Raw genomic sequence first — 57,671 nt, 5'->3', positions numbered from 1 at the left:
CAGCGCGCTCCCCCGCCTGTGCCAGATCTGGTCCGCGGGGACCAGCAGGCTGGGATCATCCCGGGACTGGAGCAGGAAGTGAAGCCGCCAGCGGTCCGCTGTGGGGGTCGCCTGGCCGTCTTCCTGGGATGCAGTCGGGGCTTCCAGGCGCAGGGCGACCCGGAAGTGGCGGTCGCCGGCCACCCGGAGGTTGCGCAGCCAGGCCCGGTGGCTGGCCAGCAACCGGCGCAACTGGGCCGAAGAGCCCCGGACGGTGGGATCCTGCCGACCCAGGGCGTTCAGCCAGGCCTGGACCGGCTCGTCCAGGGTCACGGGGACGGGGATGCTCTCCTGAGCCCAACGGCGGGCCAGGGCGTCGGCCATGGCGTTGAGGAAGGTGTGCAACAAGTGATCCGGCGTGAGGGTCGGGTCAAATGAGGCGTCGGCCCGGCAGAGGGGGGGCATGGCTCGCCGCAGTTGGGCCAGCCGGGGGCCGTCCCGGGGGCCATCCAACAGGGGCTGCCAGCGGGCCAGGTAGGGGCCGGCCTGCTCGTTCGCCGCCTCCAGGGTTGGCACCAGCTTCTGCTGGGTGAAGGCCTCCAGCAGCAGGCGGGCCGCCGCCTGCCAGAAGCGGACCGTGTCCCCCAGGCGGACGGACGGGTCCAGTTGGGTGGGGGCGGGCAGGCGCAGCAGTTGGAAGCAGGCATCCGCGGGCGCCGGTGCAAAGCCCGGGATCTCCCAGGGGCGGAGGGAGAGGCCGGCCCGGGTATCCTCCTGGGGCCAGTCGTGGAGCAGGCCGGGCGAGGGCGTGGGTCCCCGGCGTCCTGTGGGCAACTGCAGGGTGAGGGTCTGCGCCTGGCCGTCGGGATCCAGGCCGGTGAGCCGGGCCAGCAGGGCACGCACCTGCCCGGCCGTGGCGGCGAAGGGGTGGGGCCGGGCCCGCCGCACCCGACGATCTGCGGGCTCGGGTGTGGTCTGGGCATGTTCGGCCCAGAAGATCAGGCGACCGTTCTTATCCGGCGAAGCGGGCGGTTGCCAGTGGACATGAAGGACAAACATGGTGTGGTGGGAATTCCCTTTACGATTGTGCCCATTTGTTTGCGGAGTGAGCATCCTCAGATGCGGCTCCGTTCCGCCTGGTCCGGCATCTGAGGGTGCCGACTCCGTGTCGAAATCATGTACGACTGTATCTGTATCATCTGCGGACCCAAATAAAGCAGCGTAGGTCCGGTTTCCATACGTGCCCCCGGGTCCGGTATGGAAACCGGACCTACGCAATCATGAACGCCAGTTCGCAAGACAAGTTGACATATATTCATCGTTCAGTATAGCCAGATTCGGCGCGTCTGTCATATTCCACTGAAAGCGTGAATGGGATCCAGCCGGGTAGGACCCCATTCAGCCGACGCCGCGTCGCGAGGGGTGCCGCGGCGGGAGCACCCTGTCCTGAAAAAGGACGCAGATTCACGCAGATTCAGCCCGGGATCTGACCGGCTCTGTGTCTTCAAGCCGGGCGGATGGCATAGCGTCCACTGTTCCATTGTAACGTGCATTTGTAACGTGCATTTGTAACGTGCATTCGCGCCCTGCCTCCATTGGTGAAAAAGGCAGCCGCGCCTTTATAATGGGCGATCAGGCATTTGGGTCGAATCCACCCCACACACTGGCGGAGGTCAATGGCGTATGGCGCTGCACCTGGTTCTTTTGGTTGTCGGACTGATCCTGTTGACCGCGGGCGCGGAGGGCCTGGTACGCGGGGGCGCCTCCCTGGCCCGGCGGCTGGGCCTGACGCCGCTGGTGGTGGGGTTGACGGTGGTGGCCTTTGGCACCAGCATGCCCGAGCTGGTGGTGAGCCTCAGCAGTGCGCTGCGGGGGGTGGGGGACATCTCCCTGGGCAACGTGGTGGGCTCCAACATCTTTAACGTGGGCGTGATCCTGGGGCTCAGCGCGGTGGTCTCGCCCATCCGCATCCAGTTGGGCCTCATCAAGCTGGATATGCCGGTCCTGATCGGGATCTCCCTGCTGGCCCTGGGGCTGGCCCTTTCGGGGTCCGTGTCTCGGGGGGCGGGGGTGGTGTTGGTGCTCCTGCTCATTGCCTACACGGCCTTCAACATTCGCCTGGCCCGCAAACAGACGGCCGCCGCCGTGGCCCAGGAGTTCGAGGAAGGCGTTCCGGGGCCCACCGCTTCCTGGTTGTGGGATCTGCTCTTCATCCTGGGGGGCCTGGGTCTGCTGATCTACGGCTCCAACCTGCTGGTCAACAGCGCCATCGCCCTGGCCCGGGCCTTCGGGGTGAGCGAGGCGGTGATCGGGCTGACCCTGGTGGCGGCAGGCACCAGCATGCCCGAACTGGCCACCTCCATCGTCGCGGCCTTGCGCCGCCAGTCGGACATCGCGGTGGGCAACGTGGTGGGCTCCAACATCTTCAACATCCTGGGGATTTTGGGGGTCACGGCCATGGTGCGGCCGGTGCTGGCACCGGGGATCAGTCGCCTGGACCTGGGCGTGATGGTGGCCTATGCGGTGGTCCTGCTGCCCCTGCTCTGGAGTGGGCAGCGCCTGGACCGCCGGGAGGGGCTGCTGCTAGTGGGCGGGTATCTGGCCTACCTCTGGGTCCTCTGGCCCGGCACGTAAAACGATGGCCGGGCTGGCGGTCCTGTCTGGCGTGGGCGGGCGCAGCAAGCAGCGCCCCTACAGCGACCGGCGTCCAATGGGCGAGCCGCTACGATTCTGAATTACACCTGAAAAATCGAAATTTTCCCCCCAATTGACGAATCTGAGCGCCTGTGGTATTCTGCCTTGCGGTCAAGCCGTCTGCGTCTGGTGAGGATCCTGCTATCCAGCGGAGCCACACGCCAACACAGCCGGCCATCGGCTGAATTGTTCCCCAATTCAAACTTTTACAGCCTGGCGTTCACCATCCGCGGCCCGTCCGTTTCCATGGCCGGGATGGATCCATCCGCTCTCCCCAAGCCGCGCGGCGGAATGGGTTTTTGGAAGTATTGAACACACCCAACCGAAAAGTCAAAGAAAGTCAAAGGAGGAACCGTATGACGAAGTGGACGAGACCCGGGTGGCTCCCCCTGCTGAGCCTGCTGCTGGTCTTCAGCCTGCTGCTGGCCGCCTGTGGCGGTGGAGGCAGCGCACCACCGCCGGCGGAAGAGGCAGCCCCAGCGGCCGAGGAAGCCGCCCCCGCGCCCACAGCCGCCGAGGCCGAAAGCGCGGCAGAGGCACCTGCCGAGGAGGCCCCCCTGGGCGCCACCCTGATCGGCGAGATCGAGGGGCCGGAAATCGTCACCGACCCCGCCGCCTATCCCACCTCGTTCAACGAAGCACCCATGTTGGCCGAAATGGTGGCGGCCGGTGAATTGCCGCCGGTGGAAGAGCGGCTGCCGGTCCAGAGCGACCTCCTGGTCATCCAGCCGGTGCACGAGATCGGCAAATACGGCGGCACCTGGCGCCGGGGCTTCACCGGGCCGGCCGACGGCCAGAACGGCCACCGGGTAGCCGGCGGCGACCGCCTGCTCTTCTGGGATGCGGACGAATTTCCGAAGCTGGTGCCCAACGTGGCCAAGGGCTGGGAGATCAGCGAAGATGGCACCGAGATCACCCTCTTCCTGCGCCAGGGGCTCAAGTGGTCCGACGGCCAGCCCCTGACCACGGCGGACTACATGTTCTGGTTTGAGCACATGTACCAGAACGAAGAGCTGGTCCCCGTGCGCTCGCCCTTCTTCAACATCGACGAAGGCGCCACCATGGAAGCCGTGGACGACTACACCCTGAAGTTCACCTTCCCCTTCGCCAACAGCCTCTTCCTGGAGGTGCTGGCCAGCTCGGTGAACGTCTTCGGCGGCCATGCCATCTTTGGCAACACGGGCATGGGCGGCGTCGCCCCGGCCCACTACATGCAGCAGTTCCACCCGGATTTTGTGGACCAGGAGGAGCTGGATGCCCTGGTGGCCCAGGAAGGTTTCGACAACTGGGTCAACCTCTTCAAGGACAAGAACACCTGGCAGCGCAACCCCGACCTGCCGGTCATCACCCCGTGGAAGACCGAAAACCCCATCACCACCGACAACTGGGTGCTGGTGCGCAACCCGTACTACTTCGGCGTGGACACGGAAGGCAATCAACTTCCCTACATCGACCGCATCTCCATGACCCTGGCGGAGAACCTGGAGGTGCTCAACCTGCGGGCCATCGCCGGCGAGTATGACTACCAGGCCCGCCACGTGGCCCTGGCCAACCTGCCCGTCCTGCTGGAGAACGCGGCCACGGGCAACTACCGGGTCTACCTGGACCCGGCCCAACACGGCGCGGACGCCGGCCTGCAGATCAACCAGAGCTACGAGGCGGACCCCGAGATCGGCAAGTGGCTGCGCAATGTGGACTTCCGCCGGGCCCTGTCCCTGGGCATCGACCGGGACGCCATCAACGAGGTGATCTTCCTGGGCATCGGCACGCCGGGCTCCGCAGTGGTGGCGGAAAGCTCCCCCTTCAACCCCGGCCCCGAGTACCGCACGCTCTGGGCTACCTATGATCCGGACAAGGCCAATGAAATGCTGGATGCCATCGGCCTGGACCAGAAGGACGCGGAGGGCTACCGGCTGCGCACCGACAACGGCGAGCGACTGGTGCTGGAGGTGAATCCCATCCCCGCCTTCATCCAGTTCACGGCCGTGGCCGAGATGGTCAAGGAGGACTGGGCGGAGATCGGCATCTTCCTCAACGTGGTGGAGCAGGAACGTGGACTGGTGGAACAGCGGCGGGCCGCCAACGAGCTGCAGATGTTCCTGTGGCAGAACGACGGCACCGATGAGCTCTACCTCTACCCCTACCACGCCCTGCCCGTGGCCAACAACTCCGGCACCGGCCCGGCCTACGGCAACTGGTACTCCTCTGGCGGCACCCAGGGAATCGAGCCCCCACCGGACAGCTCCGTGCGCAAGGTGCTGGACATGTTCTCCCAGGGCCTGAAGGCTACCCCGGAGGAACGGATCGCCATCGGCCAGGAGATCTGGAAGATCATCACCGACGAAGTCTGGACCATCGGCATCGTCGGACAGTCCGGTGCGTTCATGGGCGTGCGGGTGGTGAAGAACAACATGGGCAACATCCCCTCTCGCCAGTTCAACATCCAGGCAGGCCAGACGCCCAACATCAGCCGGCCGGCCACCTTCTACTTCACCGACGCCGGCCAGTAACCTCGGCGCAGAAGTCTTGAAAGTATGGGGGGTGGTCTGCGGCCCTTGACCCGGTCGCAGACCACCCCCGGCTTGGGCCAGACGTTGACCTGAATCGGTAGATTGCCTATGCTCGACTACATCATTCGCCGCTTTCTGGCAGGGATTTTGACCATCTGGGCGGCCTCTGTCATCTCCTTCGTGGTCATCCAGCTCCCCCCGGGCGATTACGTCACCGCCTACATCGCCAACCTCCAGGCCACCGGCACGGTGCTCTCCGCGGAGGAAGCCCAGGCCCTGCGCATCCAGTATGGCCTGGACCAGCCCATCTACGTCCAGTATCTGAAGTGGATGGGCCTGATGATGCGGGGCAACTTTGGCATGGCCATGGAGTACAACCGCCCGGTGCGGGAGGTGATCGGCGACCGCATGACCACTACGGTGGTGGTGTCGGTGGCGGCCATCATCTTCATCTGGGTCCTGGCCTTGCCCATCGGCATCTATTCGGCGGTGAACCAATATTCCATTGGCGACTACATCTTCACCTTTATCGGCTTCATCGGCATTGCGGTGCCCAACTTCATGTTGGCCCTGCTGGTGCTCTATGTGAGCTTCAAATATTTCAACGTCCAAAACATTGGCGGCCTCTTCTCGCCGGAATACCTCCAGGCCCCCTGGAGCTGGGCCAAGGTGTGGGACATGATCAAACACCTGCCCCTGCCGGCCATCATCCTGGGGCTGGCGGGCATGGCCGAGGTGGTCCGCATCATGCGGGCCAACCTGCTGGACGAATTGCGCAAGCCCTACGTGGTGACGGCCCAGGCCAAGGGCCTCTCCCGCACCCGGGTCATCCTCAAATACCCGGTACGGGCCGCCCTCAACCCCTTTGCCAGCACGATAGGCTATCTCTTCCCCTTCGTCGTCTCGGGCAGCATCATCGTCTCCCTGGTGCTGAGCCTGCCCACGGTGGGTCCCCTGCTCTTCAAGGCCCTCATCGCCCAGGATCTCTTCCTGGCGGGCACCATCTTGCTGCTGCTTTCGGTGCTGACGGTGGTGGGGACCTTCGTGTCGGATCTCATCCTGATGTGGATTGACCCGCGCATCCGTCATGGCATGGAGGGACACTCCTGATGACTGAAACGGCCCATCCCGGCGCGGCCATGGCGCCTGCCCCGCGCCAGCAGGAAGTGGACGCGGCCCAACGGATCTACGTGGCCACCCAGTGGCAGCTCATGTGGTGGCGCTTTCGCAAACACAAGCTGGCCATGGTGGCAGCCGTGGTCCTGATCCTCTTCTACCTGGTGGTCATCTTCGCCGACTTTCTGGCCTATGCCGACCCCCACAAGTCGGAAGCCCAGCGCTCCCTGCTGCCGCCCCAGCCCATCCACTGGTTCGACGACGGACGCTTCCGCCCCCACGTCTTCGGCCTCACCGGCAAGCGGGATCCGGTGACCTTCAAACGGGTCTACCAGCCGGACCCCAACCGCAAGGTGTACCTGAAACTCTTCGCCGAAGGGTACGAGTACAAGCTGTTCGGCTTCATTCCCACCAACCGCCACCTGATCGGCGTGGAAGGGGCCACTGCGGAGGAGAGCATCTTCCTGCTGGGCACCGATCTGCAGGGGCGGGATCTCTTCTCCCGGCTCATGATTGCCACCCGCCTGTCCATGGTCATCGGCCTGGCAGGTGTGGCCCTGAGCCTCTTCCTGGGCATCCTGCTGGGCGGCCTCTCCGGCCTCTACGGCGGCGCGGTGGACAACGCCATCCAGCGGCTGATCGAAATCGTGCGCTCCATCCCCACCATCCCCCTCTGGATGGCCCTGGCCGCGGCCGTGCCGTCGGAGTGGCCCATCACCCGGGTCTACTTCATCATCACCCTGATCCTGGGTATCATCGGCTGGACCACCCTGGCCCGGGTGGTGCGGGGGCGGTTCCTCTCCCTGCGCACCGAGGATTTTGTCACCGCGGCCGAGCTGGCCGGCGCAGGCCAGTTGCGCATCATCTTCCGGCACATGGTGCCCTCCTTCCTCAGCCACATCATCGCCGCCACCACCCTGGCCCTGCCGGCCATGATCATCGCGGAGACCTCCCTGAGCTTCCTGGGGCTGGGGCTGCGCCCGCCGGCCATCAGTTGGGGCGTCCTCCTGCAGCAGGCCCAGAACGTCCAGGCCGTGGCCATCTCCCCCTGGCTGCTTTACCCGGCCATCCCGGTGATCGTCTCCGTGCTGGCCTTCAACTTCCTGGGAGACGGGCTGCGGGACGCGGCGGACCCCTACGGATAGTCGTGCCCGCCTGGATACGCCCCTTGCCATCCGTCTGTCATGAATCCTGAACCACGCCACTGTGAGACCCGATGAGTGAATCCGGCCTTCCCATTCTGTCTGTCGAAAACCTGCACACCTATTTCTTTCAAGATGAAGGAACCGTCCGGGCGGTGGAAGGGGCCAGCTTTGACCTCTACCCCGGCCAGACCCTGGGCATCGTGGGGGAGAGCGGCTGTGGCAAAAGCGTCACCGCCCGCTCCATCCTGCGTATCGTGGAGCCACCGGGCCGCATTGTCCACGGCCACATCTGGCTGCGCCGGCAGGCCAACAACGGCCATGGCCAGACCATCGACCTGACCACCCTGGACGAGGACAGCCGGGAGATGCGTTCCATCCGCGGGGGCGAGATCGCGCTCATCTTCCAGGAGCCCATGACCTCCTTCAGCGCCTTTCACACCGTGGGCAACCAGATCATCGAGGCCATCCGCCTTCACCAGCCCCTGAGCAAAAAGGCCGCCCGAGAGAAGGCCATCGAGCTGTTGCGCCAGGTGGGCATTCCCCGGCCGGAACGGCGCATTGACGAATACTCCTTCCAGCTCAGCGGCGGCCTGCGGCAGCGGGTCATGATCGCCATGGCCCTCTCCAGCGATCCCCGCATCCTCATCGCAGACGAGCCCACCACGGCGCTGGATGTGACCACCCAGGCCCAGATCCTGGACCTGCTGCGCCAGCTCCAGGAAGAGAAGGGCCTGGCCATCATCCTCATCACCCACGACATGGGAGTCATCGCCGAGATGGCGGATACGGTGGCCGTCATGTACCTGGGCCAGGTGGTCGAGCAGGGGCCGGTGGAGCAAATTTTCCACGCGCCCCAACATCCGTACACCCGGGCGCTGCTGCGCTCCATCCCCAGCATCCTGGCCAAGCCCCGCACCAAGCTGGCCACCATCGCCGGCTCCATCCCCCACCCGTACGACCGGCCCCTGGGCTGCCCCTTCCATCCCCGCTGCCCGGACTTCATGCCCGGCACATGCGACCGCTTTGAGCCGCGGTTGCAGCCCACAGGGCCCGATCAGCAGGTGAGTTGCTTCCTCTACCACCAGCCGGAACCGCTGCCATGACTGTCAGTTCATCACCCTCTGCACCCATCCTGGAAGTTCGCAACCTGTGCAAGTACTTTCCCATCCACAAAGGCCTGTTGCGCCGGGTGGTGGGCCATGTCCGCGCCGTGGATGACGTGAGTTTTCACATCGCCCGGGGGGAGACCCTCTCTCTGGTAGGCGAAAGCGGCTGCGGCAAGACCACCACATCCCGCTGCATCCTGCGGGCCCTGAAACCCACCTCCGGCGAGATTCGCTTTCACACGGAAGAGGGCAACGCGGTCAACGTGGCCGCCCTGCCCAAGAGCGAGCTGCGGCCCCTGCGCCGGCAGATGCAGATGATCTTCCAGGATCCCTTTTCGTCCCTCAACCCCCGCATGACCATCTTCGACATCATCAGCGAGCCCCTCCTGGTCAACGGCGTGCGCAGCGCGGCCCAGCGCCGGGAGCGGGTGGAAGAGCTGCTGGAGATGGTGCACCTGCGGCCCGAGTACATGAACCGCTACCCCCACGCCTTCAGCGGCGGCCAGCGCCAGCGCATCGGCATCGCCCGGGCCCTGGCCCTGAATCCAGCCCTCATCGTGGCGGACGAGCCCGTCTCGGCCCTGGACGTGTCGGTGCAGGCCCAGATCCTGAACCTGCTGCTGGAACTGCAGGAGGAGCTGGGGCTCTCCTACCTGTTTGTGGCCCACGATCTGAGCGTGGTCAAACATGTGAGCGACCGGGTGGCCGTCATGTACGTGGGCAAGATCGTGGAAGTGGCCGGGACAGAAGCCCTGTTCGAACGCCCGAAACATCCCTACACCGAGGCCCTGCTCTCGGCCGTGCCCAAGCCCGATCCCCGGCTGCGAGCCCAACGGGTGATCCTCCAGGGCGAAGTGGCCGATCCCGCCAACCCACCCTCCGGCTGCTACTTCCACCCCCGCTGCCCCTACGCGGTGGAACGCTGCAAGGTGGAATCGCCCCGGCTGGAAGAAGTGGAGCCGGGCCACTGGGTGAGCTGCCACCGCTCCCAGGAATTGACATTGACGGGCATTCGGGCGTAAGTTTATTTTGTGGGGTAGTCAGTAGTCGGTAGACAGTAGACGGCCGACTACCGTCTACTGACTACTGACTACCGACTACCACCTACCGTCTACCGTCTACCGTCTACCACCTACTCCACCATTCGCCACCCATCACACGCTGGCAGGAGAACCATCCACCATGAAAGTAAATACCGCCAAAGAGATCATGCGCCAGGGCAAGCCGGCCTTCGGCTTCTCCCTGGGCCTGGGTTCACCCCTCAACGCGGAGCTGCTCAGCCACACTGGCATCGACTTCCTGCTGTTGGACCGCCAGCACGGCTCCTGGGGTGACGATGCCACCATCGCAGCCCTGGCAGCCATGGCCGCCGGCCCGGCCATCCCCATGGCCCGGGTCGCCCGTAACGACTACACCCTGATCGGGCGCCTGCTGGATGAAGGGGTCATGGGCATCGTGGTGCCCATGGTCAACACGCCGGAGGAAGCCAAAGCCGCGGCCGAAGCCTGCCGCTTCCCCCCCATCGGCAACCGCTCCTGGGGCTGGGGGCGGGCCCGGGCCTACGGCGCCGACTACCCCACCTGGATCGACGAGCAGCTCTTCGTGGCCGTCCAGATCGAAACGGTCCAGGCCGTGGAGAACGCGGAGGCCATCATGGCCACGCCCGGCATCGACGGCTGCTGGCTGGGCCCGTCCGACCTCTCCCTCTCCCTGGGCTTCCCCCCCAGCCAGATGGACCAGCGGGAGGAGCATGCCCGGGCCCTGGAAAAGGTGGTGCAGGCCTGCCGCAACACGGGCAAGATCCCCGGCATCGCCGGCCGCTCGGTGGAGGATGCCGTCCGGCGGGCCCGGCAGGGCTTCCAGTTCATCACCGCAGGCAGCGATGCCGGCTTCCTGCTGGCCGGCGCCGCCAGCAGCCTGGAGACCCTGCGCGGCGCCACCGCTGGATGACAGAGCCGGGACCCCATGAACGCCCACACCCCTGTCCGCTACCAGTTGCAGCCGGTGCCCTTTACGGCCGTCACCCTGGAGGATGACTTCTGGCGTCCCCGGCTGGAGACCAACCGCACGGTCACCATCCCGTACGACTTCCAGAAGTGCGAAGAGACCGGCCGCATCGCCAACTTCGCCAAAGCCGCCGGCCTCCTGGAAGGTGACCACGAAGGAATCTATTACAACGATTCCGACGTTTTTAAAATCGTGGAGGGCGCGGCCTATTCCCTGAGCCTGCACCCGGATCCGGCCCTGGACCGCTATCTGGACGACCTGATCCAGCTCTTCGCCGCCGCCCAGGAGCCCGACGGCTACCTGTACACCGTTCGCACCATCGCCGAACGGACCGGCCGGCTGGATCGGCTGCGCCCGGACCGGGAGGGGCTGACCCGCTGGTCCAACCTGCGGGTCAACCACGAGCTCTACAATGTGGGCCACCTCTACGAGGCCGCAGTGGCCCATTTCCGGGCCACCGGAAAGCGCACCCTGCTGGACGTGGCCCTGAAGAACGCCGATCTCATCGACCGGGTCTTCGGGCCGGACAAACGGCGGGATGTGCCAGGCCACCAGGAGATCGAGATTGGGCTGGTCAAGCTCTACCAGGTGACGGGTGATCCGCGCTACCTGCGCCTGGCCCAGTTCTTCCTGGACGAGCGGGGTCACGCCCACGGCCGGGAGCTGTACATGCTCCACGACGACCCAGGCTACATGCAGGATCATCTGCCCGTCACCCAGCAGCGCACCGCGGTCGGCCATGCGGTGCGGGCCGGCTACATGTACTGTGGCATGGCCGACGTGGCCACGTTGACGGACAACCAGGCGTACATCCAGGCCCTGGACGCCATCTGGGAGAATGTGGTCAACCGCAAGCTCTACCTGACGGGCGGCATCGGCGCCCGCCACAAGGGGGAAGCCTTCGGCGAGGACTACGAACTGCCCAACGACACGGCCTACGCCGAGACCTGCGCAGCCATCGCCAACATTTTCTGGAACCAGCGCATGTTCCTGCTCCATGGAGACGCCCGCTATGTGGACGTGCTGGAGCGGACCCTCTACAACGGCTTCCTGGCCGGCGTCTCCCTGGGCGGGGATCACTTCTTCTACGTGAATCCCCTGGCCTTCGACGGCAGCTTTCCCTTCAACCGCCACAGCATCGGCCGACAACCCTGGTTTGACTGCTCCTGTTGCCCCTCCAACGTGGTGCGCTTCCTGCCGTCCCTGCCCGGCTATGTCTACGCGCAGGCGGAAGATCGGCTCTACGTCAACCTCTTCGTGGCCGGACGAGCCACTGTGGCCCTTCCAGGAGCGGGCGGCGACGTCCAGGTGATGGTCGAGCAGGAGACCCGTTACCCCTGGGATGGGCAGATACGCCTGAGAGTACGGCCGGAGCGTCCGGCTCCCTTTGCCCTGCACATCCGCATCCCCGGCTGGGCGCGAAACCGGCCGGTGCCCGGCGACCTCTACCGCTACCTGGATCGGCCTGAGGGGCAGGTGGAGCTGGCAGTCAACGGCCAGCCGCAAGCCCTCACCATGGAAAAGGGGTTTGCGGTGCTGCGGCGCACCTGGCAGCCGGGCGACGTGGTGGCGCTCCACCTGCCCATGGCGGTGCGCCGGGTGGCCAGCCATCCCCAGGTGGTCCACAACCGGGGTCGGGTGGCCCTGGAACGGGGGCCGCTGGTCTACTGCGTGGAGGCAGTGGACCATGGCGGCCGGGTCCACGACCTGGTGCTGCCCGACGGGGTATCGCTGCAACCGCAGCGCCGGCCCGACCTGCTGGGCGGCATCACCGTGCTGGCTGGCCAGCTCGGCGACCGGACGCTGACCGCCATCCCCTACTACGCCTGGGCCCACCGGGAGCTGGGGGAGATGGCCGTCTGGCTGCCCCGGAACGAGTAGGGACGTGGTGCGTGATACATGGTGCGTAGGTCACGCATCCTTGCGTGACAGCGGTGCAAGACCCCTGTCCGGCCAGGAGGCCAGACCTACGAACCAATGGGTATCACACACCACGCCAGAGACAGACAGGAGATCCTACCATGAAGACCATCCGCTGGGGCATCATCGGCTGCGGCGATGTCACCGAGGTGAAGAGCGGGCCTGGCTTCCAGAAGGCCAGAAACTCCGCCCTGGTCGCCGTGATGCGCCGCAACGGGGATCTGGCCAGGGACTACGCGCAGCGGCACAACGTGCCCAAGTGGTACGACGACGCCGAAGCCCTGATCCGCGACCCCGACGTGGACGCGGTCTACATCGCCACGCCACCCTATGCCCACAAGCAGTACACCCTGATGGCGGCGGCCGCGGGCAAACCCGTCTACGTGGAAAAGCCCATGGCCATGAACTACCAGGAATGCCAGGAGATGATCCAGGCATGTGAGGAAGCAGGCGTGCCCCTCTGGGTGGCCTACTACCGCCGGATGTTGCCCCGCTTCCTCAAAATCAAGACCCTCCTGGAAGAGGGCGCCATCGGCGAACCCCGCTTCGTCACCGTCACCCTGACCCGCCCGGTCGGCCTCCAATTTCGCAATCCAGGCGCCCAGGGCGCGGAGATGCCCTGGCGGGTGGACCCGGCCATCGCCGGCGGCGGCCTCTTCGTGGACCTGGGCTCCCACATCCTGGACTACCTGGACTACTTTCTGGGGCCCGTCACCCAGGCCTGTGGCCATGCCGCCAACCAGGCCGGCCACTATCCCGCCGAGGACGTGGTCACCGGCAGCTTTGTCTTCCAGTCGGGTGTCCACGGGGTGGGCGTGTGGAACTTTGCCAGCTACACCGCAGTGGACCAGACGGAGATCGTGGGGTCGAAGGGCAAGCTCACCTTTTCCTCCTTTGGGACCGAGCCGGTGCGGCTGACCACGGAAAAAGGGACCAGCGAGTTTGACATCGAGACCCCGCGCCACGTCCAGCAGCCCCTGATCCAGACCATCGTGGATGAGCTCAACGGCCAGGGGAAATGCCCCAGCACCGGCGTCAGCGCGGCACGCACCAACTGGGTGATGGATCAGCTCCTGCGGGACTACTACCGGAAGGGGTAAAGACTCCTGGGCCCCCCCGTCCGGCCAGGAGAGCAGACCGACGACGGGACATCCGATCCGTAGGTCACGCATCCCTGCGTGACAGGCGTGCAGGTATCCCCGTCCGGCCAGGAGAGCGGACCGACGATGTGATAATCTGTAGACCCAATCAACGAGGAGATCATGCGCCAGAGCCACACTGCTGTCGTTGCACGGAATGAGGAATGGCAGGGCGAGTTTGCCCTGGAGCCCTACGAGGCGGCCTGGGCCACGGAGGCCCTCTACTTCGTGCGCGCCCTGGCCGCGTCCGGCCCGCTGGCCGATGCCACGGCCCGCGTCCAGATCTCGCCGGATGGCATCCACTGGTGCGACGAGGGCACTCAACTTCCCCTGCCCAGCCAGGAAGAGGAGCTCACCTTCTGCCGGGTCCGCCACTTCGGTGGCTGGCTGCGGGCCGTGGGCACCCTGCCCGATGGCGCCCGCCTGAAGGTGATGGTCTACCTGGTGTTGAAAGAGTAGGGTGGCCCCCCGCCACGAAAGGAAATCCAGATATGCTGTGCCGAAATAACTCCCGCCATGTACGCCGGGCCGTACTGATGGCCGTGCTGGCCAGCGCCCTGCTGGCCGGGTGTGGCACCGGCCCCTCCGCCACCACGCCGACGCCGTCCCCTGAGCCGACCGCCACCGCGCCCCAGGCCCCCACACCCACCGCCACGCCGGAACCGCCACCGGTCCAACTGCCCACGGTGACCCCCGCGGAAGCCGAAACGGGCGCCGGCCAGGAGATGGCCCAGGAGACAGCCCAGGAGACGGCCGAGCCGACAGCCGCAGGCGCGCCACCCGCCGGCCTTCCCCTGGACTATCCCATCCAATTGCCGCCGGGCTTCCAGATCCGCATCTACGCGGGTGGCCCCGGCGTCCCGGTTCCCAACGCCCGCTCCCTGGCCCTGAGCCCCAACGGTACCCTCTTTGTGGGCACCCGGGAGGCCGGCCGGGTCTACGCCGTCCTGGACCACGACCAGGACTACCAGGCGGACGAGGTGATCCCCATCGCCCAGGGGCTCAACATGCCCAACGGCGTGGCCTTCCGGGATGGCGCGCTCTACGTGGCCGAGGTCAACCGCATCCTCCGCTTCGACAACATCGAGGACAACCTGAACGACCCACCCCAGCCGGTGGTGGTCTACGATGGCTACCCCAGCGACCAGTGGCACGGCTGGAAGTTCATCCGCTTCGGGCCGGACGGCAAGCTATACGTCCCGGTGGGCGCGCCCTGCAACGTCTGCGAGCGCAACGACCCTTACGCCTCCATCACCCGCATCAACCCGGACGGCAGCGGGCTGGAGGTCTTCGCCCGGGGCGTGCGCAACAGCGTCGGCTTCGACTGGCACCCCCAGACCGGCGAGCTCTGGTTCACCGACAACGGCCGGGACTACCTGGGCGACGACGCCCCACCGGACGAACTCAACCACGCGCCGGAGCCGGGCCTGCACTTCGGCTTCCCCTACTGCCACGGCGGCACCATCCTGGATCCGGAGTTCGGCGGCGGACGCAGCTGCGACGAGTTCACGCCGCCGGCCATGGCCCTGGGCCCCCACGTGGCCGCGCTGGGCATGCGCTTCTACACCGGCGCCATGTTCCCGCCGGAATACCACAACCAGATCTTCATCGCAGAACATGGCTCCTGGAACCGCAGCGTGCCCATCGGCTACCGCATCACCCTGGTGCGCCTGGACGAAGCCGGCCGGGCCACCAGCTATGAAGTCTTCGCCGAAGGCTGGCTGGACGGCAGTGACGTCCATGGACGTCCGGTGGACCTGCTGGTCCTGCCCGACGGTTCCCTGCTGGTTTCGGATGACACCGCCGGCATGATCTACCGCATCACCTACACACCAGGAGAAAGCCCGTGAACAGCAATACACGGCAGGCGCTCCTGCGCGCCGACCCCCACCTGAGCCGCTTCGACCCCCTCTCCCGCATCATCGTCTACGACGACTTCGACCATGGCCTCCAGGGCTGGACCGGCCTCATCGGCAACTACGAGGAGAGCCTGGACGCCATGTTGCCGCCCTACCGGGAGCTGCGGGACCCCATGCTCAGCAACCTTACGGTCTGGGATTCGGGCACCGACGGCTCCTTCAACGGCACCTACGCGCTCAAGCTGGCCACCCTCCCCAGGCCGGGCGCTCTGGCTGTAGCCATCAAGCGCCTGACCTTCCGCCAGCTGGGGCCCATCCGGCTGGAGACCTACTTCACCTTCAAGCCAGAAGCGTCCGAGCTGCGGCTGTCGGAGACGGACGTGCGGTCCTTCGGCGTCCTCTTCGACCTGCAGCACGGTGACCGGCACCCGGCCCCCCGGGAGCGGGTGATGCCCCACCTGCGCTACCTCAACGCGCTGGACGGCCAGGCGGTGGCCCGCTGGCAGTTCAAGCGGCGGCGGGAGCCCATGGCCGACATCGGCGGCAGCGGCAAGACCCGCTCCCATTTCCACCTGGCGCCCGAAGGCTGGGAGGACATCCCAGACGGGGAGCAGCTCCTCTGCTACAACGAGATCGCAACCAAGCACAACTGGCACTACCTGCGGGTGGACTTTGACCTGACCAGCATGTCCTTCCAGGGCATCCGCTGCAACGACCGCACCTTCGACGTGAGCCCGCTGGAACCCATGCGCCTGCCGGCCATGGCCAACCTCTGGTGTATGCTCAACCTGGTCTTCTGGGTGGAGACGGACCGGGCCAAGCGGGCCTTTTTGTACCTGGATTCTGTGTTGCTTTCCGGGGAGTGGGATTGACCATGGAAGGGAACGCCATCATCCAAGCCGATGCGTTGCGGGCCTTCGTGGCTGCCGTCTTCGAGCGGGCGGGGCTCGCCCCAGGCCCGGCCTCGGACGCGGCCGATGTCCTGGTGTGGGCGAACCTGCGGGGGGTGGATACCCACGGGGTGCGCAACCTGAAGCCCCTGTACATCAATCTCATCGACCAGGGGCGCATCGATGCACGCGCCCGCTGCACCGTCGAGTACGAGACCCCGCTGACGGCCCGGGTGGACGGGGGCGGCGGGCTGGGGCTGGCCAACGCCTGCTGGGGCATGCGCCTGGCCATGGAAAAGGCCAGGCAATCGGGCATCGGACTGGTGGCCATGCGCCACTCCCACCACTTTGGCGCCGCGGGCTACTACCCCTGGATGGCCCTGCAGCAGGACCTGATCGGCATCGGCCTGACCGGCCGCTTCGCGGCCCGGGGGGCGGAGATCGGGGTGGTGCCCACCTTTGCCGCGGTGCCCATGTTCTCCACCAACCCCATCAGCATCGCCTTCCCCACCGCGGAGGAACCGCCCTTCCTGCTGGACATGGCCACCTCCATCACGCCCTACAACCGGGTCAAGATGTACCAGGAGCTGGGCCGAATCCTTCCCCTGGGCTGGGGCATGGACGACCAGGGCCAGCCGGCCACCGATCCGGCCGTGGTGCGCCGCCTCTATCCCCTGGGCGGCAGCCGGGAGATGGGTGGCCACAAGGGCTACGGCCTGGCCATGGTGGTGGAAGTGCTCTGCGCGGGATTGTCTGGGGAATGGTGCGACGGCCACGACGAGGACGACCGCTGCTTTGAGGGCTACGCGCAAACCCACGACGCCCACTTCTTCGGCGCCATCCGGGTGGATCTCTTCCGCCCGCTGGAGGAATTCAAACGCAGCATGGATGCCATGATCCGGGCCCTCCACGCCGCACCTAAAGAGCCGGGCCAGGAGCGGATCTACGTGGCCGGGGAGATCGAGCACGAGACCGAACAGGAACGGCGTCGAAAGGGCATTCCCCTGCCCGCCAACGTGGTGGCCGATCTGCAGGAGCTGTCCCGCCGTTTCGACGTCCCCCTGGCACTGGGCGAGGCCAAGGCCGGGCCGTAGGGAGCACGAGCGCCGAGGGCACAGTGGAGCTGCCCCGCATGCCGGCCTGGTCCCCGACGATGCTGATCCATCTCCCTCCTTAAATCCCGCCTTAAAAAGGAGCCTCCTCAAGGATATGACAATCGTCGGAGCTGGCTCATTGGACGCCGCTGTAGGGGCGCAGCAAGCAGCGCCCGTCACAGGCGCGGACATGGGACAGGGCAAGCCCTGTCCCTACATTACATTTTGCGCCGACAAATGGGAACTATCCCCCCTCCCTCCAAAAGGAGTTTGACAGGGGCGGAAGGGTGTAGTAGAGTTTTAGCAGCACAGTTTGTTTGAAGCAATAACAAATCCCCTTCAGCTCCAGGAAGATCTACCACCGTGATCGAACGGGATTGCCGTCCGTTCTAGTTGCCCGTTTTCATTGCCCGTTGTGGTTCTTATCCCCTGGGGTCTGGCCCTGCGGATAGCACTCCGATAGTCAGACACAGCAGCACCCTGTCCCTGGGGGTGTTTTCATCTGGATATTTGGTCAGACCATTTGACAGGGCGCCCTGCTACGCCGGCGACAGGGCGGCAAGTTCCGACTGTGCCAGGGCGATAGATTCCCGTATCGCCCCAACGACATCGCCCCAACGACAAAGTGTGGAAGCCAAGAAGATAGCCGTCATTTCCTCAACTCATTCCGCCACTCGAAAGGACGAACATATGAACGGCAGATTGCGCTATTTCCCTCTCATGCTCCTGGCCCTGGCCCTCTGGCTGGTGGCTGCCTGTGCCCAACCCGCAGAGACAGGCAGCGGGGCTCCCCCCCCAGCGGATGCGCCGCAGCCAACCCAAGAAGCCGCTGCCACAACCGAGATGAGCGCCTCGACGGACCGCCCCTGGATCAACCTGTGTGAGAGCGAGCCCCAGGCGGGCGGATCCATCACCCTGGCCATTGCAGACGACGCCATGGTGGGGCGCAACTGGCTGGCCCGCGGGAGCACCAACGAATCGTTCATCTTCAGCCAGCTTGTCGACCTGAGCATTGAAGACGCGGAGACCTTTGAGCCGGATGTGGCCAGCAGTTGGGAAATCTCTGAAGATGGCCTCACTTATGTCTACCACTTGAGGGACGATGTGCTCTGGCACGACGGTGAACAGCTCACCGCAGAGGATGTCAAATGGACCATCGAGATGGTCTCCCACCCCGATTCCGGCGTCACCATCCGCACGGTCTTACCCCTGGATGCCATCGCCGGTTACGAAGCTTTCGTCCAGGGTGAGGCTGATGAGATCACAGGCGTACAGGTGTTGGACGATTACACCGTTCAGATCACCCTGTCTGCGCCCCGGGCCGACTTCTTCTACGGTATGGGCGGGATGAACCTCTACCCCAAACACATTTGGGAGGGGATCCCCTTTGCGGAGATGACCACATCTCCCTATGCCCGGGAACAGGTGGTAGGCTCCGGCCCCTTCAAAATGGGTGAATTTGTGCCCGATCAGTATTACATCCTGGAAGCGTTCGACGACTACTACAAGGGCCGGCCCTACCTGGATCAGCTCATCTTCCGCATCGGCCTCACTTCTGTTGCCTCCTGGATGCCCGGGCTGGAAAGTGGCGAGATCCAGGTCGGAAACATGGTCAACGGGCTGGATCGGGAGCGGGTAGAAGCCAATGACGCGTTGACCGTGGTCGGTGCCCCCCTGCCAGGCGCCATGAGCATCTGGCCGAACCATCGCAATTTCCCGGACAAGCGTGTCCTGCAGGCCTTGATGTATGCCATCGACCGGGAAGCCATTACCCAGGGCGTCTACGGACCCGGCCAGGCCCTCCCCTACGATTACGACAACGTGGATCCCAACCACAACTGGATCAGCCCGAACATCAACGACTACCCCTACGACGTGGAAAAGGCCAAGGCGTTGCTGGCCGAAGCAGGCTGGGATCCCAATCGGGAGCTTGAATTCATCACCTACTATCAGACCGAACTGGACCGCAATGTGGTGGCAGCCATGCAACAGTTCTGGGCAGAGGCCGGCATCAAAGTCAACGTCGCCCACATGGATGCGCCCAGTTGGGCAGCCCGGGTTTACGAGGAACCAGATTACGACCTGGCCTACGGCTGCTGCGGCATCTCGGTTCCCTTCGAGTATGCCCGTTACTCCTGCGCCAACGTCCCGCCCAATGGGCTCAATGTCTCTGCCTATTGCAACGAAGAAGTCGATCGTCTGGTCCAGGAGGCCATGGTGGAGCCCAATGCGGAGGCGCGCAAGCAACTCTGGTATCGGATCAGCGAAATCACCAATGAAGAAATGTTGCATCTGACCCTCTTCCAACAGGACCGTCGCCACGCCATCAGCAAGAACGTGTGCAACTACCAGTTCCGCCAGTGGTCCAACATTGTCTGGCCAGAGCGCAATCCTCACACCTGGTATCTGGGTCAATAGGTCGGCCGCTGTCTGAGACAGCGCCGTCGTGGCAGGTATTTTCAAGGAGTGCGTGAAGCCCATGCGCCTTCTCTCGGGCGCAACGGCCTCACGCACTCCGCCGTTCACAGTGACACAACTACAGCGCGCTACAATCCCATGAACCCTTACATCTTTCGACGGATTCTGCAGGCATTTCCGGTATTGCTGGGGATCACCCTCATCACCTTTTTCTTTACCGAACTGGCCCCAGGGGATGCGGTCTCCGCCATGTTGCTGGAGCAACAGGGAGGCATCAGCGGCGAGATCGACGTCGCGGCGCTGCGGGCCAAATATGGGTTGGATCAACCGGCGCCCGTACGCTATGTACGCTGGCTGGGGGGTATCCTTCAGGGCAACATGGGTGTGCGGGTACGTAGCGGTGTTCCCGTTGCCGAAGAGATCGGGCGCCGTCTGCCGGCCACCCTCCAGCTCATGCTGGGCGCCATGCTCATCTCCATTGGCCTTGGGATTCCCCTGGGTGTGTGGTCCGCCTTGCGCCAATACTCCCTGACCGACTATATCCTGACCGGCTTCGTGTTTATGGGTATTTCGGTGCCCGGTTTCTTTGCCGCCATTGCCCTGATCTATCTCCTGGCGGTCAAGCTGGGCTGGTTTCCAACCAGCGGTTACAGCACGCCCGGCCAGGATTTCACCCTCTGGCAACAGGCACTGGACCGACTCCACCACATGGCCTTGCCAGCCCTGGTGTTGGGCATCGAAAGCACTGCGGCCATCATGCGCTATACGCGCGCCAGCATGCTGGAAGTGATCCGGCAGGACTACATGGTGACCGCCCGGAGCAAAGGGCTGCCCACCTGGCTGGTGGTGTCGCGACACGGCCTGCGCAATGCCCTGTTGCCCGTCATCACCATCATCGGGCTTCGCCTGCCCAGCCTCTTCGGCGGTGCGATCATCATTGAAACCATCTTCAACTGGCCGGGGATGGGCACCCTGTACATGGATGGCGTGAGCACGCGCGACTACCCCCTGATCATGAGCATGGTGCTAATCTCTGCCGTGGTGATTGTGGTGAGCAATCTCATTACCGACTTATCTTACGCCCTCATCGACCCAAGGGTACGTTACGACTAGAGCCATGTCTGCTTCTGATACCCCACTTGACCGTCGCCAAGACAGTACAGCGGATACGCCGCTGCCCACCCCATCCCTCGTGGCGGATCGCGGCCAGATCCAATCGCCAGGCCAACGAGCCCTGCGCCGCTTTTTGCGCCATCGCCTGGCCGTCGCCAGCCTGATCTTCATGATCCTGGTGACCCTGACCGTCTTTCCCCTGGCGCCGCTGGTAGCGCCCATCCCGCCGGAGAAGACCGACCTGCGGGCGGTACGCCAGCCCCCCAGCCGGGAGCACCTCCTGGGCACGGACCTCATCGGGCGAGACGTGTTGAGCCGGGTGGTCTACGGGGGCCGGGTCTCCATTGCGGTGGGGTTGGTGGCTGTGCTCCTCTTCCTGAGCATCGGCACGCTGTTGGGCAGCCTGGCTGGCTACTACGGCGGCCGGGTGGATATGGTGATCATGCGGGTGACCGACACCTTCATGGCCTTCCCGGTGCTGGTCATCCTCATCAGCATCGTCGCCATCGTGGGGCCGGGGCTGCGCAACGCCATGATCGCCATTGGCCTCATCGGATGGACCGGTGTGGCACGCCTGGTGCGGGGTCAAATTCTGGCCGTGCGGGAGATGGACTTTGTCCTGGCCGCCGAGGCCATCGGCGTTCCCCGGCGCCAAATTCTGCTACGGCATATTCTGCCCAGCATCGTCGCGCCCATCACTGTCGCCGGCAGCTTCGGCATCGCCGGCGCCATCCTCACCGAGGCCGGCCTGAGCTTCCTGGGGCTCGGGGTCCAAGTGCCCACGCCCAGTTGGGGCAACATGCTCAATGAAGCCCAGTCCATCCAGATCATCGAGTCCTTTCCCTGGCTCTGGCTTCCGCCAGGCCTGATGATCAGCCTTTGCGTGTTGGCCATCAACTTCATCGGCGATGGGCTACGGGACGCGCTGGATCCGCGCATGACCCTGGATTGAGCGACGTGGGCCGAAGGCACGGGGAGCCCCACCGAACTGACGACACGGGAGATACCGAGAACCAGAACGAGGCATCCATGGAACGTCACGGCAAGCGGCTCGTCCTGCAGCCCGATGGCCAGGTCACCATCGAGCCCTTCCATGTCCCCCAACCGGGGCCCGACCAGATCTTGGTGCGCATCGCCCTCACCCAGGTGAGCGCGGGGAGCGAGATCAATGCGGTGCGCCGGCGACGCCAGGCGACACCGGCAGAGCGCGCCCGCTTTGCGCCGACCGGCCTGGGCTACACGGCCATCGGGCGGGTGGCCGCCGTTGGGCAGGAGATCCGCGACTACGCGGTGGGCGACTACGTGCTCTGCAGCGGCAACCACGGCACCCACTGGCTAGTTACGCCGGACAAAGCCCTGGCCTACGACACCGTGCCCCAGGAGTACAACATCGAGAAGTTGCCCGAGGGCATCCCCGAAACCACGGCTGCCTTCTGCGTCCTGGGCGATGTGGCTTTGCATGGGGTGCGCCTGGGCCAGATCCAGATCGGGGAGTCGGTGGCCATCCATGGCCTGGGCGTCATCGGCCTGCTGGCCGTGCAACTCTGCCGCCTCTCGGGCGCCTATCCGGTGATCGGCCTGGACCTGGTGGAGGAGCGGCTGGCCCTGGCGCGGCGACTGGGCGCCAGCCACACCATCGACGTACGCGCGCAGGAGCCGGCCCCGGCCATCCACGCGCTCACTCTCCTGCCCTGGCGCTGGCGGGGTGCGTTGCCAGGCCTGGAGCCAGGCAGCGGCGCGGAAGCGCAGCTCCACTGCACCTCGTTCATCGGCAACTACCCGGAGCTGATCAAGGCGGCGGCCGACCGGGGCCGCATCATCCTGGTGGGCGCGACCGCGGGCAGCGTGGCCATCGAATCCCAGGAGCTCTTCCGGCGGGAGATCACCATCCGCGGCTCCTACCAGACGGGCATGGCCGAGCCCCATCCCTACTGGCCCTGGTCCCGGGCCCGCAACCGGCATGTCATCCTCGACCTGATCCGCCGGGGCGAACTCCAGGTCGAGCCCCTGATCAGCCATGTGGTTCCGTACACCGACGCGCCCGAGCTCTACGATCTGATGATGGCCGGCGGCGCCGGCTGGTTGAGCGTCTTCTTCCGCTGGGAGTAATCGACACAACCACTTCAAGGAGAGGATCCCATGAAATTTGTCGTCGCGGTGGACTGTGAGGGCGTGGCCTGTGTGGTGGGCTCGCCCGGCGGCTCCCTCAACCAGTCCCGAGATCTGGAATTTGCCAAGCTCCAGGCGACCCGGGAGGCCAACGCCGCGGCCCAGGGGCTCTTCGCGGCCGGGGCCACCCAGGTCATCGTCTGGGACAACCACAACGGCAGTCTCAACCTCCATTACGATCTGCTGGACAAACGCTGTGACATCGCGCTGGGTGTGGATTTCGGACAGCGCTTCCCCGGCATGGACAGCAGCTTCGCCGGCGTGGCCCTCATCGGCTACCACGCCATGGACAACACCCAGAACGCGGTGATCTGCCATTCCTTCAGCTCCGCCAGCTATCAGTGGATGAAGATCAACGGCCAGGAGGTGGGCGAGATGGCCATTGACGGTGCAGTGGCCGGCGAACGGGGTGTGCCGGTCCTCTTCGTGGCCAGCGACGACAAGGGCGTGGCCGAAGCCCGACGCTTCTTCCCCGGCGTGGAGACCGTCACCACCAAGCAGGCCTTCGGCTGGAATGCGGCCATCAGCAAGCACCCCAAGCGGGTGGTGGCCGAGATCCACGAGGGTGTCCAGCGGGCGGTGGCAAAGCTGGACACGTTGCAGCCCTTCACCTTTGCCAGCCCCATGACCTTCCAGATCCGCTTCAAGCGGCTGGAGGCAGCCCAGGCCGCCAGCCGCAACGCCTCCGGCTGGGAACGGGTGGACGCGTACACGGTGCAGCGCCGGCTTACATCCATTCAAGACTATTTCTGACCCGAACTCCAGACCCAGGACTCAGGACTCAGGACTCAAAACCCTTTCCCCAACCACTCCCAAGAGGTAAAGACGATGCGCTTTGGCATGAGCGGCTGCTTTCTACCGGACAACATGGATGAGCTCACCCCGGCCATGTGCCAACGGGTTCGGGAGCTGGGCTTCAGCGGCATCTTCACCCGCTTCCGCAAGAACGATCCCCACACCACGCCCCGCCATAAGGCCGAACGGGTCCGGGCTCTGCTGGCCGACCACGGCCTGCGCATGTATCAGGCCACCGGCTACTGGCAAAACCTGATCACCCCGGACGAAAACCGGCGCCGGGAAGCAGTGCGCACCCTGCAGGCGGCCCTGCGCCTGGCCGGCTGGATGGGCGCCCGGGGCATCGACACCGGCCCCGGCTCCATGAACCCGGCCGGCCCCTGGTTTCCCCACCCGGACAACTGGACGTCCAGCGCCCGTCGCCAGCTCGTCAAAAGCCTGAAAGAATGTGCGCCCGCAGCAGAGGATGCCGGCGTCTACCTCAGCCTGGAGAGCCACCAGCTGGTCACCCTCAAGACGCCGGAGATCACCAGGGAGATCCTGGACGAGGTGGGCTCGCCCTGGGTGCGCTGCGACTACGATTCGGCCAACTGGATTACCCTGGACACCATCTTCGACACCACCGCAGCCCTCAACCACCACTTCGACCTGCTGGGCGACCATATCGTGAGCTGCCACGCCAAGGATATCTGGATCGAAAACCGGCTGACCCTGCACCTGCAGGACGGCTGCCCGGGCAAGGGGCTGATGGACTTCAAGACCCTCTTCCGGCGGATGGAAGCCCTGAACCCCGACTACCCGGTGATCGCCGAAGGCAACAGCACCGAAGAGCTGCCCTTCGTCAGCGAGCTCTTCCACAACACCGCCCGAGAGCTGGGCATTTCGGTACTGGACTGAAGGAGGAACGATGCCCAACCTGCGTTTTGCCGCGCCCCATGAACGCCGGGTCGCCATTGTCACCGGCGGCGCGCGCGGCCTGGGACGAGCCTGCGCCCTGCGCCTGGCCGAAGACGGCCGAGATATGGTGATTGCGGACGTGTTGGCGGACGAAAGCCAGAGGGTGGTCCAGGAGGTGGAAGCCCTGGGCCAGCAAGCCTGCTACATCCCCACCGACGTGAGCGACGAGGCCGCGGTCCACGCCATGGTCCAGCAGACGGTGGCCCGCTTCGGCCGGCTGGACATCCTGGTCTGCTGCGCCGGCATCCTGGGCCAGGAAGCCCCTTTCCTGGAGCAGTCCGCCGCCCAGTTCGACAGGGTGATGCGCATCAACGTCTACGGCGTCTACTACGCGCACCAGGCAGCCCTTCCCCACATGTTACAGGGTGGGTGGGGGCGCTGCGTGACCATCACCTCCGGCGCACGCCACGCCGCCACCAACCAGGTGCCCTACGGCGTCTCCAAAGGCGCGGTCTACTCCCTGATCGGCGCGCTGGGCAACGCCTACCCCCGGCAGAATGTCTTCGTCAACGGCGTGGAGCCCGGCCGTGCCCTCACTGACATGGTGGTGCCCCGCTTCACGCCCGAATTCCTGGCCGATCCGGGCAACCCCATCGGCCGCTATGCCGACCCGGAAGAGATCGCCGAAGTGGTGGCGTTCCTCTGCTCCGAGCGCAACACCTACACCACCGGCGCGGTCTGGAGTGTGAAAGGGGCGAGCGGATGATCATCCAATCGATTGACGTGGTTCCCCTGAACCTGCACTACACCCCCGAGCTCATGGCCCACATGCCCCGCTCCGCCCACCGGGGACGCCTGGTGCTCTACCGGGTACACCTGGCGGACGGCACGGTGGGCTACGGCGAAGAGATCGGCGATCCCCAGGATCCAGCGCCGTACGTGGGCACCGATGCCGTCGCGGGCCTGCGCACCATCCGCCACACCGGCGTCCAGATGGCCTGCTACGACGCGGTGGGCAAGGCCCTGGGCGTGCCAGCCCACGCGCTCATGGGCCGCCAGGTGCGCAGTCGGGTACCCTTCGCCTACTGGACCATCGACCTCCCGCCCGATGTCTGGGCTGCCCAGGCCGCCCGCGCCGCGTCCCTGGGTTACACGGTCTACAAGTTCAAGTGCCGCCCCTGGTGGGATCCTGTAGAACAGGTGGCCCGCGCGGCCCAGGTCGTACCCAAGGGCTTCACCTTCTGGCTGGATTTCAACGGCCACCTGCGGGAGGTGCGCCAGGCGCTGCCGGTGCTCCAGGCCCTGGCCCAGTACGACTGCGTGGGCGGCTTCGAATCGCCCATTCCCCAGCGGGACGCGGCCGGCTACCGGCTGCTGCGCCAGAAGATCGACCGGCCCATCGCCGCGCACTTCGGCAGCGGCTGCTGCCACGTGCGTTCGGATCCCGGCTTCGACCGAGGGGTGCCTGCCCTCACCCAGATCGCCGAAGGGCTGTGCGACGCCTTCGTCTTCGGCGGCGGCGATGTGGAGACCCTGCGCAGCCAGGCGGCCGTGGCCGCGGAAGCCCGCATCCCCTTCTGGATCCAGACGGTGGGCGGCGGCCTGCGTGCGGCGTGGGTCATGCACCTGGCTTCCACGTGCCGGCAGGGGACCCTCTCTCACCTGGCTGCGCACGAGATCTGGGCGGAGGATGTGGCCACACCGCCCAGGCCAACCGGCGGCTGGGTGGCCGTGCCCGACGGCCCCGGCCTGGGGGTGGCGGTGGACGAGACCGCCGTGGCGCGGCTCCAGGCCGGGGCGCCCATGGCCGAGCCCCGCCGCATCGCCGTGGTGATCTACCCCGACGGCACCCGCTGGCACTTCGGCAGCGAGACCCAGCGCCACGAAGCTTTCTACTTCGGCGATCTACCCGGCTTCGTTCCAGGGATCCGCCTGGAGATGCGCGAGGACGACGGCTCGGCCGACTTCGCCGATCTCTACGCACGTTGTGCCACCGCGCCCGTGATGAGCCGGGGGTAGCTCCATGCCCGGCAAGAGCGGCATCTGAAAATCGACTCGACGAAGGAGGAACAAGGCAACCATGGATGAAGGCAGTGGGAATCTCCGCGACAAGGTGATCTTGATCACCGGTGCGGCCCAGGGCATCGGCGCTGCGACGGCCCGCCTCTGCGCCCAGCGGGGCGCGGCGATCATCCTGGCGGATGTCAAGGCCGAAAAGGGCGAAGCTGAAGCCGCTGCCCTGCGGGCCGCCGGCCATCGTGCGACCTTTTACCCGGTGGATGTGCGCCAGGATGAAGCCGTGCGCGAGCTCTTTGAACAGGTGCGCAGGGACTACGGCCGGTTGGACGTGCTGATCTGCGCGGCAGGGGTGCTCCAGGGCGCATTTCTCCAGCCGGACGAATTCCCGGTGGAAATCTTCGACTTCGTCATGGCGGTCAACGTGCGGGGGGTCTTCCTCTGTGCCCGCTACGCCACCCCTCTCCTGGCCGAGGCGCCCAAAGGCGTGATGATCCTCATCGGCTCGGGCGCAGGGGTCATCGGCGGCAGTTCGTCCATCGCCTACGGCGCGAGCAAAGGCGCGGTCAACGGCATGGGCATGACCCTGGAACGCCACCTGGCGCCCCGGGGCATCCGGGTCAATGTGGTCTGTCCCGGCGGCATCGAGACGGAAATGAAGCTAGGCGTCATCCAGAGCCAGGCAGCGCGGGAGGGGCGCTCCTACGACGAGATGGTCGCCAACTCCCGCCTGGGTGACCCCGCGGGCGTGGCCCGACTGCTGGCCTACCTGGCCTCGGACGACGCCGAGTATGTGCGGCGCAATGTCTTCACCCGTTGAACCGACGAGGGTCGCGGGCCATTTGCCCCACGGCCCCATTTTGCTCAAGTGATGGGCACCCCGGCCTCGGCCGCGATGCGGTGGACGTTGCGGCTGGCCAGGGGGTATTGGTCGTCGGGCAGGTGCTCCAGGAGCATGTAGCCGTCCGGGTAGAGATGATGCCAGCGCCGTAGCGCCGTGGCCAGATCCAGTTCCCCCTCGCCTGGCACGGCCTCGTCGATGTGCAGGACCAGGCCGGGGCCGATGCGGATGTCCTTGCAATGGCCCACCCCGGAGATGGGCCCCATCACGTCGAAGATGTGGTTCAGGCGGGCGGTGCTGTGGTAAACCTGGTGCAGGGTCTGGAAGTGATTGACATAATCCATCACCACTTGGATATGGGGCGATGCCACCGCCGCCAGGATCTCCCGGTTGGTCTCCGGTGAGTCCATGATGGTCAGGAGATGGGTCTCGATGACCACGGTCTGGCCCACAGCCTCGGCCACGTCGGCGATACGGCGCAGGCTCTCCACCAGGCGTTCTCGGCTGGCGAGGGTAAGGTTGGCCCGGTCCGGGCTGTAGGGGCCGGCGGGGTTGAGGCTGCCCGTGCGGATCAGGCAGGTGTGCGCGCCCAGTTCACGGCAGACTTCCAGCCCCCGGCAGATGGTGGCGACCAGGGCATTCCGCGCGCCGTCGTCGGGAGCGAAGAGGCAACTCCGGTAGCCGATGCCCACCTGGACCAGATCCATGCCTGCTTCCTGAAAGGTGCGCCGCACCCGGGCACATGCCGCGCTGGTGATGGTGGCCAGCGTATCACCGGGAATGTGGAAGCCCACGCCGGTCAGCTTCAGCGCGCGCACCGCGTCCAGCTCGCGCCCGGTGATGGTGCGAAAATCTGGCGGCATCATGCCGACAACGCCAAGTTTCATGGTCTCTCCTTCGCCACTGGGATCGAATCCAGTCTGCTCGAACTGGGATCAAGGATGGTCGCTGCCGGCCCGGGTTCATGGGATGCGGGGAGCCCCCAGTGCCGGCAGAGAGCAGTATAGGCCCGGCTGCGGCTTCGCGCAATACCGACGCCGGGGTGGCCATTTTCCCGGACATTTGAACAGCTCCACCCATTGTGCTACACTCACCGTCGGCATCCCAACGCCCCAGGCCAGGCTGCGACGCTCTCCGCGGTCGGCCTTGCACAGCAGATGGTAGCATCCCATGTACCGGATGGATCGACAACTTGCCAAGGGCGAGCAGGCCGAAAAATTCCTCGACAGCTTCTTTGCCGATCGTTTCCACATCGAACCCGCCACCCGCGCCCAGCAGCGCCAGGGCATCGACCGGATCTTCACCCATCGGATGGGCGGCCAGCCCTTCACCGTGGAGTACAAGACCGACTGGACCGCGGCCCGCACCGGCAACGTCTTCATCGAGACCGTCTCGGTGGACGCCGTCGGCAAGCCGGGCTGGGCCTACGCCTCCCAGGCCGACTGGCTGGCCTACTTCATCCCGGGCAAAGGGCTCATCTGCCTGATCCGCTTCGACATCCTGCGCCAGCATCTGCCCCAATGGCGCCAGACCTGTCCCCCCGCCCCGCCCATTCCCAACCGCGGCTACAACACCCGGGGCATCCTGGTGCCCCTGGATGAATTCCGGCGCCGCTGCCAGCGGGTCTTCTGCACCCCTACGTAGAGACACACGGCCGTGCACCCCTAAAACATGACAGGAAACCTCCCACGGAGCGGGCAGATCGGGGCCAAAAGGCCCATTTTGACAGCTTCTTGACAGTTGCCGCGCCGGGTGAGGCATGTTATACTGGAAAAAACACTTGAATTGACAGATCATCCCCCGGTCTGCAACTATTCTTACAAAAACATCAGGCCGGTGATGGGATTTGCAAGCCGTCACCGGCCTTTTGATTGTTTGATTGACAGCAAGCCAAAAGCAAACTTTGTTCCAGATCCGTCATCCAATCGTTCAACCGATGAAGGGGATCTTTTCTGCAGCCGCAGAGAGCGGAGGTGCACATGGGCTGATTCAACCAATGCTATCGTCACGATTTGTTGATCGGTATCACTGCATTGATTTTCACTCAACCAACCCGATTGAGGAGCCCCCAAATGCAGCATAAATCGCACCACCTTCTGGCTTTACGTTGGCTTGCAGCGGTGTTGGCCATGGGCCTGGCCCTTGGCATCAGCCTCCCTGCCCGCGCCGACACCACCGTAATCGTCAAACCATCCAATAATCAGGGCTGGATTTCGACGGGCAACAGCAACGGCGGATCCAGTGCCATCACCGACGTCCAGCCTCGCAACGGCACTGGCTCCCTGGAAATGACCGGTGACCGCACCCGCTTCCAACAGACCATCAGCCCAACCATTCCCCTGGGCCAGGTCACCGCACTCTCCTTCGAATACTACATCCCTGCTTCCAGCGTCTCTGCCCTACACCCGGACTATACGCCGGCTCTGCGCCTCCACGTCTTCGACCCCGGCGCCGACGGCCAGCCGGGAACAGGCGACGACCTCTGGACCGAGCTGGTCTGGGAAGGCGCGTATAACGGCGTCTACGGCAATCTGTACCGGGACCAGTGGTACACAGGCGACGGCGTCAGCGGCACCGTCTGGCGCTGGGTCACCGGCCAGGGGGTGACCTTGGACGGCGGCGGCGCCCAGGTGAACCTGCCCGTGCCTGACTGGGCCGACCCGTCCAATGGCTGGTACACCGCCAACGCGGTGGTCTTCGCCATCAGCGTGGGCGTGGGATCCAGCGCAGGCACCGGCTACCACGCCTTTGCGGACACGGTAATCCTGGGTGTGAATGGCGACAACACCACCTACAACTTCGAGGCGGAAACTCCTTGCACCGCCGTCTGCTATGTGGATGGCGCCAATGGCGACGATTCCTTCGGAGGGGACACGCCCGCCAGTGCCAAGCGAACCATCCAGGCGGCGGTAGATCAGGTGGACGTGGGCGGCCAGGTCATTGTGGCTGCCGGCGTCTACACCGAAAATGTCACCATCGGCAAGCGGCTGAGCCTGATCGGTGCGGGTAGTGATGCCGATCCGGCCGGCAACACCGTGGTGCGCAAGGCCGCCAACGCCGCGGTCTTCACCATCACCGGCTCGGGCAACTCCCTCGCCGAACCCCTGCTGCTCCAAGACATCCGCATCGAGCCGGAGCACGTCTACGGCATCAACATCCCCAGCGGCACCGTCCAGTACCTCACCCTGGACAACGTCCAGGTGATTGGTACCAACGAAACCAACGACACCGAAAGCGAAACCGGCCTCAAGGTTGCGACTGCGGCCAGCATCCACTACCTCACCGTGATGGACTCGGCCTTCGATCACCTGACCTACGGCTGGTACTTCGCCAAGCATGGCGATTGGGGACCTGGGGGCAGCAATGTCACCCATGTGTCGGTGAGCAACACCAGCTTTTCCTACAACGACGCCAAGGGCATCTACGTGGAGAAGCTCTCCGATGCCACCTTCACCAACTGCCAGGTGATTAACAACGGCGTCTATTCGGCCTTCTGGAACGGCACATGGAATGCCGGCTTCGACATCAACCTGAAGGGCGAAGAGATCTATCAGAATATCGTCTTCGACAATGTCACCTTTATGGACAACGGCCACCACGTTAAGGAAGGGGCCGCGCTCATGATCAAGGCCCGGGACGACGGCGCCACCTACGGTGCGCACCCGGCCAGCCTGGACAATGTCCAGATTCTCAACAGCACCTTCCAGGGCAACGAGCGGGGCATTCGGCTGGGTGAACCTGGCGCCAACAACGCCGGCCCCACCAACGTGGTTATTCACAACAATAACATCATCAGCAACACCCAAACCTACACCGGCACCGACGGCTCGCCCTACGGCGGGGTCATTAACCTGACCCAAAGCCGGGTAGACGCCACCATGAACTGGTGGGGCGCGGCGGACGGCCCCAGCGGCGAAGGTAGCGGTAGCGGCGATGCGGTCTCGGCCAACGTGGACTTCTGCCCCTGGCTGGATGGGGCGGCACCCGGCGGCGCACCGGCCAGCGCCAGCGGCGGCTTCGCCACCACCAGCAGCGACGGCCACACCAGCCTGTATTGCACCATCGAAGCGGCCATGTACGCCTCCACCGGCCCCAATCAGGAGGTGCATGTCCAACCGGGCCAGTGGCCGGCCGAAACCATGAACCGAGACTACACCGATTCGCCTGGCCTGCTGGTGCGGGCCACCGGTTCCATGACCGACACCGTGATCCATGGCCTCTCTCTGGGCGGAGCCAGTTTCGACGGCCTCACCTTCCAGAACTTCACCTTTACCGGCGACCATCCGGACGCCTACGGCAACTACCATGTGGCCATCGACAGCAGCGGTGTCTACACCGATCTGGCCTTCATCGATAATACCTTCGACGGCCAGGATGCCGTGGACATCGCGGCCTTCTTCACGAACCAGGGCTGGAACGGGCTGCGCTTCCAGGGCAATACCTTCCGCAATTACCACCAGAGCCTGGCCCGACCCGATGGCAGCTACATCATCAACTACTCCCTGATCTTTGCCGAGGCCCAGGGCACGACACCGGGCGACCAGCTTGTGCTCGTGGACAATCGCTTCGAAGAGGTCCACCACCTGAACGCGGCGGAAGCCTACCGCTGGCGGCGGGTCGCCATGGAAAACAACCAGGTCACCGGCATCCACGGTCGGCTCCTGATCTGGAGCGACGGCGCCACCGACATCATCAGCGCCACCGTCCAGAACAACAGCCTGAACGTCATGACCGGCACCGTGGATTACCAGACCACCGGCATCGGCGTCTACTACCTGGACGCGCCGGTGACCATCAGCGGCAACACGGTGCAGGGCGCGTCCACCTGTCTCACGGCGAGTGGTATCGAGGCGCTGACGGTCACCGGCAACCAGTTCAGCAGCTGCGCCACGCGCGGCCTGCTCTTCTCGGACTCGGGCAGCGTGGTCACGCCCGCCCAGGCACTGATCCAGGGTAACACCTTCGCCGACGGGCCCCTGGGCGTGGAGAACCAGGCCGAAAGCTTTGAGCTGAACGTCTGTGAAAACACCTTCACCAACATCGCCCAGCGGGAGCTTTCCAACCCCGGCCCCTTCGCACGCTGCACCAGCGATGTGGTCGTCACCAAAGTGGTGGATTGGAGCGGCCTGCCGGCCGATCCCACGGCCTCCTTCGAGCTCTGCATCAGTGGCCCGGGCTACAACGACTGTCAGGTGAACGTCGCGCCCTCCCAGACCATCACCTGGACCGACCTCTGGCCGGGCACCTATGTCATCACGGAGACCGCCGCTGCCGGCTACAGCGTCGCCATGAGCTGTGACAACGGCGCCAGTGGTACCAGCCTCAGCTTGAGCCTGGTGCGGGACCAGGACGTCACCTGTCAGGTCACCAACACGGCCCTGCCGGCCAGCCTCACCATCACCAAGACGGTGGTCGGCCCGGCGCCCGATAGTCCTTGGACGTTCACCGGCAGCCTGGGCAACTTCACCCTGCCCGCGGCCGGCGGCGCTCAGACCTTCTCTGGGCTGGCAGCCGGCAGTTATGTCATTACAGAAACCACGAAGCCGGGCTACCAGACGAGCGTGCTCTGCGATAACGGCGTCCAGGGGACAGCCAGCGTCGCCGTGACCCTCGCCCTGGGCGAACATGTGGCCTGCGAATTCGTCAACACCGCCATCCTGCCTGTGGTTACCATCACCAAGACGGTGGTCGGCCCGGCGCCCGATAGCCCCTGGGCGTTCACCGGCAACCTGGGCGACTTCACCCTGCCCGCGGCCGGTGGCAGCCAGACCTTCGCCAACCTCCAGCCGGGCAGCTACATCGTCCAGGAAACATCCCAGCCTGGCTACACCACCCACGTCACCTGTGACGACGGCACCCAGGGCAACAACAACGTCATCCTGGACCTGGCTCTGGACGAACACGTGCGCTGTGAGTTCGTCAACACCGCCATCCTGCCCACCGTGACCGTGGTCAAGCGGGTGGAGGGGCTCCCGCCCGCCACTGCGTGGGCATTCAGCGGCGACCTGGGCAGCTTTACCTTGCCCGCGACTGGCGGCAGCCAGTCCTTCACGGGCCTCCAGCCGGGCACTTACACCATCCAGGAAGCATCCCAGCCTGGCTACACCACCCACGTCACCTGTGACGACGGCAGCCAGGGCAATGACAGCGTCACCCTGAACCTGGCCCTGGCCGAAAACGTGACCTGTGAGTTCGTCAACAGCGCCATCCCGCCCACCATTACCATCACCAAGACGGTGGTCGGCCCGGCGCCCGATAGCCCCTGGACGTTCACCGGCAGCCTGGGCAACTTCACCCTGCCCGCGGCCGGCGGCAGCCAGACCTTCTCTGGGCTGGCAGCCGGCAGTTATGTCATTACAGAAACCACGAAGCCGGGCTACCAGACGAGCGTGCTCTGCGATAACGGCGTCCAGGGGACAGCCAGCGTCGCCGTGACCCTCGCCCTGGGCGAACATGTGGCCTGCGAATTCGTCAACACCGCCATCCTGCCTGTGGTTACCATCACCAAGACGGTGGTCGGCCCGGCGCCCGATAGCCCCTGGGCGTTCACCGGCAACCTGGGCGACTTCACCCTGCCCGCGGCCGGTGGCAGCCAGACCTTCGCCAACCTCCAGCCGGGCAGCTACATCGTCCAGGAAACATCCCAGCCTGGCTACACCACCCACGTCACCTGTGACGACGGCACCCAGGGCAACAACAACGTCATCCTGGACCTGGCTCTGGACGAACACGTGCGCTGTGAGTTCGTCAACACCGCCATCCTGCCCACCGTGACCGTGGTCAAGCGGGTGGAGGGGCTCCCGCCCGCCACTGCGTGGGCATTCAGCGGCGACCTGGGCAGCTTTACCTTGCCCGCGACTGGCGGCAGCCAGTCCTTCACGGGCCTCCAGCCGGGCACTTACACCATCCAGGAAGCATCCCAGCCTGGCTACACCACCCACGTCACCTGTGACGACGGCAGCCAGGGCAATGACAGCGTCACCCTGAACCTGGCCCTGGCCGAAAACGTGACCTGCGAGTTCGTCAACAGCGCCATCCCGCCCACCATTACCATCACCAAGACGGTGGTCGGCCCGGCGCCCGATAGCCCCTGGACGTTCACCGGCAGCCTGGGCAACTTCACCCTGCCCGCGGCCGGCGGCGCTCAGACCTTCACGGGCCTCCAGCCGGGCAGCTACACCATCACCGAGACGGTGAAATCGGGCTATCATGCGGCGGTGAGCTGCGACAACGGCGCCACCGGTGACCACGCTGTCCAACTGGAACTGGCTCCTGGTGATCAGGTGGCCTGCACCTTCGTCAATACAGCAGGAACAGCAACCGTGGTGATCACCAAGACGGTGGTCGGCCCGGCGCCCGATAGCCCCTGGACGTTCACCGGCAGCCTGGGCGACTTCACCCTGCCCGCGGCCGGTGGCAGCCAGACCTTCACCGGCCTCCAGCCGGGCACCTACACCATCCGCGAAACAGGTCAGCCTGGCTACGGGCCGTCGGTCCAGTGCGACAACGGCGCGGGCGGCGCAGACAGTATCACCGTGAGCCTGAAGCCGGGCCAGGTGATTGGCTGTGAATTCACCAACAGCGCGCAGAAGGGGACCCTGGTGGTGACCAAACTGGTGGAAGGGGAAGCGCCGGAGAGCCCCTGGCAGTTCACGGGCGATCTGGGCAACTTTACCCTGCCCGCCACTGGTGGGACCCGGGTCTTCGCCGGGCTGGAGCCGGGGAGCTACCAGGTGCAGGAGGCAGCGGCTCCTGGCTTCACCGGGTCGGTGGTCTGCGACAATGGTACGAGCGGCGACACCAGCGTCACCGTGCAACTGAGCCCCGGCGCGAGCGTCGCCTGTACCTTCGTCAACCGGCGTCAGCCGGCGGCCATCGAGCTCCAGGCGACGGTGGGCGTCGATCCCAATACCTGTGGTGAGGAACGTGCCATCACCGTGCCGGCGGGGACCACGGTCTACTACTGCTACACCGTGACCAATCGCGGTGCCTCTACCTTAACCACCCACGATCTGGAGGACAGTCAACTGGGCACCCTGTTCACTGCGCTCGCCTATGAATTGGGGCCTGGCGAAAGCATCTCCACCGTGGATCTGGGGCAGCGCTACAGCACCACGGTGCAAAGCACTGTGGCCAGTCTCGCCACCTGGAGTGCCTACAGCGATCCGAACCTGCAGGTCCATGCGGTCGCGCAAACCCTGGTGAATGTGGGTCAGCCGGCCATCGACGTGGTCAAGACCGTCGGTACCGATCCGGGCCGCTGCAGTGAACAGAGCACCCTGGTGGTCGCGCCGGATAGCGAGGTCTACTTCTGCGTAACGGTGGTCAACACGGGCAACGTGACCTTCACCCACGTCACCCTCGAGGATCCACTCCTGGGTGTAACGGTGACTATCCCCGAACAGCTGGCGCCAGGTGCGACTGCCACCTTCACCCGCACCCAGATCGCGGCGCTGGGCCCGGTGACGGTCACAGCCAACATGACCAACACAGTGACCGTGAAAGTCGCCAATGGCGAAGTCCAGGGGGCCAATCTGACCGCGCAGCCCGTTCCTGGCCTCTTCCATGCCACGGATCAGGCCACGGCTGTCGTGCTTGTGGACCTGGCCCTTCAGGAGGAAGAGCAGGTGGTGGATACCAATCGCATCTATCTCCCGCTCATCGAACGCTGATAAATTCCGGCAGAGATTGGGCCCTCCTTTCCCGGGTGGAAACGATGGCCGGATTTCTGTCGGGTGATTCATGCCGGGCCGTAACAGAGAATGTTGCACAACAATACGGCGGGTTCGCCGTGATCAGAAAGGAGCTTCCCACCGGGGGTCGGACCTGGGCCAGGTCCGACCCCCGATGATTTGTACGGGAGGGCTCAGGAAATCTCCACAGGGGCTGGAGGACAAAGCATTGAATGCTTCGTGGCGGGCTACCTTCACGGGCACTCACGCCTTTCTGGAGTAGGTGTCCCACGGAGGGGTCTGTTACAATACAGGCTGATCATGCAGGCGGTACCCTCGACAACTTGACAGACTTCTGAGCGCCATCCATGCACATTCAACCCATCCGAACCCGCCCCATCACCGCCCAGGACCGGGACCTGTTGGCCATCCTCGATGAGCATGTGCCGGCACTGGAAGAGCGGGAGATCCTGGCCGTGACATCCAAGATCGTGGCCCTGTGCCAGGGCCGGGCTGTCCCCATGGCGGAGGCGGATGGCGCGCAACTGGTGCAGCAGGAGGCGGATCTCTTTCTGCCGCCCGGCCCGGGGCGCCACCCGGTTTATCTCACCATCAAAGGCAACACCCTGATGCCCGGAGCCGGGGTGGACGAATCCAACACGGGCGGCTATCTGGTGCCCTGGCCCCAAGCTCCCCAGGAGACGGCCAACCAGCTGCGGGCCTACTTGCAGCAGCGCTTCGGCCGGCGCCGGGTCGGCGTCCTCATCACCGACAGCCGTCCCCTGCCCCTGCGCTGGGGCGTCACCGGCTTCGCCGTGGCCCACAGCGGTTTTCTCGCCCTGCGGGACTACCGGGGCCGTGGGGATCTCTTCGGCCGGCCCCTGCGCATGACCCAGGCCAACGTGGCCGATGCCCTGGCGGCAGCCGCGGTGCTGGTCATGGGCGAAGGCGATGAGCAGACGCCCCTGGCCCGCATCCGGGATCTGCCCTTTGTGACCTTCCAGGAGCGGGACCCCACGCCGGAGGAGCTGGCCGCCCTCACCATCGACCCGGCCGACGACCTGTACGCGCCCCTGTTGACGGCCGTGCCCTGGCAACGGGGACAGGGCGGAAGCCGCTGAAGGCGCCCGGCCTTACGCGAAGCAAGGAGCCATATCCATGGACGATGTAGCCCGCTACAACCAGGCCCGCTGGGCTGCCCTGACCCAGGCCAACGCCCTCTTCACCCGGCCCGCCCTGAATCTGGATCCGACCTCGGCGCGCCAGTTGCTGGACACCGAAGGGCTGCTGGGCGACGTCCGGGGGAAGCGGGTCCTCTGCCTGGCCAGTGGCGGCGGCAAGCAGTCGATAGCCTTCGCCCTGTTGGGCGCCCAGGTCACCGTGGTGGACCTCTCGCCCGAGCAGCTGGCCCGGGACCGGGAGACGGCCCACCACTATGGCGTGCCGGTGACCACAACAGTCCAGCGTAAATCCCACGACAGAAATTCCGGGTGCCCTCTGACAGAAACCACCGACGAATTTCTGCCGGGATTGACGACGCTCCAGGGCGACATGCGCGATCTGTCGGCGCTGCCGGCAAACCACTTCGACCTGGTCTGGCAGCCCTACGCCCTGAACTTCGTGCCCGACCCACACCCCGTCTTCGCCCAGGTGGCCCGGGTTCTGCGGCCGGGCGGCCGCTACCGCCTCCAATTCGCCAACCCGTTCACCTGCGGCCTGACCGAGCGGGACTTCAACGGCGAGGGCTACCTCCTGCGTCGCCCGTATGCGGACGGCGCAGCCCTTACCTACCCGGACCAGCCCTGGGTCTACCGGGCAGAAGAGGCGCCCACCCAGGTGCCGCCCCCACGGGAATATCGCCACACCCTCAGCACCGTGATCAACGGGCTGCTGGCCCAGGGTTTCCAGATCCGGCACCTTTCCGACTGCAGCGACTTCTATCCAGATCCCACGGCAGAGCCCGGCACCTGGGACCATTTCGTCGCCATCGCCCCGCCCTGGCTGACGGTGTGGACCCAGTTTGAGCCCACCTGGTACAGTCTGGCGTAAATGCCACGGCAGAAATTCCGGGTGCCCTCTGGGTGCACTATCTCTGGTGGAAACCATCGGCGAATCTCTGCCGGGATTTACTAGAGCAACCGAGCAGACAGGAGCATCATGGACGACAGGTTACTCGGCATCCCGTTATTGGCCTGGGGCGGCGTCTGCCTGGCCCTGGCAGCCAACTGGTTCCTCATCTGGCCCAGTCACCGGGCCGCCCAGACCCAGGGCCTCCGCTACGTCATCCTGCGCTGGTTCCACGGGTTGACCTGGCTGCTGCTGGCCGCGGCGGCCTTCCTGGCTCGCTTCGGGCTGTTGGGCGGCCTCAATACCGCCAAGGTCCTGGCAGTCCTGGCCCTGGCCACCTACCTGACCTTCATGGTCACCCTGGTACGGAGCGGCTCCAGGCCTACCCCCAGGGAATGACCCCAACACGCAGCGATCACAAGGGCCTGCTGCAGGAAGCACAGATTTCACAAAGAACCCAGAAAACAGAAAGAAGATCCTCATGACCGAAAAGACATCCCATCCCCAACGAGTGTTGGTCACCGGTTCCACCGGCGCCATCGGCCAGCCCGTCTGCCAGCGGCTGCTGGAGCGGGGCCACCATGTGCGGGGCTTCGCCCGCCGCCCCACCCCAGGCCTGGACGATTACGTGGTGGGCGATCTGAGCGACCGGGAGGCGGTGCGCCGGGCTGTGGAGGGCATGGAGACGGTGATCCACCTGGGCGCATACCCCAATGATGCCGACTTTCTGGAGGTCCTGCTGGAGCCCAACGTGCGCGGCCTCTACCACGTCTGCGACGCGGCCCGGGAGTTCGGGGTGAAGCGCCTGGTGCTGGCCAGCACCCTGCAGACGGTCACCGGCCACGGCTGGCCCGGCCGGGCCGTCCGCATCGAAGACGGCCCCAAGCCGGTCAACCACTACGCGCTGACCAAGGTCTGGGCGGAAGTCATGGGCGACATGTATGCCCGGGTCTACGGGCTGTCGGTCATCAGCGCGCGCATCGGCTGGCTCCCTCGCAACCCCACCGAGGCGAAGCGGCTGGTGGAGAGCAAGATCGGCAAGGATGTCTTCTTCAGCCACGGGGATGCCCAGCGCTTTTTCGAGCGCTGCGTGGAGTCCCCCACCCCCGGCCCCGGCGAGTCGGCCATCGTCTTTGCGGTGAGCAAACCAGCCGAGATAGAGCGGCTGGAGCTGGAGCCGGCCCGCCGCATCCTGGGCTATGAGCCCCAGGACGTCTGGCCGGAGGGGTTGCCCTTCACCCTGGAGGCATGACGAAAACCGCATGAGAAGAAAGGAGCCAGGATGGAGCTACATGCGACCGGGCAACGCCCCCACGTGGTGGTCGTGGGGGCGGGAATCGTGGGTGCAGCCATCGCCTTTCACCTGGCCCACTGGGGGCTGCCCGTCACGGTGGTGGACGCAGGGGCGCCGGGCCAGGCCACCACGGCCGTCTCCTTCGCCTGGATCAACAGCCGGGACAAAAACCCCCGCCACTACCACGATCTGAACCGCCGCTCCCTGGACATGTGGGATCGCTTTGCCCGGCGGCTGGGCGGCGACGTGGGCCTGACCTGGGGCGGAGAGCTGCGCTGGGCTGCGACGGAAGCCGGCGCAGTGGAGATGGCCAACCGGGTGGCGGTCCTGCAGGGCTGGGGCTACCCCATCCGCCTGCTCTCGCCGGCGGAGCTGAAAGAACGGGAGCCCAACCTGACCACCGGGCCGGTGACGGCGGCCTCGTTCACGGAAATCGACGGCCACGTGGAGACGGCCCGGGTGGTGGCGGCCGCCCTGGCCGGCGCCGAAGCCCACGGGGCCCGGGTGCTGACCCAGACCCGGGTGACGGGCTTCCGGCGTTCCCCCCACGGCGACCAGCAACGGGTCGACGGGGTGCAGACCGACCAGGGTGAGATCCCCTGCGACGCGGTGGTGTTGGCGGCCGGGCCGGACACGGCCGCGCTGGCGGCCCTGGCCGGGCTCACCGTGCCGCTGAAACACACCTTCGGCTGCACCCTGCTCACCAATCCCCTGCCGCCCCTCTTCCGCAGCACGGCGGTCCTGCACACACCCCGGGACGCGGACCCCATGCTCAACATCCGCCAGTTGCCGGACGGCCGGGTGATGCTCCACGGCGGCGCCCACGGCGGCATCTACGACGAAGGTTCCCTGGGCCGCACCGAGGAGGAGGTGACGGCGGTGCTGGCCGCCGCCCGGCGCTATCTGCCGCTGCTGGCCGATGCGGAGATCCAGGAAGTGCGGCGGGGCCGGCGGCCCATCCCCGAGGACGGCCTGCCCATCCTGGGCTTCACCCAGGCCGTGGCCAACCTCTACCTGGCGGCCATGCACAGCGGCGTCACCCTGGCGGCCCTGGTGGGCGAGCTGGCGGCCCTGGAGATCGCCACCGGAAGGCCGGTGGATCTGCTAGCGCCCTATCGGCTGGAGCGATTCCAGACCACTTGACAGGGAACGCCCCCTCTGCTAGTATGTTCGCAAGATAAACAAATCCCCTGGAACTCCGACCAGTTGATACCGGTTCTCTTGCGAAGTGGCGCTCGTGATTTCGTAAGTCCGGGTTCCATACCGGACCAGCGGTCACGTATGGAAACCGGACCTACGATGCCTCTTGATAAGACAATCGGTATCACGACTTCTACCCAGACAGCGGACGCCAAACGACTCGAAAGGCAGAAGATCCATGAAACGCTACCGGGCCGCCGTGATCGGCTGCAGCCGCATGGGCGGTTTCATCGACAACGAAGTGGCGGGCTCCCGCTGGCATGTGCCCCCCTACTCCCACGCGGCTGGCTTTGTGGCCTGCCCCCGGACGGAACTGGTGGCCTGCGCGGACCTGCGCACCGACGTGATGGAACGTTTCGGGGAGCGGTATCACGTGCCCAAGGAACGCCAATACACCGATTACCGGGAGATGATCCGGCGAGAGCAGCCGGACATCGTCAGCGTGGCCACCCAGCCGGAGCCCCGGGCCGAGATCGTCATCTTCGCGGCGGAAAATGGTGTGCGGGCCATTTACGCAGAGAAGGCCATGGCCGCCTCCCTGGCCGAGGCCGACGCCATGGTGGAAGCGGTGGAGCGCCATGGCATCGCCTTCAACCTGGGCACCAACCGCCGCTGGTCCCCCATCTACGAACACATGAAGGCGGCCATCGACCGGGGAGCCGTGGGCAAGCTGCAGACCCTCATCGTCTACCACAACGGAACCCTCTTCAACACCGCCAGCCATACCTTCGACCTGCTGTTGTACCTCAACAACGATCAGCCGGTCTCATGGGTTCAGGCGCACCTGCCCAACGACGATGTGCCCCAGACCGGCGACATCCTGCCGGTGGACCCGGTGGGCATGGGCACCATCCACTTTGCCAACGGGGTCACGGCCCACGCACTACTCACCGCCCGGGGCCTGGAGGTGGAAGCCATCGGCGATGAGGGGAGCCTGACAGCCCTGAACGATGGTCAGGAGTGGCTCTACCGCACCCGGCAGGTCATCGACGCGGGGAACCGCAAGGGGCTGGTGGCGACGCCCTTTGCCGGCGTGGAACCGGCCAGCTCCACCCTGCGGCTCATTGAGGACCTGGTCCACGCGCTGGATACCGGCGAGCCCACCCGGGGGGGGCCCCGGGTCGCCCTGGCCGGCATGGAGATCATCTTTGGCTTCATCGCCTCCCACCGGCGGGGCGGGGCGCGGGTCCGCCTGCCCCTCACCGAGCGCAGCCTGCGCCTCCAGCGGTCAGTGGCCCCCCACCAACCCAAATTCGACGTTCAGGGAGCTTCCTGATGGCATGTTTCCAGAGTGGAACCAACCAGCGAAGCGATTGGGTGGACCAGATAGCACAGAGGGGGAGAACCCATCATGCCTGACCGGGTTTATCGGGTAGCCATTGTGGGGTTGGGCCGCATGGGCAGCACCATCGACGACGAGTTGCCGCCGGGCACACCGCCCATGGCCGTGGCGGCCGCCTGTCGGCTCAGTCCGTTCCTGGCGGTGGTGGCCGGCGCCGATATCGACCCGGCCAAGCGGGCCGCCTTTCAAGCGCGCTGGGGTGTGGACGCGCTCTATGAGGACTACCTGGAGATGATCCGCCAGGAAGAACCCGACCTGGTGGCCATCTGTACCCGGGGCCCCCTCCATGCCGAGATGACCGTGGGCGCGGCGGAAGCGGGCGCGAAGATGATCTTCTGTGAGAAGGCCATGGCCTGCTCCATGGAAGAAGCGGACGCAGCCCTGGCCGCCGTCAGCAGCCGGGGGATCCCCTTCAACACGGGCGTGCTGCGGCGCTTCAACCGGGTTTACCACCAGGCTCGCGACCTCATTGCTGACGGCGCCATCGGCGAACCCCGGACCGCGGTCCATTACGCCGGCACCAACCTGCTCCACGGCCACATCCACTCGCTGGACACCCTCAGCTTCCTCCTGGGCGATCCTGGCATCGTCAGCGTGTGGGGAGAGCTGTTGCCCCGGGAGCTAAGCCTGGACCAGAACCGGCTGGATAGCGATCCTAACGCCGTCTACCGGGTGGAATTTGCCAACGGCGTTGAAGCCACGACAGTCCCTGCGGGGACCTGGGAGTTTGAGGTCTTGGGGAGCCGGGGCAGCGTGCGGGTCCTCAACAACGGCGAACGGGTCCTCCTGCGCCAGGCGGGTGATGCCCGCGGGCGCACCCTCCGGGAGGTGCCAGTGCCGCCGGTGTCCCCCCACAGCGCCACCCAATTCTGCCTGGAAGATCTGGTGGACGCCTACGAGACAGGCCGCCCTTCCCTGGGGAACGTGCAATTGACCCACCACTTGACCGAAGCATGCCTGGCCGTTGCTGAGAGCCATCGCCAGGGGAGCCGAGTCACACTTCCCCTGGCAAATCGGTCGCTTTACATTCACCATGTCTAACAACCTGCACCTCGGTCACGCAAGGATGCGCGACCGACTCCATACCAGCCGTACTACCCACCCTGGACTTGATTGCCGCCGTGTACCAGTGTGTTGAATGGAGCTACCATGTGTGCCGTGAAAGCCGCCCTGCTGGGCGTTGAACACCCCCACTCCCTGGCCCATCTGCGTACCCTGCAACAACTGCCAGAAGTGGCCCAGATCCTGCTTTGGGATCCCAACGGGGAAGCGCTGGCCTCTGTACGCCAGAACCAGGGCGAAAAGGTCACCGGGACATTCACCGACCTGGCAGAACTGTTGGCCGACCCGGAGCTTTTCTTTGTTATCGCGGCCCTGCGCAACGACCTGGGCCCCGACCTCTTCATCCAGGTCATGGAAGCCGGCAAACACCTGATGGCGGAGAAGCCCATCGGGCGCAACGCGGCGGAGACCCAACAGGTGCTGGAAGCTGCCCGACGCACGGGCGTCCAGCTGGGCGTCTGCTACCAGAACCGGGCCAACCCCGTGGTCCAGGAGGCGCGCAGGCTGGTCGGCCAGGGACTGTTGGGGCCGCTGATGACCGTGGAAGTGCGCATGCTCACCACCCAGGTGCAGTTCCGGGACCCCGGCCACTGGCTCTTTCAGCGTGAGAAGGCGGGGGGCGGCATCCTTTCCTGGCTGGGCTGCCACTACATCGACCTGATGCACTACATCGCCCAGGACGACATCGTCTCGGTGGCGGCGGAGGTGGAGACCCGCAGCGGCGAGGAGATCGACGTGGAGGATGTGGCGGTGCTCTCCCTGCGCTTCCGTTCGGGCGCGCTGGGCAGCCTGCATGTGGGCTACACCCTGGCCCTGAGCGGCGGCGGCTACCACAACAGCCGGGGCTACGACACCTACTTTGGCGTCAACGGCCGCCTGGGGCGCCTCTACTGGACGGCGCCGGGCGCGCCCACAGAGCTGTACGCGGAGACAACCCACCCCGACTGGGCCGACGCCCCTCAGCGCCACCAGCAATTTACCCTGGGCGCCTCCCCCGCCTACGGCGGCGTCTACGGCGAAATCTTCATCCGGCGCTTCATCCAGGCGGCCCAGGGCCAGGGGACGCCCCTCACCCGGGGCGAGGACGCGCTGCGGGTGGCCCGGGTGATCGACGCCGCCTACGAATCCAGCCGCACTGGCCGCCGCATCGCCATCGCCGGCTGACCCTTCCATCCCGGTACTGAAAGCCGACCGTTTCACCCTTTCATTCAACCGTCCGTCCACACCCAGGGGACCCAACCATGCAACGTTATCGAGCAGCCATCATCGGCCTGACCGGCATCGGCGCTGCCCGCCCGGCCGAGCCCACCGGGCAGCCCCTCTACGGGGCCATGCCCCGCTCCCACGCCGCGGCCTACCATCGCCATCCCCAGACCGATGTGGTGGCCGTGTGTGACATCCGGCCAGAAGCGCTGGATGCCTTCCGCCAGACCTGGCAGGACGTCTGGCCGGATGTACGGCTGTACACCGACTATCGGCAGTTGTTGGAACAGGAGCAGCCAGAGCTGGTGAGCGTGGTCACGCCGGACCACCTCCACGCCGACATCACCGTCGACGCGGCCCACAGCGGCGCCCGGGCCATCCTCTGCGAGAAGCCCATCGCCACCACCCTGGCCGACGCCGACCGCATGATCGCGGCCGCCGAGGCCAACGGCGTGCTCCTTTCCATCGAGCATACCCGCCGCTGGTCCCCCATCTTCCAACGAGCCCGGGAGATAGTGCGCAGCGGCCAATTGGGGCCCCTGCGCACCATCGTGGCCAACCTGTTCAGCCCCCGGGCCATGCTCTTCCGCAACGGCACCCACCTGGTGGACATGATCCTCTTCTTCGCCGAAGCCGATCCCGCCTGGGTCTTCGCCGAACTGGAAGAGGGCTTCGATCACTTCACCGAGTACAAAAGCGACGGCGGCCACGACCCGGCCACGGACCCGGCGGCCTCCGCCTACATCCACTTCGCCAACGGCGTGCGGGCCTTCTACAACAGCGTCAAAATCCAGCTGCCCGGCTTACAATTTGAACTGACCTGCGAACAAGGGCGGCTGGAGGTCTCCGACCGGGGGCTGACCGTGATCCGGGGAGATTCCCATTATGAGTGGAGCCGGACGAACCTCCTGCCGGGGGAATACCAGTACAGCTATCAGCTGGCCGCCGTGGCCGAACTGATCCACTGCCTGGAACACGGAGGACAACTGGTCTCGCCGGGCCGGGAAGCCCGCAAAACCCTGGCCGTGATGTTGGCCATGCTCCAGTCCCACCAGTTGGGCAATCGGCGCGTGGACGTGGCACAGGGCTGAGAAGGGCGCCAGGACCTCGCGCCGCCGCCATTCTCCCGCCAGATGCCCGCGAAACCTGCCTGAGAAAACCAGTATCATTTTTGGCAAACAAAGGGGTGACAACACCATGAAAATTGCAACCTATCTGCACAACCAACAGGAACGGGTCGGCGTGGTGGTGGATGACCACATCTACGATCTGGCCGGTGCCCTCCAGGCCAGCGGCCAGGGAGACCCCGCCATGGCCGACACCACCATCCGCCTGCTGGCCGCCGGCGAAGCCGGCCTGGGTGCGGCCCAGGAAGCCGTGGCGTGGGTCCAGGAGCACGGCGCCGGTGAGCTGGCCCTGCCCCTGGACCAGGTTCGGCTGCGCGCGCCCATTCCCTGCCCGGGCAAACTCCTTTGCCTGGCGGGCAACTACGCCGAGCACATCCAGGAAGGCGGCGGCACCTTCGTGGGCAAGGAAAAGATGATCCCTCGCTTCTTCATGAAGCCCTGCACCACGGTCATCGGCACGGGCGACGCCATCCGCATCCCGCCCTCCACCGCCTTTGCCGACTGGGAGCTGGAGCTGGCGGTGGTCATCGGCAAGCCCGGCCGGGATCTGACGCCCGAGGAGGCGGCCGGGCACATCGCCGGCTATACCATCTTCAACGACATCTCCGCCCGCGAGCTCACCTTCCGGCAGACTCTGCCCCAACAGGAGGGCGACCGGTTCTTCGACTGGCTGGTGGGCAAATGGCTGGACACCTTCGGCCCCATGGGGCCCTGGCTGACCACCGCGGATGAAATCGCCCGGCCCGACCGCCTGGGCATGCGGCTCTGGCTCAACGGCGAACTGCAACAGGATGCCAGCACCGGCCAGATGATCTTTTCGCCCGCGGAGGCCATCGCCTTCATCTCCCAGTTCGTCACCCTCCAGCCAGGCGACGTGATCAGCACGGGTACACCGGCCGGCGTTGGACACGCGAAGAAGCTGCGTCTGCAGCCGGGCGACCGGATTCGGGGCGAGATCCAAGGGCTGGGGGTGCTGGAAAACCCGGTGGAAGCCCTGTGAGGGTCGAGGGACAGGGAGGGAAAGGCACAGGAACAACAGGAAGTGGGGAGCCATGAGCCTGGATGTGATCGAATTGACCCGGGAGCTAATCCGCTTTAACTCGGCCAGCGACACCAGCAACGCAGCCATCGCCGACTATCTGGCCGGGCTGCTGGCCGACCAGGGCTTCACCGTGGAGCGGCTGGCCTATCAGGATGCAGCAGGCCACGAGAAGGTCAGCCTGGTGGCCCGCAAGGGCCACGGCGAAGGGGGGCTGGGGCTCTTCTCCCATTCGGACACGGTGCCGGGCGACCCAGGGGCGTGGGAGCCCTTCGAGCCCCAGCTCCAGGAGGGCCGCCTGGTGGGCCGGGGGGCCTGTGACATGAAGGGACCCCTGGCAGCGACCGTGGTAGCCGCCGCGGATGTGGCTGCGGAAGCGCTGGCCCATCCCCTCTACCTGGTCATCACGGCCGACGAGGAGGTGGGCTACGGGGGGGCCAAACAGGTGGCCGCCGAATCGACCCTGCTGCAGGAAAACTGGCCCACCGCGGGCATCATCGCCGAACCGACCCGCCTGCGGCCGGTCTACGCCCACAAGGGGGGCGCCCGCATCCGGGTAACGGCCCACGGCCGTGCCGCCCACACCAGCACCGACCAGGGCATCTCGGCCAACTTCAAGATCGCCCCCTTTTTGGCCGAAATGGCCGAACTGGCGGAGCTCTTCAGGCGGGATGAACGTTTCCAAAACCGGGACTTCAACCCGCCCACCAATGGCTTCAACATGGTCATCGATGACGGCGGCTGCAAGCCCAACGTCACCGCGGCCAGGACAGTCTGCACCCTGAGCTTCCGTCCCATGCCGGGGGACGCCAGCGACCTGGCCTGGGCCATGATCGTGGAGCGGGCCCAGAAGTACGGCCTGGAGGTAGACGGCTACCGCCACGATCCCTTCTACGTTCCGCCGGACGCCCCTGTGGTGCAGGCGGCCCTGGACGCCACCGGCCACAGCCAGGCCGAGACGGTCCCCTTTGGCACCGAGGCCGCCATCTTCAAGGACTTCACCCAACTGGTGGTCCTGGGCCCCGGCAACATTGAACAGGCCCACACCATCGGCGAGTGGATCGACGTGGCCGAGCTCCAAGCTGCGGTCCCGGTCTACCGGCGCCTGATCCAGCGCTTCTGCCTGGCGCCGTAAACCATGGCCGGTGGCCGTTGGACGAACCCTGGCGATCTTGAACGGGACCCATCGCGATGGGGGGCGTCCCCAGATTTCGGCGCATCGCGTAGGTGCGGTTTCCATACCGCACAAACGGTTGTCCCGTTTGGAAACGGGACCTACGGCTGCTCGAACGGGACCCGCTGCATGCCCCCAACGTGCGGGGCATGTCAACCTGTGCTACAATGGGGGCCCGGACAGGGGGCTTCAGGCCGACGTCTGCTACCGGCTTTGCCCCAGGTTACCCCCACGACAGGAGGATGCCAGAACGAGATGCAGCAGGTTGGACCACGCCCGCCGGACGAACAACAGCCGGGAGGAGATGGAGAACGGCCACGCTTTCCCGGGTCCGTCTTCATCCTGGCCCTCGTGGGATTCTCCCTGCTGGTGGGCATCTGGCTGATTGCCCGCCCGCCCGACGGGGAGACCGGGACGACGGCAGCCCCAGCCCAGCAGGCGGCTGCCCCTGCGTCCCCATCCCCTGCTTCGACTTCTTCGGCACCATCTTCTTCGGCACTATCCCCGACACCATCGCCCACCCCGGTTTCCCCAGCCCAGGCCGCGGCTATGCCGGCAACTGGCAGTACCCCGCCGCAGGCCGGCGAAGACAATACGCCCACAGCGATTGCGCCACCCGTGGAGCCCCAGACTGTCACGGCGACCACCGCCCCCACGGGAACCCTCCACGCCGGGGTCACGGGCACAGAAGCGACCCAGACGCCAGCCGGCAATACCCCCTCCCCGGAACCGGCCCCGCTGCCGACGGTCACCCCGACCCTGCCGCCCACGGTCTCCCTCACCCGCACCCTGGCCATCACCGGCAGCACGACCCTGAGCATGAGCGTGGGCAACCCCACCTTTTCCAGCTCCGGTCGCCCCCTCTGGACGCCCTTTGACCCTCGCCGCTACCGGCTGGATGCCGACCAGCCCACGATCAGCGACCGCTGGTGCAAACAGATCGGCCTGGTCCATGTGCTGGTGGATTTCACGGCCCGCCTGAACCCGGCCGATGCCAGCCTGCAGGTGGACGGGACCTTGACCCTGCGGGAAGATTTTTGTGACACGCCCGGCGAGGGCACCGCCAGCGCGCCCTTCAGCCTCTCGGTGCCGGCCGGTCAATCTGTGCCGGTGCTCCAACGCCTGGTGCTCCAGGAGAGCCTGTTCAAAATTCCCAACCTGTTGGACAGCGAAACGGCCGTCACGGTGGACCTGGACTTCGGCAACCTGGAGCCGTAAGTTGGGCCTGCCCCGCGCCACACGCGCCAGAAACCCAGCCTGGTACACTCTGGCGTAAATACCGCGGCAGAAATTCCGGGTGCCCTCTGGGCGCACTCCCGCTGGTGGAAACTATCGTGGAAACTATCGGTGAATTTCTGCCGGGATTTACGAGCCACAACGCTTCGAGGAGAGCCCATGCGCATCGCCATCGCCGAAATCGGCCAGGAGACCTGCAGCTTCACCCCGGTCCGCACCACCCTGGACACCTTCCGCCAATACGGACTATACAAAGGGGATCAGGTGCTGGCCAGGCGGGCGGATGGACCGGGGGCCATCAGCGGCTTCCTGGCCGCCGCCCGAGCGGAGGCCGTCCCCCTGGAGCCCCTGCCCATCATCAGCGCCTGGGCCGGCGCCAGCGGCCCCCTGACTGCCGAGACCCTGGCCTTCTTTCTGGAGCGGGTGGAAGCGGGCCTGCGGCGTTCCCTGCCCCTGGATGGGTTCTTCTTCAGCCTCCACGGCGCAGCGGCCGCCGAGGACGAGCCGGACGTGGAAGGCGCGCTCCTGGCCCTGGCCCGGCAGGTTCTCGGCCCAGGCGTACCCATCGTCGCGCCCCTGGACCACCACGCCAACATCACCCGCCGCATGGTGGCCGCGCTGGACGGGCTGGTGGGCCACCGCACCCAGCCCCACGACCCTTTTGACACCGGCTACCATGCCGGCAGGCTGCTTTTCGCCACCGTCCGGGGGGATGTTCGCCCCACCCTGGCCTGGCGGAAAATTCCCATGCTGGCCCATCAGGAGCAGTTCCTGACCAGCCGCGGCCCCATGAAGCGATGGTTCGACCGGGCCCGCCAGATGGAAGCGCAGCCCGGGGTGCTCTCGGCGTCGCCCTTTCCCATGCAGCCCTGGCTGGACGTGCCCGAAGGTGGCTGGACTGCGGTGGTGGTCACCGACAACGACCCGGGGCTGGCCCAGGCGTTGGCCGATGAGCTGGCCCAGATGGCGTGGGAAATGCGGGAGGCGTTCTGGGTCTACGAGAGCATCTCGCCGGCCGAGGCCGTGCGGCGGGCCGAGGCTGCGCCCCAGGGGCTGGTCATCCTCTCGGACACCGGGGACAGCGTCTTCGGCGGCGCCCCGGGCGACAGCACCGTCATCCTGCGGGAGATGCTGGCCCAACAGATCACTTCACCGGCCCTGGTGCCCATGGTGGACCCGGTGGCGGTGGCCCAGTTGATCCAGGCCGGGGAGGGCAGCACCGTCACCCTGGAGCTGGGCGGCCGGCTGGATCCCCACTTTGGCCGTCCCCTCCAGGTGACCGGGGTGGTGGAGGCAATCGCCAGCGGTCCCCTCCACGCCCCGGTCATCGGCCGGGACTCCTTCGACATGGGGCGCACCGTCCTCTTCCGAATTGGTCCCATCCGGGTGGTGGTGAGCGAGCATGTGGGCGTAGGCGGAAATCACCCCATCGTCTACCGGCGCTTCGGCATCGACCCGGCCGCCGCCAAAATGGCCGTCCTCAAGACGGCCAGCAATTTCCAGTACTACCGGGAGATCACCGCGGAGATCATCCGGGTGGACACCCCCGGGCCGACCATGTCCCACCTGGAGCAATTCCCGTGGCAACACCTGCCCCGCCCCATCTACCCCCTGGATCCGCTACCCGCCTGGGAGCCATAGACAATCCTGGCAGAAATTGGCGGAGAGCCTCCGCCAGAGGCAGCGTCGCCCAATTTCGGCTGTGAAATTGCCGCCGGGCTGTATCCGAACTGTACGAGGAGGACAACCATGCGCATCGCCATTGTCGGCATGTACCACGAGACCAACACGTTTGCCCTGGAACGCAACGACACCCCCGACGCCCCCCTGGAGGTGGGCGAAGAGATCCTGGCCAACGCCCATCCCCGCAGCTACATCGGCGGCTTTGTGGAGGCGGTTCAACAGCCCGGCGTGGAACTAGTCCCCATCGCCCGGGTGGACTGGGTCCAGGGGCACCGGGGCGGCCTCATCGGAGCCGATGTCTTCCGCCACTACCTGACCCTCATCCTGGAGGGCCTGCGGGCGGCCGGCCCGGTGGACGGCGTCTACTTCGCGTTGCATGGCGCCATGGCCGTGGAGCCCCCCTACACCGACGCTGAAGCCGCGCTGATCCGGGAAGTCCGCCACCTGCTCGGGCCGGGCGTCCCCATGGTGGGCACCTACGACTTCCACAGCAACTACACGGCCCAGGAGTGCCGCGACCTGGTGCCCTTTCCCCTGAACACCAACCCCCACATCGACGCCTATGAACGGGGCCTGGAGGCGGGCGAATGCCTGCTGCGGATGATCCGGGGAGAAATCCAGCCGGTGACCCGGCTGATCCACGTGCCCATCATCGGCCCCAACATCGGCCAGAGCACCTGGGCCCACAACCCGGAAGAAGAGCGCCGGCTGCCCCTCTACCAGCTCAACGGCCTGCGGGAGGAGCTGGAACGCACGCCCGGCGTGATCAACCTCACCATCCAGGGCGGCTACGGCTACTCCGACCTGCCCTATACCGGCATGAGCGTCATCGCCACCACCGACGGGGACCCGGAGCTGGCCGAGCGGTTGGCCCGGGAGCTGGCCGGCGAGCTGTGGGCCCGCCGGGAGGAGATCCGCACCGTCCGCCCCATCCTGTCCATCGATGAGGGTGTGCGCCGGGCCATGGCCCACCCCGGCAACCTCATCTGCCTGGTGGACCTGGGGGACGATCCCGGCAGTCTCTGCCCGGCCGACAGCCCTGCGGTGCTGGAAAGCCTGCTGCGCCTGGGCGCGCGGGATTGTGCGCTCACCATCCGGGACCCGGAAGTGGTCCAGATAGGGATGGCCGCGGGCGTGGGCACCACCCTGACCCTGCCGGTGGGCGGGAAGATCGACCAGCGCTTCTACCAGCCCCTCCAGGTGACCGGATACGTGAAATCCATTGACGACGGCCGCTACAAAATCGTGGGGCCAACCCACGGCGGCTGGAGCCGGGAAGTGGCCCGGGAGTCCTTCCGGGATGTGGAGGTGGGGCCCCGGGTGGTGTTGCGCATCGGCGACAAGGTGGACGTCATTTTCAGCAGGCACCGCACCGGCAAGGATCGGGACTTCTTCAAGAGCGCGGGCATCGTCTTCGAGGAGAAGAAGATCGTGGTGGTCAAGTCCAACCAGGCACACCGGGCATCCTTCGACCCCATCGTAGACGCCACCATCGAGCTGGACACGCCGGGCCTCTCCACGGTCAACTACGCCCGGTTGCCCTTCCAGCATCTGCCCCGCCCCATCTACCCGCTAGATCTGGAGATGACGTGGTCGCCGCCGGGAGGGAACAACGTCCCCGGCTAAGGGCCCGGAAATGGCCCCCCGCGGTGGGGGCGAATCATGATTCGCCCCCACCGCGATTGTGACAGCGGGCGGACATGGCGGCCCGCCCCTACGGAAGATGGCCGCCCCTTTACCCGCCATGGATGGCTGTAAAATCCGTGGCCGGATCTGCAAAGATAGTAAACAGAACAGGAAGACGAGACATGACCCAATGGCAACGCTCCCGCAGCTATTTTGAACGGGCCAGGCAATCCCTGGCCGGCGGCGTCAGTAGCAACGTGCGCCTGCTGGCCCAGCCCTTTCCCCTCTTCTTCGACCGGGCCGAAGGCGCCCTGATCTACGACGTGGACGGCAACGCCTACATCGACTACGTGTTGGGACAGGGCCCCCTGATCCTGGGCCATTCCCACCCGGCGGTGTTGGACGCGGTGAACGCGGCCATGCGCCGGGGCCAGCTCTACGCCGGCCAGCACGAGCTGGAGTTCATCCTGGCCGAAAAGCTGGTGGAGCTGGTGCCCGCGGCCGAACTCTGCCGCTTCGGCCTCAGCGGCTCGGAGATGGTCCAGGCGGCCATGCGCCTGGCCCGGGCCGTCACAGGCCGCACCAAGATCCTGCGCTTCGAGGGCCACTACCACGGCTGGTTCGACAACGTCCTGATCAGCGTGGCGCCCCCCCTGGACCAGGCCGGCCCCCGGGAACGCCCCCGGCCCGTGGCGGGCAGCGCGGGCCAGGTGGAGAGCGCCCTGGCCGACTTTGTGGTGCTCCCCTGGAATGACCTGGCGTTGGTGGAAACGCTCTTCCAGGAGATGGGCGAAGAGCTGGCCGCGGTGATGTTGGAGCCCATGATGTGCAACACAGGCGCCATTCCACCCGAGCCCGGCTATCTGGAGGGGTTGCGGCAGCTCTGTGACCGCTACGGCACCCTCCTCTACTTTGACGAAACCATCACCGGCTTTCGCCTGGGCCTTCAGGGCGCGCAGGGGCGCTTCGGCGTGACGCCGGACCTGGCCTCCTTTGCCAAGGCCATGGCCGGCGGCTTTGCCAATGCCGCACTGGTGGGCAAGAGGGAATACATGGAACGCTTTGCCCGGGATGTGAACCACTCCGGCACTTTCAACAGCAACGTCATCTCCATGGCCGCCTCGGTGGCAGCCATCGCTGAGCTGGAGCGGGACGGCGGCGCGGTCTACCGACAGATGGAGCGGATCGGTACGGCCCTGATGGAGGGCCTGCAGGAGTTGGGCCAACGCCTGGGCCTGCCCCTCCACGTCCAGGGCCTGCCCACGGCCTTCCACGTGTCGTTTACCGAGTTGACGGCCATCCGGGATTATCGTGACTACGCGCAACACTGTGACCGGGAGCTGTACGGCCGCTTCGTCCTGGCCATGTTACGCCGGGGGGTGCGGTTGATCGGCCGGGGCATCTGGTACGTCTCCGCCGCGCACACGGAAAGCCACGTGGAACAGACCCTGCAGGCCGCGGAAGCCGCGCTGCAGGAAGTGGCCACGGAGGCGTAGGGAGGTTGTCCATGGGCACCAAGGTCATGACTGCCCGGCAGGCAGCAGCGCTGATCCCCGACGGTGCGCATGTGGCCATCCAGGGCTCCGGCGGCGGCATCGGCGAACCCACCACCCTGTTGCGAGCCCTGGCCCGGCGCTACCAGGAGGAAGGGGCCCCGCGCGGGCTCACCCTCATCCACGCCACCGGCCTGGGCGACCGCCGGGAGATCGGCACCGATCTGCTGACCGCGCCCGGCCTGGTGAAGCGGGACATCGCCGGCCACCTGGGCATGGCGCCCAAGATGGCTCGCCTCATCGCTGAAAACCGCATCGAGAGCTACAACTTTCCCCAGGGCGTCCTCTCCCAGATGTACAGCGCGGTAGCAGCCCGAAAGCCCGGCGTCTTCACCAAGGTGGGCCTGCACACCTACATCGACCCCCGGCTGGGAGGGGGCAAGATGAACGCCATCACCACAGAAGACCTGGTGCGGGTAGTGGAGCTGGACGGCGAAGAGTGGCTCTTCTTTCCCCGCTTCCATATTGACGTGGCTCTGATCCGGGGGACCACCGGGGACACCCACGGCAACATCACCTACGAGGAGGAGGCGGCCCTGCTGGAGGGCATCTCCATTGCCCAGGCGGCCCGGGCCTGTGGCGGACGAGTCATCGCCCAGGTCAAATACCTGGCCCAGCCCGGCACCCTGGACCCCAAGCAGGTGCGGGTGCCGGGCATTCTGGTGGATGCCCTGGTGGTAGACCCGCAACAGATGCAGACCTCGGCGGGCTTCTATGACCCGGCCCTCAGCGGCCAGGTGCGGGTTCCCCTCCAGCAACTGCCGCCCCTGCCCCTGGACGAGCGCAAGGTCATCGCCCGCCGGGCCGCCCGGGAGCTGACCCCGGGTGCGGTAATCAACGTGGGGGTGGGCATGCCCGATGGCATCGCTGCCGTCGCGGCCGAGGAGGGCACCTTCGACCGGTTCCACATCACCGTGGAGCAGGGACAGATCGGCGGGCTTCCTGCCCGGGGCGTCATCTTCGGCGCGGCCTACAACCCGGTGGCCATGGTGGAAGAGGACAGCCAGTTCAATTTCTACGACGGCGGCGGCATCGACATCGCCTTCCTGGGCATGGCCCAGGTGGATCGCCACGGCAATGTCAACGCCAGCAAGGTGGGCGACCGGCTCATGGGATGTGGCGGCTTCATCAACATCTCCCAGAACGCCAAAAAGGTGGTCTTCTGCGGAACCTTCACGGCCCGGGGCCTCGTTTGTCAGGTAGGCCAGGGCCGTCTTCACATTCGACAGGAAGGGTCGGTGCCCAAATTTGTGGCAGAGGTGGAACAGGTGACCTTCAGCGGCCAGTACGCCAGACAGGTGGGGCAGCCGGTCCTGTACGTCACCGAACGGGCCGTCTTCCGCCTGACCGAGGGAGGCCTGACCCTGGTGGAGGTGGCGCCGGGGGTGGATGTGGAGCGGGACATCCTGGCCCAGATGGCCTTCCGCCCCCTGATCCCGGCCGAGGTCCGGACCATGGAGCCGTCCCTTTTTGCCGATTGAACTACGGCCCGATCCGTGATACCATGGAATGACAGCAAAGGGCGACATCCGAGCCTGTTTTTTGTCAACTCTCCGTCTATCCGGCTACCAACCTGTCAATCAGAAGTGTTGCCCTCTATGTCCCAGGACTTGGTCCAGTTTGTGGTGGATGGCCCGGTTGCCATCCTGACCTTGAATCGCCCCGAGAAACTCAACGCATTGACGCCGGCCATGCTGCAGCGACTGGCCGAGCTGGCGGACCGCCTGGAACAGCATCCAGATGTGCGGGTGGCCGTGCTCACCGGCGAGGGGCGCGCCTTTTGCGTGGGCGCAGACATCCACGCCTGGGCCGAGGCGAGCCCCCTGCAGATGTGGCGGGAATGGACCCGGATGGGCCACCGGGTATTTGCCCGGCTGGCAGATCTCCCCCAGCCGGTCCTGGCCGCCCTTCACGGCTACGCCTTCGGCGGTGGCCTGGAGCTGGCCCTGGCCGCGGATCTCCGTCTGGCAGCGGCCGACTGCCAGCTCGCCTTTCCGGAAGTTCGCCTGGGCACCATTCCAGGCTGGGGTGGAACCCGACGGCTGCCGGCCCTGGTGGGCCCGGCACGGGCCAAGGAACTCGTTTTGACTGGCAACCCCATCGACGCGGCCCGGGCGGCCCAGTGGGGCCTGGTCAACGAAGTGGTGGACGCCGACCGCCTTCTGGCCCGAACCCTGGAACTGGCCCGGTCCATCGCGGCCAACGCCCCCATCGCCGTCCAGGCCAGCAAGCAGCTCATTGACAACTCGGGGAGCGAGGCGATGGAGTCCCTGGCCAGTGGCCTGACCGCCTTCACCCAAGATCTGCAGGAAGGGCTGGCAGCCTTCCGGGAACGGCGCCCACCCCAATTCCGCGGCCTGTGATAGGCCTGACACCCCGCATTCTTTGTAGCATTAGAGGGCATAAACAGCAGAAAAACCGTCGACCTGTTTCATTTTTAGCCAGAAGCAGGCAGATTCCGGCTTAATATTGACAGCAAACTGCAAGCCCTCTCTGCTGACAGTCAGGATACAATATTGCTAGACTGCGTGTAGTTTCAAACGACAGACACGTAGTTTAGCAGGCCTATCAACAAGCAACGGGCAGGAACGCTTTCTACACATCGCCCCCTTGTCACCTGGGTAGCCCCCATCTCACAACAGGTACCTGCGCCAACACGCTCGGACTGCGCCCTGGAGACGCCCTGTCTCCTTTGGGGCGCGGTACATATATCGCGCAACGAATAATACTGGACTAGCTCTTAAGCAAAAACGGAGGTCCTTGTGAATCTCATCCTGTACACAGCAATCCGCCACGGGCGCGAGGGGCTGCCGAGGGCGATCGGAGGACGTATGCGGCCTGGACATCTCGGGCGGGCGGGCATTGCCCTGCTTCTGGGCCTGGCTTTCCTTCTGGGCGGGCTTGCCGGTCAGCCAGCCCTGGCCCAGATGCCTCAGCTTACCTACGGCAGCGCCACCGTAGACGGCCAAATTGGCGAGTGGAACCTCTCTACTGACCGGTACGCGGCCATGTACCCCAACGGGGATGCCAGCCAGGGCACCACCGGCGACCTGTACCTTCGCTACAACTGCGCCAACCAGACCATGTATGCGTTGGTCCTCCTGGCAGAGGGTGTGACCGGCCTTGCCCAGCCGAACGACGCCTGGGTGGCGTTGGAAACGGTCGGGAACGTGGTGGTGGACGGCAACACGGCAGGCAATTTTGCCTGGGTGGGGGTAGGCTTTGACGGCAATAGCGGCCATGTGCAGGGATACGAGGCCGCCTTTCCCGTCACGCCCAACCAGCAAGTGATCCAGCACCTCATCGCCCAGATTCAGACCCTGAGCGGGGTTCCCAGCAGCACCGAACGAAACGGCGACAGCGGGGTCGTTCGGATTAAGCCCCGATGTCCCGTGGGCAACCTCCAGGTGACCAAGACCGTGGACTGGAACGGCTTCCCACCGGACGCCACCCAGTCCTTTGAAATCTGCATCACCGGACCCGCCTACCCCAACGGCAACTGCCAGTCCATCGGTCCCGACGGCGGCATCCTCTCCTGGAACAACATCGCCGTGGGCACCTACACCATCACCGAGACCGACGCCGGCACCGCCTGGACCACCGTCATCTCCGGCTCCCCCGCCACCGTCACCGCCGGTGCCACCGCCAACGCCTCGGTCGCCAACACCCACGACGCCTTCTCCCC

At 65.8% G+C, this 57,671-nt stretch carries 43 protein-coding genes and 1 pseudogene (1 of these 44 running past the window's edge); 42 read left to right on the top strand and 2 right to left on the bottom strand.

The window, feature by feature from the left end; translation table 11 throughout:
* A protein-coding gene (locus FKZ61_RS05700) for a DEAD/DEAH box helicase (protein ID WP_141609118.1) crosses the window boundary here: on the bottom strand, positions 1 to 1,038 show its 5' portion. 2,106 nt of this gene lie to the left of the window's left edge; the window shows 1,038 of its 3,144 coding nt (coding positions 1-1,038); the start codon lies at positions 1,036 to 1,038; its stop codon lies off the left edge, out of view.
* A gap of 624 nt (positions 1,039 to 1,662) precedes the next feature.
* On the opposite strand from FKZ61_RS05700, the gene FKZ61_RS05695 reads away from it, so the two are divergent.
* From FKZ61_RS05695 to FKZ61_RS05590, 22 genes are all read left to right on the top strand, one after another.
* A complete protein-coding gene (locus FKZ61_RS05695; RefSeq protein ID WP_141609117.1) occupies positions 1,663 to 2,613 on the top strand; it encodes a calcium/sodium antiporter in 951 nt (316 codons plus the stop codon).
* A 416-nt stretch (positions 2,614 to 3,029) separates the two neighbouring features.
* On the top strand, positions 3,030 to 5,183 hold the full coding sequence (locus tag FKZ61_RS05690; RefSeq protein ID WP_170199316.1) for an ABC transporter substrate-binding protein: 2,154 nt from the start codon (positions 3,030 to 3,032) through the stop codon (positions 5,181 to 5,183).
* Between the two features lie 108 nt (positions 5,184 to 5,291).
* A complete protein-coding gene (locus FKZ61_RS05685) occupies positions 5,292 to 6,293 on the top strand; it encodes an ABC transporter permease (RefSeq protein ID WP_141609114.1) in 1,002 nt (333 codons plus the stop codon).
* Positions 6,294 to 6,322: 29 nt separating this feature from the next.
* Positions 6,323 to 7,444 carry an ABC transporter permease gene (locus FKZ61_RS05680; protein ID WP_407659863.1) on the top strand — a complete coding sequence of 374 codons (1,122 nt, stop codon included), beginning with the start codon at positions 6,323 to 6,325 and terminating at the stop codon, positions 7,442 to 7,444.
* Between the two features lie 71 nt (positions 7,445 to 7,515).
* Entirely contained in the window at positions 7,516 to 8,547 is a 1,032-nt protein-coding gene (locus FKZ61_RS05675) for an ABC transporter ATP-binding protein (RefSeq protein WP_141609112.1), read from the top strand.
* Entirely contained in the window at positions 8,544 to 9,572 is a 1,029-nt protein-coding gene (locus FKZ61_RS05670) for an ABC transporter ATP-binding protein (RefSeq protein ID WP_141609111.1), read from the top strand. Before FKZ61_RS05675 ends, FKZ61_RS05670 begins: the two co-directional genes overlap by 4 nt.
* A gap of 160 nt (positions 9,573 to 9,732) precedes the next feature.
* Complete coding sequence (locus tag FKZ61_RS05665; RefSeq protein WP_141609110.1) at positions 9,733 to 10,500, top strand: HpcH/HpaI aldolase family protein; 768 nt, start codon at positions 9,733 to 9,735, stop codon at positions 10,498 to 10,500.
* 15 nt (positions 10,501 to 10,515) lie between these two features.
* Complete coding sequence (locus FKZ61_RS05660; RefSeq protein WP_141609109.1) at positions 10,516 to 12,438, top strand: glycoside hydrolase family 127 protein; 1,923 nt, start codon at positions 10,516 to 10,518, stop codon at positions 12,436 to 12,438.
* Between the two features lie 140 nt (positions 12,439 to 12,578).
* The gene (locus FKZ61_RS05655; protein WP_141609108.1) at positions 12,579 to 13,577 is read left to right on the top strand and encodes a Gfo/Idh/MocA family protein; all 999 of its coding nucleotides are present in this window, start codon (positions 12,579 to 12,581) and stop codon (positions 13,575 to 13,577) included.
* 162 nt (positions 13,578 to 13,739) lie between these two features.
* Positions 13,740 to 14,075, top strand: coding sequence for a hypothetical protein (locus FKZ61_RS05650; RefSeq protein WP_141609107.1), 336 nt, complete (start codon positions 13,740 to 13,742; stop codon positions 14,073 to 14,075).
* A gap of 266 nt (positions 14,076 to 14,341) precedes the next feature.
* Positions 14,342 to 15,466 (top strand): PQQ-dependent sugar dehydrogenase, encoded by a 1,125-nt coding sequence (locus tag FKZ61_RS05645; RefSeq protein WP_141609240.1) that lies wholly within the window; start codon positions 14,342 to 14,344, stop codon positions 15,464 to 15,466.
* Entirely contained in the window at positions 15,463 to 16,347 is an 885-nt protein-coding gene (locus FKZ61_RS05640; RefSeq protein WP_141609106.1) for a DUF6772 family protein, read from the top strand. Before FKZ61_RS05645 ends, FKZ61_RS05640 begins: the two co-directional genes overlap by 4 nt.
* A 2-nt stretch (positions 16,348 to 16,349) precedes the next feature.
* A complete protein-coding gene (locus tag FKZ61_RS05635; protein WP_229964158.1) occupies positions 16,350 to 17,459 on the top strand; it encodes an Ldh family oxidoreductase in 1,110 nt (369 codons plus the stop codon).
* A 690-nt stretch (positions 17,460 to 18,149) separates the two neighbouring features.
* On the top strand, positions 18,150 to 19,877 hold the full coding sequence (locus tag FKZ61_RS05630) for an ABC transporter substrate-binding protein (protein ID WP_141609104.1): 1,728 nt from the start codon (positions 18,150 to 18,152) through the stop codon (positions 19,875 to 19,877).
* Positions 19,878 to 20,015: 138 nt separating this feature from the next.
* Positions 20,016 to 20,990 (top strand): ABC transporter permease, encoded by a 975-nt coding sequence (locus tag FKZ61_RS05625; RefSeq protein WP_141609103.1) that lies wholly within the window; start codon positions 20,016 to 20,018, stop codon positions 20,988 to 20,990.
* Between the two features lie 4 nt (positions 20,991 to 20,994).
* Positions 20,995 to 21,942 (top strand): oligopeptide ABC transporter permease, encoded by a 948-nt coding sequence (opp4C, locus tag FKZ61_RS05620; protein WP_141609102.1) that lies wholly within the window; start codon positions 20,995 to 20,997, stop codon positions 21,940 to 21,942.
* 77 nt (positions 21,943 to 22,019) lie between these two features.
* The gene (locus FKZ61_RS05615; RefSeq protein WP_141609101.1) at positions 22,020 to 23,099 is read left to right on the top strand and encodes a zinc-dependent alcohol dehydrogenase; all 1,080 of its coding nucleotides are present in this window, start codon (positions 22,020 to 22,022) and stop codon (positions 23,097 to 23,099) included.
* Positions 23,100 to 23,129: 30 nt separating this feature from the next.
* Entirely contained in the window at positions 23,130 to 23,912 is a 783-nt protein-coding gene (locus FKZ61_RS05610; protein WP_141609100.1) for a M55 family metallopeptidase, read from the top strand.
* Between the two features lie 75 nt (positions 23,913 to 23,987).
* Positions 23,988 to 24,851 carry a sugar phosphate isomerase/epimerase family protein gene (locus tag FKZ61_RS05605; RefSeq protein WP_141609099.1) on the top strand — a complete coding sequence of 288 codons (864 nt, stop codon included), beginning with the start codon at positions 23,988 to 23,990 and terminating at the stop codon, positions 24,849 to 24,851.
* A gap of 10 nt (positions 24,852 to 24,861) precedes the next feature.
* Positions 24,862 to 25,617 (top strand): SDR family NAD(P)-dependent oxidoreductase, encoded by a 756-nt coding sequence (locus tag FKZ61_RS05600; protein ID WP_141609098.1) that lies wholly within the window; start codon positions 24,862 to 24,864, stop codon positions 25,615 to 25,617.
* Positions 25,614 to 26,870 carry a mandelate racemase/muconate lactonizing enzyme family protein gene (locus tag FKZ61_RS05595; protein WP_141609097.1) on the top strand — a complete coding sequence of 419 codons (1,257 nt, stop codon included), beginning with the start codon at positions 25,614 to 25,616 and terminating at the stop codon, positions 26,868 to 26,870. Before FKZ61_RS05600 ends, FKZ61_RS05595 begins: the two co-directional genes overlap by 4 nt.
* Positions 26,871 to 26,931: 61 nt before the next feature.
* Positions 26,932 to 27,687: an SDR family NAD(P)-dependent oxidoreductase gene (locus FKZ61_RS05590; RefSeq protein ID WP_141609096.1), complete on the top strand. Its 756-nt coding sequence runs from the start codon at positions 26,932 to 26,934 to the stop codon at positions 27,685 to 27,687.
* Between the two features lie 44 nt (positions 27,688 to 27,731).
* Here the strand turns inward: FKZ61_RS05590 and FKZ61_RS05585 are convergent, their stop codons facing one another.
* The gene (locus FKZ61_RS05585) at positions 27,732 to 28,595 is read right to left on the bottom strand and encodes a sugar phosphate isomerase/epimerase family protein (protein WP_141609095.1); all 864 of its coding nucleotides are present in this window, start codon (positions 28,593 to 28,595) and stop codon (positions 27,732 to 27,734) included.
* 292 nt (positions 28,596 to 28,887) lie between these two features.
* Between FKZ61_RS05585 and FKZ61_RS05580 the strand changes: the two genes are divergently transcribed.
* The 20 genes and pseudogenes from FKZ61_RS05580 to FKZ61_RS05485 all read left to right on the top strand — a co-directional run.
* On the top strand, positions 28,888 to 29,352 hold the full coding sequence (locus tag FKZ61_RS05580) for a hypothetical protein (RefSeq protein ID WP_211358430.1): 465 nt from the start codon (positions 28,888 to 28,890) through the stop codon (positions 29,350 to 29,352).
* Between the two features lie 428 nt (positions 29,353 to 29,780).
* Positions 29,781 to 36,380 carry a right-handed parallel beta-helix repeat-containing protein gene (locus FKZ61_RS05575; protein WP_141609093.1) on the top strand — a complete coding sequence of 2,200 codons (6,600 nt, stop codon included), beginning with the start codon at positions 29,781 to 29,783 and terminating at the stop codon, positions 36,378 to 36,380.
* A 368-nt stretch (positions 36,381 to 36,748) separates the two neighbouring features.
* Entirely contained in the window at positions 36,749 to 37,501 is a 753-nt protein-coding gene (locus FKZ61_RS05570; RefSeq protein WP_141609092.1) for a coenzyme F420-0:L-glutamate ligase, read from the top strand.
* Positions 37,502 to 37,538: 37 nt separating this feature from the next.
* The gene (locus FKZ61_RS05565) at positions 37,539 to 38,429 is read left to right on the top strand and encodes a class I SAM-dependent methyltransferase (protein WP_141609091.1); all 891 of its coding nucleotides are present in this window, start codon (positions 37,539 to 37,541) and stop codon (positions 38,427 to 38,429) included.
* A 108-nt stretch (positions 38,430 to 38,537) separates the two neighbouring features.
* Entirely contained in the window at positions 38,538 to 38,846 is a 309-nt protein-coding gene (locus FKZ61_RS05560; protein WP_141609090.1) for a hypothetical protein, read from the top strand.
* 82 nt (positions 38,847 to 38,928) lie between these two features.
* Entirely contained in the window at positions 38,929 to 39,699 is a 771-nt protein-coding gene (locus FKZ61_RS05555; protein ID WP_141609089.1) for an NAD-dependent epimerase/dehydratase family protein, read from the top strand.
* 30 nt (positions 39,700 to 39,729) lie between these two features.
* Entirely contained in the window at positions 39,730 to 40,884 is a 1,155-nt protein-coding gene (locus FKZ61_RS05550; RefSeq protein ID WP_141609088.1) for an NAD(P)/FAD-dependent oxidoreductase, read from the top strand.
* A gap of 235 nt (positions 40,885 to 41,119) precedes the next feature.
* Entirely contained in the window at positions 41,120 to 42,217 is a 1,098-nt protein-coding gene (locus FKZ61_RS05545; RefSeq protein WP_141609087.1) for a Gfo/Idh/MocA family protein, read from the top strand.
* Positions 42,218 to 42,292: 75 nt separating this feature from the next.
* Positions 42,293 to 43,324, top strand: coding sequence for a Gfo/Idh/MocA family protein (locus FKZ61_RS05540; protein WP_141609086.1), 1,032 nt, complete (start codon positions 42,293 to 42,295; stop codon positions 43,322 to 43,324).
* 108 nt (positions 43,325 to 43,432) lie between these two features.
* Complete coding sequence (locus FKZ61_RS05535) at positions 43,433 to 44,509, top strand: Gfo/Idh/MocA family protein (protein WP_141609085.1); 1,077 nt, start codon at positions 43,433 to 43,435, stop codon at positions 44,507 to 44,509.
* A 77-nt stretch (positions 44,510 to 44,586) separates the two neighbouring features.
* Positions 44,587 to 45,639: a Gfo/Idh/MocA family protein gene (locus tag FKZ61_RS05530; RefSeq protein ID WP_141609084.1), complete on the top strand. Its 1,053-nt coding sequence runs from the start codon at positions 44,587 to 44,589 to the stop codon at positions 45,637 to 45,639.
* Positions 45,640 to 45,745: 106 nt separating this feature from the next.
* Positions 45,746 to 46,675, top strand: coding sequence for a fumarylacetoacetate hydrolase family protein (locus FKZ61_RS05525; protein ID WP_141609083.1), 930 nt, complete (start codon positions 45,746 to 45,748; stop codon positions 46,673 to 46,675).
* A 52-nt stretch (positions 46,676 to 46,727) separates the two neighbouring features.
* The gene (locus tag FKZ61_RS05520; protein WP_141609082.1) at positions 46,728 to 47,849 is read left to right on the top strand and encodes a M20/M25/M40 family metallo-hydrolase; all 1,122 of its coding nucleotides are present in this window, start codon (positions 46,728 to 46,730) and stop codon (positions 47,847 to 47,849) included.
* A 294-nt stretch (positions 47,850 to 48,143) separates the two neighbouring features.
* Positions 48,144 to 49,106 (top strand): hypothetical protein, encoded by a 963-nt coding sequence (locus tag FKZ61_RS05515; protein WP_141609081.1) that lies wholly within the window; start codon positions 48,144 to 48,146, stop codon positions 49,104 to 49,106.
* 177 nt (positions 49,107 to 49,283) lie between these two features.
* Complete coding sequence (locus FKZ61_RS05510; protein ID WP_141609080.1) at positions 49,284 to 50,765, top strand: M81 family metallopeptidase; 1,482 nt, start codon at positions 49,284 to 49,286, stop codon at positions 50,763 to 50,765.
* Between the two features lie 108 nt (positions 50,766 to 50,873).
* Positions 50,874 to 52,433, top strand: a complete 1,560-nt coding sequence (locus tag FKZ61_RS05505) for a M81 family metallopeptidase (protein ID WP_141609079.1) — start codon at positions 50,874 to 50,876, stop codon at positions 52,431 to 52,433.
* A 182-nt stretch (positions 52,434 to 52,615) separates the two neighbouring features.
* On the top strand, positions 52,616 to 53,929 hold the full coding sequence (locus FKZ61_RS05500) for an aspartate aminotransferase family protein (protein ID WP_141609078.1): 1,314 nt from the start codon (positions 52,616 to 52,618) through the stop codon (positions 53,927 to 53,929).
* Positions 53,930 to 53,940: 11 nt separating this feature from the next.
* Positions 53,941 to 55,467 (top strand): acyl CoA:acetate/3-ketoacid CoA transferase, encoded by a 1,527-nt coding sequence (locus tag FKZ61_RS05495; RefSeq protein ID WP_141609077.1) that lies wholly within the window; start codon positions 53,941 to 53,943, stop codon positions 55,465 to 55,467.
* Positions 55,468 to 55,584: 117 nt separating this feature from the next.
* Positions 55,585 to 56,349 carry an enoyl-CoA hydratase/isomerase family protein gene (locus FKZ61_RS05490; RefSeq protein ID WP_141609076.1) on the top strand — a complete coding sequence of 255 codons (765 nt, stop codon included), beginning with the start codon at positions 55,585 to 55,587 and terminating at the stop codon, positions 56,347 to 56,349.
* Positions 56,350 to 56,817: 468 nt separating this feature from the next.
* A pseudogene (locus FKZ61_RS05485) lies at positions 56,818 to 57,671 on the top strand (hypothetical protein); the annotation flags it as partial.

Source organism: Litorilinea aerophila (genome assembly GCF_006569185.2).
GTDB lineage: Bacteria > Chloroflexota > Anaerolineae > Caldilineales > Caldilineaceae > Litorilinea > Litorilinea aerophila.
The sequence above is the reverse complement of the archived record's forward strand: the minus strand, read 5'-3'. Positions and strand labels throughout refer to the sequence as shown.

What these genes read in the sequence shown, in the direction of transcription:
- FKZ61_RS05595 (WP_141609097.1), top strand. Translation starts at nt 25,614, where the DNA reads ATGATCATCCAATCGATTGACGTGGTTCCCCTGAACCTGCACTACACC.
- FKZ61_RS05660 (WP_141609109.1), top strand. Translation starts at nt 10,516, where the DNA reads ATGAACGCCCACACCCCTGTCCGCTACCAGTTGCAGCCGGTGCCCTTT.
- FKZ61_RS05600 (WP_141609098.1), top strand. Translation starts at nt 24,862, where the DNA reads ATGCCCAACCTGCGTTTTGCCGCGCCCCATGAACGCCGGGTCGCCATT.
- FKZ61_RS05490 (WP_141609076.1), top strand. Translation starts at nt 55,585, where the DNA reads ATGTCCCAGGACTTGGTCCAGTTTGTGGTGGATGGCCCGGTTGCCATC.
- opp4C (WP_141609102.1), top strand. Translation starts at nt 20,995, where the DNA reads ATGTCTGCTTCTGATACCCCACTTGACCGTCGCCAAGACAGTACAGCG.
- FKZ61_RS05625 (WP_141609103.1), top strand. Translation starts at nt 20,016, where the DNA reads ATGAACCCTTACATCTTTCGACGGATTCTGCAGGCATTTCCGGTATTG.
- FKZ61_RS05605 (WP_141609099.1), top strand. Translation starts at nt 23,988, where the DNA reads ATGCGCTTTGGCATGAGCGGCTGCTTTCTACCGGACAACATGGATGAG.
- FKZ61_RS05545 (WP_141609087.1), top strand. Translation starts at nt 41,120, where the DNA reads ATGAAACGCTACCGGGCCGCCGTGATCGGCTGCAGCCGCATGGGCGGT.
- FKZ61_RS05610 (WP_141609100.1), top strand. Translation starts at nt 23,130, where the DNA reads ATGAAATTTGTCGTCGCGGTGGACTGTGAGGGCGTGGCCTGTGTGGTG.
- FKZ61_RS05520 (WP_141609082.1), top strand. Translation starts at nt 46,728, where the DNA reads ATGAGCCTGGATGTGATCGAATTGACCCGGGAGCTAATCCGCTTTAAC.
- FKZ61_RS05530 (WP_141609084.1), top strand. Translation starts at nt 44,587, where the DNA reads ATGCAACGTTATCGAGCAGCCATCATCGGCCTGACCGGCATCGGCGCT.
- FKZ61_RS05580 (WP_211358430.1), top strand. Translation starts at nt 28,888, where the DNA reads ATGGATCGACAACTTGCCAAGGGCGAGCAGGCCGAAAAATTCCTCGAC.
- FKZ61_RS05590 (WP_141609096.1), top strand. Translation starts at nt 26,932, where the DNA reads ATGGATGAAGGCAGTGGGAATCTCCGCGACAAGGTGATCTTGATCACC.
- FKZ61_RS05645 (WP_141609240.1), top strand. Translation starts at nt 14,342, where the DNA reads ATGGCCCAGGAGACAGCCCAGGAGACGGCCGAGCCGACAGCCGCAGGC.
- FKZ61_RS05525 (WP_141609083.1), top strand. Translation starts at nt 45,746, where the DNA reads ATGAAAATTGCAACCTATCTGCACAACCAACAGGAACGGGTCGGCGTG.
- FKZ61_RS05570 (WP_141609092.1), top strand. Translation starts at nt 36,749, where the DNA reads ATGCACATTCAACCCATCCGAACCCGCCCCATCACCGCCCAGGACCGG.
- FKZ61_RS05575 (WP_141609093.1), top strand. Translation starts at nt 29,781, where the DNA reads ATGCAGCATAAATCGCACCACCTTCTGGCTTTACGTTGGCTTGCAGCG.
- FKZ61_RS05695 (WP_141609117.1), top strand. Translation starts at nt 1,663, where the DNA reads ATGGCGCTGCACCTGGTTCTTTTGGTTGTCGGACTGATCCTGTTGACC.
- FKZ61_RS05675 (WP_141609112.1), top strand. Translation starts at nt 7,516, where the DNA reads ATGAGTGAATCCGGCCTTCCCATTCTGTCTGTCGAAAACCTGCACACC.
- FKZ61_RS05495 (WP_141609077.1), top strand. Translation starts at nt 53,941, where the DNA reads ATGGGCACCAAGGTCATGACTGCCCGGCAGGCAGCAGCGCTGATCCCC.
- FKZ61_RS05680 (WP_407659863.1), top strand. Translation starts at nt 6,323, where the DNA reads ATGGCGCCTGCCCCGCGCCAGCAGGAAGTGGACGCGGCCCAACGGATC.
- FKZ61_RS05510 (WP_141609080.1), top strand. Translation starts at nt 49,284, where the DNA reads ATGCGCATCGCCATCGCCGAAATCGGCCAGGAGACCTGCAGCTTCACC.
- FKZ61_RS05540 (WP_141609086.1), top strand. Translation starts at nt 42,293, where the DNA reads ATGCCTGACCGGGTTTATCGGGTAGCCATTGTGGGGTTGGGCCGCATG.
- FKZ61_RS05635 (WP_229964158.1), top strand. Translation starts at nt 16,350, where the DNA reads ATGGAAGGGAACGCCATCATCCAAGCCGATGCGTTGCGGGCCTTCGTG.
- FKZ61_RS05655 (WP_141609108.1), top strand. Translation starts at nt 12,579, where the DNA reads ATGAAGACCATCCGCTGGGGCATCATCGGCTGCGGCGATGTCACCGAG.
- FKZ61_RS05685 (WP_141609114.1), top strand. Translation starts at nt 5,292, where the DNA reads ATGCTCGACTACATCATTCGCCGCTTTCTGGCAGGGATTTTGACCATC.
- FKZ61_RS05670 (WP_141609111.1), top strand. Translation starts at nt 8,544, where the DNA reads ATGACTGTCAGTTCATCACCCTCTGCACCCATCCTGGAAGTTCGCAAC.
- FKZ61_RS05650 (WP_141609107.1), top strand. Translation starts at nt 13,740, where the DNA reads ATGCGCCAGAGCCACACTGCTGTCGTTGCACGGAATGAGGAATGGCAG.
- FKZ61_RS05505 (WP_141609079.1), top strand. Translation starts at nt 50,874, where the DNA reads ATGCGCATCGCCATTGTCGGCATGTACCACGAGACCAACACGTTTGCC.
- FKZ61_RS05665 (WP_141609110.1), top strand. Translation starts at nt 9,733, where the DNA reads ATGAAAGTAAATACCGCCAAAGAGATCATGCGCCAGGGCAAGCCGGCC.
- FKZ61_RS05615 (WP_141609101.1), top strand. Translation starts at nt 22,020, where the DNA reads ATGGAACGTCACGGCAAGCGGCTCGTCCTGCAGCCCGATGGCCAGGTC.
- FKZ61_RS05550 (WP_141609088.1), top strand. Translation starts at nt 39,730, where the DNA reads ATGGAGCTACATGCGACCGGGCAACGCCCCCACGTGGTGGTCGTGGGG.
- FKZ61_RS05555 (WP_141609089.1), top strand. Translation starts at nt 38,929, where the DNA reads ATGACCGAAAAGACATCCCATCCCCAACGAGTGTTGGTCACCGGTTCC.
- FKZ61_RS05630 (WP_141609104.1), top strand. Translation starts at nt 18,150, where the DNA reads ATGAACGGCAGATTGCGCTATTTCCCTCTCATGCTCCTGGCCCTGGCC.
- FKZ61_RS05585 (WP_141609095.1), bottom strand. Translation starts at nt 28,595, where the DNA reads ATGAAACTTGGCGTTGTCGGCATGATGCCGCCAGATTTTCGCACCATC.
- FKZ61_RS05565 (WP_141609091.1), top strand. Translation starts at nt 37,539, where the DNA reads ATGGACGATGTAGCCCGCTACAACCAGGCCCGCTGGGCTGCCCTGACC.
- FKZ61_RS05535 (WP_141609085.1), top strand. Translation starts at nt 43,433, where the DNA reads ATGTGTGCCGTGAAAGCCGCCCTGCTGGGCGTTGAACACCCCCACTCC.
- FKZ61_RS05690 (WP_170199316.1), top strand. Translation starts at nt 3,030, where the DNA reads ATGACGAAGTGGACGAGACCCGGGTGGCTCCCCCTGCTGAGCCTGCTG.
- FKZ61_RS05560 (WP_141609090.1), top strand. Translation starts at nt 38,538, where the DNA reads ATGGACGACAGGTTACTCGGCATCCCGTTATTGGCCTGGGGCGGCGTC.
- FKZ61_RS05500 (WP_141609078.1), top strand. Translation starts at nt 52,616, where the DNA reads ATGACCCAATGGCAACGCTCCCGCAGCTATTTTGAACGGGCCAGGCAA.
- FKZ61_RS05515 (WP_141609081.1), top strand. Translation starts at nt 48,144, where the DNA reads ATGCAGCAGGTTGGACCACGCCCGCCGGACGAACAACAGCCGGGAGGA.